Source organism: Rothia endophytica (assembly GCF_928381505.1).
GTDB classification, from domain to species: domain Bacteria; phylum Actinomycetota; class Actinomycetes; order Actinomycetales; family Micrococcaceae; genus Rothia; species Rothia endophytica_A.
The window spans coordinates 1-57,671 of sequence record NZ_CAKMSJ010000002.1 but is presented as its reverse complement, the minus strand read 5'-3'; the positions used below and the strand labels follow the sequence as shown (position 1 = coordinate 57,671).

48 protein-coding genes, 1 tRNA gene and 2 rRNA genes (1 of these 51 running past the window's edge) are annotated in these 57,671 nt (G+C 57.3%); 16 read left to right on the top strand and 35 right to left on the bottom strand.

Annotated features, from left to right (window positions below; all coding sequences use genetic code 11):
* Positions 1 to 2,569, bottom strand: partial view of a pyruvate carboxylase gene (locus L6990_RS02390; RefSeq protein WP_237202481.1) — the 5' portion only. The gene continues 881 nt to the left of window position 1, outside the view; only the first 2,569 of its 3,450 coding nucleotides appear in the window; it begins with the start codon at positions 2,567 to 2,569; its stop codon lies beyond the left edge, outside the window.
* 302 nt (positions 2,570 to 2,871) lie between these two features.
* Here L6990_RS02390 and L6990_RS02385 point away from each other — a divergent pair, with 302 nt between their 5' ends.
* Positions 2,872 to 3,690 carry a ParA family protein gene (locus L6990_RS02385; protein WP_237202480.1) on the top strand — a complete coding sequence of 273 codons (819 nt, stop codon included), beginning with the start codon at positions 2,872 to 2,874 and terminating at the stop codon, positions 3,688 to 3,690.
* A gap of 82 nt (positions 3,691 to 3,772) precedes the next feature.
* On the opposite strand, the gene L6990_RS02380 is transcribed toward L6990_RS02385, so the two are convergent.
* The 5 genes from L6990_RS02380 to L6990_RS02360 form a co-directional block, all read right to left on the bottom strand.
* A complete protein-coding gene (locus L6990_RS02380; protein WP_237202479.1) occupies positions 3,773 to 4,363 on the bottom strand; it encodes a MerR family transcriptional regulator in 591 nt (196 codons plus the stop codon).
* Between the two features lie 248 nt (positions 4,364 to 4,611).
* A complete protein-coding gene (gene ftsR / locus L6990_RS02375; protein WP_237202478.1) occupies positions 4,612 to 5,325 on the bottom strand; it encodes a transcriptional regulator FtsR in 714 nt (237 codons plus the stop codon).
* Positions 5,325 to 5,765, bottom strand: a complete 441-nt coding sequence (locus L6990_RS02370; protein ID WP_237202477.1) for an FHA domain-containing protein — start codon at positions 5,763 to 5,765, stop codon at positions 5,325 to 5,327. Before L6990_RS02370 ends, ftsR begins: the two co-directional genes overlap by 1 nt.
* Before the next feature lie 253 nt (positions 5,766 to 6,018).
* The gene (gcvH, locus tag L6990_RS02365) at positions 6,019 to 6,405 is read right to left on the bottom strand and encodes a glycine cleavage system protein GcvH (RefSeq protein WP_237202476.1); all 387 of its coding nucleotides are present in this window, start codon (positions 6,403 to 6,405) and stop codon (positions 6,019 to 6,021) included.
* A gap of 249 nt (positions 6,406 to 6,654) precedes the next feature.
* Entirely contained in the window at positions 6,655 to 10,137 is a 3,483-nt protein-coding gene (locus tag L6990_RS02360; RefSeq protein ID WP_237202475.1) for a bifunctional proline dehydrogenase/L-glutamate gamma-semialdehyde dehydrogenase, read from the bottom strand.
* 161 nt (positions 10,138 to 10,298) lie between these two features.
* Between L6990_RS02360 and L6990_RS02355 the strand changes: the two genes are divergently transcribed.
* Positions 10,299 to 11,213: a LysR family transcriptional regulator gene (locus tag L6990_RS02355; RefSeq protein WP_237202474.1), complete on the top strand. Its 915-nt coding sequence runs from the start codon at positions 10,299 to 10,301 to the stop codon at positions 11,211 to 11,213.
* Between the two features lie 10 nt (positions 11,214 to 11,223).
* Positions 11,224 to 12,138 (top strand): hypothetical protein, encoded by a 915-nt coding sequence (locus L6990_RS02350; RefSeq protein ID WP_237202473.1) that lies wholly within the window; start codon positions 11,224 to 11,226, stop codon positions 12,136 to 12,138.
* A 309-nt stretch (positions 12,139 to 12,447) separates the two neighbouring features.
* Here L6990_RS02350 and L6990_RS02345 read toward each other — a convergent pair whose 3' ends face one another.
* Together L6990_RS02345 and L6990_RS02340 are read right to left on the bottom strand one after the other, a co-directional pair.
* A complete protein-coding gene (locus L6990_RS02345; protein WP_237202472.1) occupies positions 12,448 to 13,005 on the bottom strand; it encodes a hypothetical protein in 558 nt (185 codons plus the stop codon).
* 329 nt (positions 13,006 to 13,334) lie between these two features.
* The gene (locus L6990_RS02340) at positions 13,335 to 14,057 is read right to left on the bottom strand and encodes a CDP-alcohol phosphatidyltransferase family protein (RefSeq protein ID WP_237202471.1); all 723 of its coding nucleotides are present in this window, start codon (positions 14,055 to 14,057) and stop codon (positions 13,335 to 13,337) included.
* 431 nt (positions 14,058 to 14,488) lie between these two features.
* Between L6990_RS02340 and L6990_RS02335 the strand changes: the two genes are divergently transcribed.
* Positions 14,489 to 14,929, top strand: a complete 441-nt coding sequence (locus L6990_RS02335; protein ID WP_237202470.1) for a hypothetical protein — start codon at positions 14,489 to 14,491, stop codon at positions 14,927 to 14,929.
* Between the two features lie 13 nt (positions 14,930 to 14,942).
* On the opposite strand, the gene L6990_RS02330 is transcribed toward L6990_RS02335, so the two are convergent.
* Complete coding sequence (locus tag L6990_RS02330; protein ID WP_237202748.1) at positions 14,943 to 15,884, bottom strand: sugar-binding transcriptional regulator; 942 nt, start codon at positions 15,882 to 15,884, stop codon at positions 14,943 to 14,945.
* 111 nt (positions 15,885 to 15,995) lie between these two features.
* Here L6990_RS02330 and L6990_RS02325 point away from each other — a divergent pair, with 111 nt between their 5' ends.
* From L6990_RS02325 to glpK, 3 genes are all read left to right on the top strand, one after another.
* Entirely contained in the window at positions 15,996 to 17,738 is a 1,743-nt protein-coding gene (locus L6990_RS02325) for a glycerol-3-phosphate dehydrogenase/oxidase (RefSeq protein ID WP_237202469.1), read from the top strand.
* Between the two features lie 97 nt (positions 17,739 to 17,835).
* Entirely contained in the window at positions 17,836 to 18,645 is an 810-nt protein-coding gene (locus L6990_RS02320) for an MIP/aquaporin family protein (RefSeq protein WP_237202468.1), read from the top strand.
* Positions 18,646 to 18,749: 104 nt separating this feature from the next.
* Positions 18,750 to 20,309, top strand: a complete 1,560-nt coding sequence (gene glpK, locus L6990_RS02315; RefSeq protein ID WP_237202467.1) for a glycerol kinase GlpK — start codon at positions 18,750 to 18,752, stop codon at positions 20,307 to 20,309.
* Positions 20,310 to 20,382: 73 nt separating this feature from the next.
* Here glpK and L6990_RS02310 read toward each other — a convergent pair whose 3' ends face one another.
* Positions 20,383 to 21,585 (bottom strand): class I SAM-dependent methyltransferase, encoded by a 1,203-nt coding sequence (locus L6990_RS02310; protein ID WP_237202466.1) that lies wholly within the window; start codon positions 21,583 to 21,585, stop codon positions 20,383 to 20,385.
* A gap of 13 nt (positions 21,586 to 21,598) precedes the next feature.
* Positions 21,599 to 22,018: an arsenate-mycothiol transferase ArsC gene (locus tag L6990_RS02305; RefSeq protein ID WP_237202465.1), complete on the bottom strand. Its 420-nt coding sequence runs from the start codon at positions 22,016 to 22,018 to the stop codon at positions 21,599 to 21,601.
* A 414-nt stretch (positions 22,019 to 22,432) separates the two neighbouring features.
* On the opposite strand from L6990_RS02305, the gene L6990_RS02300 reads away from it, so the two are divergent.
* Genes L6990_RS02300 through L6990_RS02285 form a run of 4 tightly spaced genes read left to right on the top strand, consistent with a single transcriptional unit; the run spans position 22,433 to position 25,707 of the window.
* Positions 22,433 to 22,963, top strand: coding sequence for a methylated-DNA--[protein]-cysteine S-methyltransferase (locus tag L6990_RS02300; protein ID WP_237202464.1), 531 nt, complete (start codon positions 22,433 to 22,435; stop codon positions 22,961 to 22,963).
* Entirely contained in the window at positions 22,963 to 23,721 is a 759-nt protein-coding gene (locus L6990_RS02295; protein ID WP_237202463.1) for an alpha-ketoglutarate-dependent dioxygenase AlkB family protein, read from the top strand. Before L6990_RS02300 ends, L6990_RS02295 begins: the two co-directional genes overlap by 1 nt.
* 3 nt (positions 23,722 to 23,724) lie before the next feature.
* Entirely contained in the window at positions 23,725 to 24,402 is a 678-nt protein-coding gene (locus L6990_RS02290; RefSeq protein WP_237202462.1) for a DNA-3-methyladenine glycosylase I, read from the top strand.
* A gap of 27 nt (positions 24,403 to 24,429) precedes the next feature.
* Positions 24,430 to 25,707: an Mbeg1-like protein gene (locus tag L6990_RS02285; RefSeq protein ID WP_237202461.1), complete on the top strand. Its 1,278-nt coding sequence runs from the start codon at positions 24,430 to 24,432 to the stop codon at positions 25,705 to 25,707.
* 81 nt (positions 25,708 to 25,788) lie between these two features.
* Here L6990_RS02285 and L6990_RS02280 read toward each other — a convergent pair whose 3' ends face one another.
* From L6990_RS02280 to L6990_RS02270, 3 genes are all read right to left on the bottom strand, one after another.
* Entirely contained in the window at positions 25,789 to 27,078 is a 1,290-nt protein-coding gene (locus tag L6990_RS02280; RefSeq protein WP_237202460.1) for a cytochrome P450, read from the bottom strand.
* 99 nt (positions 27,079 to 27,177) lie between these two features.
* The gene (locus tag L6990_RS02275) at positions 27,178 to 27,819 is read right to left on the bottom strand and encodes a class I SAM-dependent methyltransferase (RefSeq protein WP_237202459.1); all 642 of its coding nucleotides are present in this window, start codon (positions 27,817 to 27,819) and stop codon (positions 27,178 to 27,180) included.
* 170 nt (positions 27,820 to 27,989) lie between these two features.
* A complete protein-coding gene (locus tag L6990_RS02270) occupies positions 27,990 to 29,645 on the bottom strand; it encodes an L-lactate permease (RefSeq protein ID WP_237202458.1) in 1,656 nt (551 codons plus the stop codon).
* Positions 29,646 to 30,159: 514 nt separating this feature from the next.
* Here L6990_RS02270 and L6990_RS02265 point away from each other — a divergent pair.
* Positions 30,160 to 32,652 (top strand): ExeM/NucH family extracellular endonuclease, encoded by a 2,493-nt coding sequence (locus L6990_RS02265; RefSeq protein WP_237202457.1) that lies wholly within the window; start codon positions 30,160 to 30,162, stop codon positions 32,650 to 32,652.
* A gap of 78 nt (positions 32,653 to 32,730) precedes the next feature.
* Here the strand turns inward: L6990_RS02265 and L6990_RS02260 are convergent, their stop codons facing one another.
* From L6990_RS02260 to L6990_RS02210, 11 genes are all read right to left on the bottom strand, one after another.
* Positions 32,731 to 33,195, bottom strand: coding sequence for a hypothetical protein (locus L6990_RS02260; RefSeq protein ID WP_237202456.1), 465 nt, complete (start codon positions 33,193 to 33,195; stop codon positions 32,731 to 32,733).
* 190 nt (positions 33,196 to 33,385) lie between these two features.
* Positions 33,386 to 34,219 carry a glycoside hydrolase family 16 protein gene (locus L6990_RS02255; RefSeq protein ID WP_237202455.1) on the bottom strand — a complete coding sequence of 278 codons (834 nt, stop codon included), beginning with the start codon at positions 34,217 to 34,219 and terminating at the stop codon, positions 33,386 to 33,388.
* 139 nt (positions 34,220 to 34,358) lie between these two features.
* Positions 34,359 to 34,432 (bottom strand) — tRNA-Pro (locus L6990_RS02250).
* Between the two features lie 226 nt (positions 34,433 to 34,658).
* Positions 34,659 to 36,236, bottom strand: coding sequence for a ribosome biogenesis GTPase Der (gene der, locus L6990_RS02245; protein WP_237202454.1), 1,578 nt, complete (start codon positions 36,234 to 36,236; stop codon positions 34,659 to 34,661).
* A 90-nt stretch (positions 36,237 to 36,326) separates the two neighbouring features.
* Entirely contained in the window at positions 36,327 to 36,998 is a 672-nt protein-coding gene (gene cmk, locus L6990_RS02240) for a (d)CMP kinase (protein ID WP_237202453.1), read from the bottom strand.
* A gap of 9 nt (positions 36,999 to 37,007) precedes the next feature.
* On the bottom strand, positions 37,008 to 38,132 hold the full coding sequence (locus L6990_RS02235; RefSeq protein ID WP_237202452.1) for a prephenate dehydrogenase: 1,125 nt from the start codon (positions 38,130 to 38,132) through the stop codon (positions 37,008 to 37,010).
* Positions 38,132 to 39,220 carry a pseudouridine synthase gene (locus L6990_RS02230; RefSeq protein ID WP_237202451.1) on the bottom strand — a complete coding sequence of 363 codons (1,089 nt, stop codon included), beginning with the start codon at positions 39,218 to 39,220 and terminating at the stop codon, positions 38,132 to 38,134. Before L6990_RS02230 ends, L6990_RS02235 begins: the two co-directional genes overlap by 1 nt.
* A gap of 77 nt (positions 39,221 to 39,297) precedes the next feature.
* Complete coding sequence (gene scpB / locus L6990_RS02225) at positions 39,298 to 40,095, bottom strand: SMC-Scp complex subunit ScpB (protein ID WP_237202450.1); 798 nt, start codon at positions 40,093 to 40,095, stop codon at positions 39,298 to 39,300.
* The gene (locus L6990_RS02220; RefSeq protein WP_237202747.1) at positions 40,092 to 40,937 is read right to left on the bottom strand and encodes a segregation and condensation protein A; all 846 of its coding nucleotides are present in this window, start codon (positions 40,935 to 40,937) and stop codon (positions 40,092 to 40,094) included. Before L6990_RS02220 ends, scpB begins: the two co-directional genes overlap by 4 nt.
* Positions 40,938 to 41,137: 200 nt before the next feature.
* Positions 41,138 to 41,998, bottom strand: a complete 861-nt coding sequence (locus L6990_RS02215) for a ParA family protein (protein WP_237202449.1) — start codon at positions 41,996 to 41,998, stop codon at positions 41,138 to 41,140.
* A 230-nt stretch (positions 41,999 to 42,228) separates the two neighbouring features.
* Positions 42,229 to 44,142: a propionyl-CoA synthetase gene (locus L6990_RS02210; RefSeq protein ID WP_237202448.1), complete on the bottom strand. Its 1,914-nt coding sequence runs from the start codon at positions 44,140 to 44,142 to the stop codon at positions 42,229 to 42,231.
* 238 nt (positions 44,143 to 44,380) lie between these two features.
* Between L6990_RS02210 and L6990_RS02205 the strand changes: the two genes are divergently transcribed.
* From L6990_RS02205 to L6990_RS02190, 4 genes are all read left to right on the top strand, one after another.
* Positions 44,381 to 45,058: a GntR family transcriptional regulator gene (locus L6990_RS02205; protein ID WP_237202447.1), complete on the top strand. Its 678-nt coding sequence runs from the start codon at positions 44,381 to 44,383 to the stop codon at positions 45,056 to 45,058.
* A gap of 73 nt (positions 45,059 to 45,131) precedes the next feature.
* Positions 45,132 to 46,652 (top strand): MmgE/PrpD family protein, encoded by a 1,521-nt coding sequence (locus L6990_RS02200; RefSeq protein WP_237202446.1) that lies wholly within the window; start codon positions 45,132 to 45,134, stop codon positions 46,650 to 46,652.
* On the top strand, positions 46,652 to 47,563 hold the full coding sequence (gene prpB, locus L6990_RS02195; protein WP_237202445.1) for a methylisocitrate lyase: 912 nt from the start codon (positions 46,652 to 46,654) through the stop codon (positions 47,561 to 47,563). The genes L6990_RS02200 and prpB overlap by 1 nt, the downstream gene beginning before the upstream one ends.
* 91 nt (positions 47,564 to 47,654) lie before the next feature.
* Positions 47,655 to 48,794, top strand: a complete 1,140-nt coding sequence (locus L6990_RS02190) for a bifunctional 2-methylcitrate synthase/citrate synthase (RefSeq protein WP_237202444.1) — start codon at positions 47,655 to 47,657, stop codon at positions 48,792 to 48,794.
* A 62-nt stretch (positions 48,795 to 48,856) separates the two neighbouring features.
* On the opposite strand, the gene L6990_RS02185 is transcribed toward L6990_RS02190, so the two are convergent.
* The 10 genes from L6990_RS02185 to L6990_RS02140 form a co-directional block, all read right to left on the bottom strand.
* On the bottom strand, positions 48,857 to 49,834 hold the full coding sequence (locus tag L6990_RS02185; protein ID WP_237202443.1) for a site-specific tyrosine recombinase XerD: 978 nt from the start codon (positions 49,832 to 49,834) through the stop codon (positions 48,857 to 48,859).
* Positions 49,834 to 50,571 carry an NUDIX domain-containing protein gene (locus tag L6990_RS02180; RefSeq protein WP_237202442.1) on the bottom strand — a complete coding sequence of 246 codons (738 nt, stop codon included), beginning with the start codon at positions 50,569 to 50,571 and terminating at the stop codon, positions 49,834 to 49,836. Before L6990_RS02180 ends, L6990_RS02185 begins: the two co-directional genes overlap by 1 nt.
* Before the next feature lie 55 nt (positions 50,572 to 50,626).
* Complete coding sequence (gene recN, locus L6990_RS02175; protein ID WP_237202441.1) at positions 50,627 to 52,333, bottom strand: DNA repair protein RecN; 1,707 nt, start codon at positions 52,331 to 52,333, stop codon at positions 50,627 to 50,629.
* Positions 52,330 to 53,328: an NAD kinase gene (locus L6990_RS02170; RefSeq protein ID WP_440480478.1), complete on the bottom strand. Its 999-nt coding sequence runs from the start codon at positions 53,326 to 53,328 to the stop codon at positions 52,330 to 52,332. The genes recN and L6990_RS02170 overlap by 4 nt, the downstream gene beginning before the upstream one ends.
* A gap of 99 nt (positions 53,329 to 53,427) precedes the next feature.
* Positions 53,428 to 54,162, bottom strand: coding sequence for a TlyA family RNA methyltransferase (locus L6990_RS02165; protein ID WP_237202440.1), 735 nt, complete (start codon positions 54,160 to 54,162; stop codon positions 53,428 to 53,430).
* Positions 54,163 to 54,200: 38 nt separating this feature from the next.
* Complete coding sequence (locus tag L6990_RS02160) at positions 54,201 to 54,338, bottom strand: GTPase (RefSeq protein ID WP_237202439.1); 138 nt, start codon at positions 54,336 to 54,338, stop codon at positions 54,201 to 54,203.
* The gene (locus L6990_RS02155; protein ID WP_237202438.1) at positions 54,331 to 55,335 is read right to left on the bottom strand and encodes an HAD-IIA family hydrolase; all 1,005 of its coding nucleotides are present in this window, start codon (positions 55,333 to 55,335) and stop codon (positions 54,331 to 54,333) included. The genes L6990_RS02160 and L6990_RS02155 overlap by 8 nt, the downstream gene beginning before the upstream one ends.
* Positions 55,328 to 57,058, bottom strand: a complete 1,731-nt coding sequence (locus L6990_RS02150; protein ID WP_237202437.1) for a hypothetical protein — start codon at positions 57,056 to 57,058, stop codon at positions 55,328 to 55,330. Before L6990_RS02150 ends, L6990_RS02155 begins: the two co-directional genes overlap by 8 nt.
* 293 nt (positions 57,059 to 57,351) lie before the next feature.
* Positions 57,352 to 57,468 (bottom strand): 5S ribosomal RNA (rrf, locus tag L6990_RS02145).
* A gap of 75 nt (positions 57,469 to 57,543) precedes the next feature.
* Positions 57,544 to 57,671 (bottom strand): 23S ribosomal RNA (locus tag L6990_RS02140); the annotation flags it as partial.

Sequence of the window (57,671 nt, the reverse complement as noted above, 5' to 3'; positions counted from 1 at the left end):
TTGCCTGGGCACGCAGGTTAGAGAGCTGACCACCGGGGATTTCGTGGGTGTAAACACGGCCGGTCGGTGAACTCAGCCCCATCTCGAAAGGCTTGTAGATAGCGCGCAGGGCTTCCCAGTAGGGTTCCAGGGCGCATGCTGCCTCCAGCGAGATACCGGTGTCACGGTCGGTGTACTGAAGTGCACCGACGAGAGCTGAGAAGGAAGGCTGGGAGGTGGTACCAGCCATGGAAGCACTTGCTACGTCCACCACGTCCACACCGGCTTCTACAGCTGCCAGCAAGGTGCCAACCTGACCACCGGCGGTGTCGTGGGTATGCAGGTGAACCGGCAGGTCAAAGCGCTCGCGTAGAGCGCTGACCAGGCGGCGGGCTGCTTCAGGACGCAGAAGGCCGGCCATGTCCTTGATTGCAAGGATGTGGGCACCTGCTTCTACTACCTGGTCAGCTAGGTTCAGGTAGTAGTCCAGGGTGTAGGTCTTTTCATCGGGTGAGAGCATATCGCCGGTGTAGCAGATGGCTACTTCAGCTACTGCGGTGCCGGTGGCGCGCACAGCCTTAATGGCCGGGGTCATCTGTGAGACATCGTTGAGCGAGTCAAAGATACGGAAGATATCGACACCGGTTTCTGCTGCTTCCTTGACGAAAGCATCAGTGACCTCTGTGGGGTACGGGGTGTAGCCCACGGTGTTACGGCCGCGCAGCAGCATCTGGATGGGCAGGTTGGGCATGGCCTCACGCAGGTGGGCCAGGCGTTCCCATGGGTCCTCAGAGAGGAAGCGCAGGGCAACGTCGTAGGTTGCACCGCCCCAGGCCTCAACCGAGAAGAGCTGCGGGATGGTGTGGGCTACCGCGGGTGCCGCTGCCAGCAGGTCGCGGGTACGCACACGGGTTGCCAACAGCGACTGGTGGGCATCACGGAAGGTGGTATCAGTAACCAGCACCTCCTTAGTGTCACGAACAGCCTTGGCAAAGCCTTCGGGGCCGAGTTCAAGGAGCTTCTGACGCCAGCCAGCCGGGGGCTGGTGATTAGAGGCGTCAAAGGGTGAGCGGAAGGGCTCTTCCACCTTATCGCCGGGGAAACGGGGCAGCTTATGGCGAGGGTCAATACCCTCAATGCGCTCACCGTGGGGCTTATTCACCGTGACGTTAGCAAGGTACTGCAAAGCCTTAGTGCCGCGGTCAGCCGAGGGCTTCTTGGTCAGCAGCTCCGGGTGTTCGTCGATGAAGGGGGTTGAGACATCACCGGCGCGGAAGGTGGGGTCCTGCAACACTGCCTGGATGAAGGGAATGTTGGTGGAGATACCGCGAATGCGGAACTCTGCCAGTGCACGGGAGGCTCGCTGGACGGCTGCTTCAAAGGTGCGGCCACGGCAGGTGAGCTTAACCAGCATGGAATCGAAGTGGGGTGAGATTTCTGCGCCGGTGTAGACGGTACCGCCATCCAGACGGATGCCGGAGCCACCTGCTGAGCGGTAGTAGGTCACCTTGCCCACGTCCGGGCGGAAGCCGTTCGCGGGGTCCTCGGTGGTGATACGGGACTGCAGTGCATAGCCGCGTACACGCAGCTCGTCCTGGCGAATGCCCAAATCTTCGAGGCTCTCCCCCGCTGCAATGCGCATCTGTGACTGAACTAGGTCAACGTCGGTGACCTCTTCAGTGACGGTGTGCTCCACCTGGATGCGGGGGTTCATCTCAATAAAGACGTGCTGACCAGCGCGTTCACCGGCGGTGTCAACCAAGAACTCCACGGTGCCAGCGTTGACATAGCCCAGCTCCTTAGCAAATTTTACCGCGTCGCGGAAGAGTGCCTGTCGGATCTCATCGTCCAGGTTAGGCGCAGGTGCAATCTCAACGACCTTCTGGTGGCGGCGCTGCAGGGAGCAGTCACGCTCAAATAGATGGACGATATTGCCCTGGCTATCGGCAAGAATCTGCACCTCGATGTGGCGGGGGCGCAGTACTGCCTGTTCAAGGAAGACGGTGGGGTCACCGAAGGCTGTATCAGCCTCACGCATGGCGGCTTCCATGGAAGCCCGCAAGTCTTCACGCTTTTCTACGCGGCGCATACCGCGGCCACCACCACCGGCGACAGCCTTAACGAAGATGGGAAAACCAATTTCCTCAGCTTCAGCCAACAGTTTTTCAACATCTGCGCTGGGTTCGGTTGACTTCAGGACGGGAATGCCTGCTCGACGAGCAGCCTTCAGCGCCTCAACCTTATTACCGGCAAGTTCCAGCACCTCCGGGGGCGGGCCGATAAAGGTAATGCCGTTAGCGGCAGCCGCACGGGCTAGGTCTGGATTCTCAGAAAGAAAACCGTAGCCGGGGTAGATAGCATCCGCACCGGCATCTTTGGCGACGCGAATGATCTCATCAATATCCAGGTAAGCCCGAACGGGATGCCCTTCTTCACCGATGGGGTAAGCCTCATCTGCCTGCTGGCGGTGAATGGAGTGGCGGTCTTCATAGGGGAAGACACCAACGGTCTTAGCGCCGAGCTCGTACGCCGCGCGGTAAGCGCGGATAGCGATCTCGCCGCGGTTTGCGACCAAAACTTTTGAAAACATATTTTTCCGTTCCGTTCCGTGCCCTGGGGTTATCCAGTGGAACTTTAGCCACGACTCTGTGTGTGAACACCTCAAATATATAGCTCAGAACAAGCTATGCTCGATTTTTGTCTCATTTTTGGTCATGTTGGACGTAACGAAACAGCTTATTGTGAAACTCATAACATGATTGGATATAGAACACAGGTGTGGTCTGACCATTAGCTTTAATCTAGCCCCCAGACAGGTGCCGGTTATTGGGTAGCATAGAGCTGAGATCTATTGACCCTTTGTGAGAGGCAGACACCAATTTGGCAAGCATAGTGAGTATCAGCAGCCTCAAAGGCGGAGTGGGTAAAACATCCGTTACCCTGGGGCTAGCATCTGCCGCTCAGGCTTCTGGCTTAAGAGTGCTGGTGGTTGACCTTGACCCCCACGGCGATGCCTCCACCGGCTTGGGGGTCAGTAGCCAGCAGGGTAGCGACATCGCCTCATTACTCATAGACCCAAGAGAGACCGACCTTGACCATGAGCTGGTAGCCAGCAGCTGGGTTTCGTTAGGTAGCCTGGGCAATGCATCCAGCACCGGTTTGGACGCCGGGGTGTGGGTTGCTCGCGGCTCCGCCCGGTCAACAGCACTAGAGTCACTTGACCCCCAGGTAACGCTCCCCATTCTGAGCAATCTGCTGGTGAGCGTCCGTGATACCTTTGACCTCATTTTGATTGACTGCCCACCCACACTAGGCAGGCTGACCGAAATGGCATGGGCCGCCAGCGACCGAGTCATTTCTGTTGCAGAGCCCTCGCTCTTTTCAGTTGCCGGCTCAGAGCGCACGCTACGAGCCATTGCCAGGTTTGAGGCGCACACTGAATATGCAGTGAAGTCAGCTTCTATCGTGATCAATAAGGTGCGCGACTCAGACCCAGAGCACGACTACCGCACCGAAGAAATGCGCATTCTTTTTGGTGACCTGGTTGCTTCAACCACCCTGCCAGAGGCCCCCATACTCCAAAGAATTCAGGGGTCAGCCTACCCTGTGCATTACTGGCCTGAGGCAGATGCTCAGCCCCTAGCGACTGCTTTCACCGGGCTCCTGCAGGGGCTCTTCCCCGAGCAGATGTTGAGCACGCCAGTGGAGTAAACTGCTTCGTTTCTTTATCAGTTAACGGCCGAGGGCCCCTCTGGTAAGAGGGGCCCTCGACGTTTTTAAACTAAGAAAAGTTCTATGCGCCAGCCTTGCGAGCTCGTCGCGCGGAAAGTTCATCATGGATTTCGATGCTGGCTTCTTCAACGGCAGTGTTTTCACCAGGTAGCTCACTGAGCGATACTTCGAGCTCTCGCCAAACCCTACCAATAGCAATGCCAAAGACGCCCTGACCCGCCTGTACCAGATCGATAACTTCTGAGGCTGAGGTGCACTCATAAACGCTAGCGCCGTCTGACATCAGGGTAATACCAGCAAGATCTTCTACCCCACGAGTACGCAGGTGCTCTACAGAGGTACGAATCTGCTGAAGGGAAACACCGGTGTCTAGTAGGCGCTTAACAATTTTTAGAACCAATACGTCACGGAAAGAATAAAGACGCTGAGAGCCCGAACCCTTAGCCGACCGGACAGTGGGTTCAACCAGCTGGGTGCGTGCCCAGTAATCTAGCTGACGATAGGTGATACCGGCAGCCTTGCAAGCAGTGGGCCCACGGTAGCCAAGATTTTCATCCACCAATGACACGGGGTCATCAAAGAGAACGCCCTGCTGGCCTACGGGGGAAGCACGATGAAGCACTTCATCAAACCCCAGCAACGGTTGATCCATAGAAGAAGGTACGCCTCTTAGCGCGCTATGTTCTACTGTTGGGTCATGATGCTTCACGATAACAGCGATCCCTTCCTCTACAACGATTTGAACTGTACCTATCCTACCCGGCGCTCACCCATTTTCGGGTTTAAAGCGCCCTGGCTCAGCACGGCGTTTTAACGTGGTTCTCGTCATTAAGACAGACCACCATTAAAACTTCCTACCAAGAGCGGCCCCTCAGTGGACTGCCCACAGCGGCATCCGCCCTATTCGTAGGTAGGCATTGACCCAGCAACCAGGCCCATGTGCAGGCGCAGCAAGAGCTGAGCGATATCCCCCGCCAGTTCAGCTGCACGAGCACGAGAGGTCTCGTCCCTGCGCAGGGCAAGCGGCCCTACCGCGGTTTCAACCAGATCAACCTCACGGTCAGCTGCAGCCCTAAAAGCCCGCAGATGGCGAGGGTGCAGACCGTGGGCGGTCAGCTGATTACACACCTTGGTGACCGCCAGATCATATTCATCATAGGCTTCTTTATTCTCTAGAAGCAGACCATATTTGATGAGCTCGCGAAGCAACGGCATGTCGACTTCAGCCTCCTGGCCCAACTCACGCAGGGTAAAAGATCGGGAGGGCGCAGGATCCTCAGCAGTTTGAGTCTCTACAGCTTCAATTTCAGGTTGAGCCACCTGAACCTTGCCAGCGTCCAAATCAGCTAAACGCTCCCTAATCACCTTGAGAGGGAGGTACTGGTCACGCTGCAACTCTAGGACATAGCGCAGGCGCTCAATATCCTGGGCCGAATACTTGCGGTAGCCGGTATTGGTGCGCTGGGGGCTCACCAGCCCCTTGTCCTCCAGGAAACGGATTTTTGAGGCGCTGATCCCTGCAAAGTCTGACTCAAGAGCTGCAAGAACCTGGCCAATCGTCTTATTTTTGACCTGCCCCTCAGCTGGCTCGTTATGAACTGATTCGTCAGTCATTACCGCCCCGTGCCCAGATAGAAAGCAAAGTGGAACTTGCCGATGTGCACCTCGTCGCCGTTCTTAAGGTAAGCCTCATCAACGCGATCACCGTTGACGTAGGTGCCATTCAAGGAGTCAGCATCGGTCAGGATGAAGCTGCCCGCGTTGGGGATGAACAGGGCGTGACGGCGTGAAACCGTTACATCATCAAGGTAGATGTCTGATTCTGGGCTACGACCAGCAATGATGGGCTCTACAGCGCCACTTTCATCTGAATCTGCTGTCAACAAGAAGCGAGCGCCCTTGAACTGGCCATCAATACCGATCAGCACAGCTGAACCGCCAGGAAGAGTAGCAATAACCGACAGCTCTTCGTCAGTGGGGTTGTGAGAGCTGGCAATATCTGAAATTGACAGAGGGATGGTGGTGGTGGCGGGGTGCGCTTCGTGGTGGGACATGCTGGGATCCTTGGTGTAGTAGATCTCTGTTCGGTATGCAAACATACGCGAAGCGAGTGAGTATCAGGGCGACTCAAAGGTCACAAAATGGTAAACAGTGAACCGCTCGTTTAATCTTAGCCAGAACCACTGGTTATTGCCCAATTCACACCGCTTTCTGGGCAGATTTTTCACAAACCGGAACCTAATTGCACCTAGACATGAAAAGAGCCACCGCATTCGGCGGTGGCTCAGGGCTGTAACAACCCTTGCTTTAGGCGATCTCAGTCTCGTAATCAGCTGCTGACATCAGATTCTCGAGGTCAGCTGCATCTGCAGGGCGAACCTCAATGAGCCAGCCAGCGCCGTAAGGGTCTGAGTTCACAGTCTCAGGTGCACCTTCAAGCTCATCGTTAACAGCAACAACTTCACCGTTAATGGGAGCGAACAAGTCAGAGACGCTCTTGGTGGATTCGATCTCACCGAAGGTGGCGTCGGCTTCTAGGGTTTCGCCTACCTCGGGCAGGTCCACATAGACAACGTCACCCAGGGCGTCCTGAGCGTGGTCGGTGACGCCGATACGCACGGTGCCATCAGCGGTGAGTGCACCAACCCACTCGTGTTCTTTGGTGTACTTGAGTTCTGCAGGAATGTTGCTCATCGGAGATTTCCTTATCTGTTGTGAAAGATGCCGATCGAGGTGCGTGAAACTCGAAAGAATGCAGAGCCGCAACGAGGGAGAAGCGGCGTCTTACCTCCCATTGTATGACACAGCCAACAGGCGCAGGTAACGCAGAACACCGTGTTGCCCACCATCCCCCAGAAAAGAAGATAAAGAAGCCCCCCCTTCGTACCCCTGCTTTATGAGCAAGGAGCGAAAGGCGGCAACTACATTTATTCGGTTGGAACCCTAGATGACCTTCCCTGAGAACTTATCCGGGTTACCGAAACGGTGGGCGGTAATAGATACTGCCTGCTCGCGGAGGAAGGGCAGCATCTCGATGCGACCAGCCTCGGTGACGGGCTGGAAGTAGACCGCAATGTCGGGGCGCCCATCCAGTGCCTCGTAGATTGAGGTGGAATCATCACCGATGTACCTGATGCGGGCACCTTCTAGCGCAGTACCCTCAAGCTGCTTAGATGAGGTCTTAGCAATCTTCTGCAGGGATGCGCGGTATTCTGCGTCGCTCTGCTCGATGATGGTGACCCCGGCTGAGGTTACGGCACCGTGCACTGCCACGGGCAGGGCAGCAGCGGTGCTGAACTCAATCTTTGCTCCGGCTGCTACACCTGCCAGCAGCACGCGGATCGCGTGGTCCATGTTGCCGGTGGAGTCCAAGCGCACCTGGACGACGGTGGGCAGGTAGCGCAGGATATTGCGCTCGACACCCAGGTTGCTGGGGTCATGCCCTACACCGAATTCTGTAGCCCAAGCAGCGGCATCCGAGCTGGCTGAGCGGGTGAGGAACACGATGCCGCCATCGTTGGTGGCGGTGGGTTCACGCAAGGCAGCCAGGATTTCGCGCACCTCTGCCTTATCGGGGGCAGTAGTAGCGGTTGAGGGTTCGCTGACCCAGTCGGTCAGTGCCACCAGGTAGTTGGGGCCACCTGCCTTGGTACCTGAGCCCACGGTTGACTTCTTCCAGCCGCCGAAGGGCTGGCGCTGAACAATTGCGCCGGTAATACCGCGGTTGACGTAGGTGTTGCCTGCCTCAACCTTGGAGAGCCAGAGAGCGAGTTCCTTGGAATCAAGTGAGTGCAGGCCGGCGGTCAGACCGTAGTCGGTTGCGTTCTGCAGCTCAATAGCTTCTTCGAGGGTCTTAGCCTTCATGACACCCAGGATGGGGCCGAAGTATTCGGTCAGGTGGTATTCGCTACCGGGCTTCACTCCTGCGCGGACGCCGGGCGACCAGAGTCGGCCAGTTTCATCGAGCTGCTGGGGCTTGATAATCCAGGTTTCGCCTTCACCCAAGGTGGTGAGGCCGCGCTTGAGCTTACCCTCGGGAACCTCAATGACCGGGCCCATTTCTGAGGCGATGTCCTGCGGGTGAGCCACGTGCAGTGACTTCACGGCATCGACTAGCTGGTTGTAAAATCGCTTCGACTCCCCTACGCTACCAACCAGAATCACGGTGGAGGCTGCTGAGCACTTCTGGCCTGCGTGACCGAAAGCGGAGGCAACGACGTCCTTGACCGCCAAATCGAGGTCAGCGTTGGGGGTGACGATGATGGAGTTCTTGCCCGATGTCTCACCGAAAAGCGGTAGGTCCTTGCGCCAGGAACGGAACATCTCGGCGGTCTCGTAACCACCGGTCAGAATCAAACGGTCAACTCGGCGGTCTGCAATCATCTTCGAGCCAGCGTCGCGGTCGGTCACCTTGACCAGACGCAAGACGTCGCGGGGCACGCCGGCTTCCCACAGCACCTCAGCGATGAGGGCGCCGATGCGGGCGGTGTTGGAGGCGGGCTTGAATATGACGCCCGAACCTGCTGCCAGGGATGCGATCACACCACCAACGGGGATAGCTGTGGGGAAGTTCCAGGGCGGAATCACCAGGGTGAGCTTGGCGGGCACGGGGCGCGCGCCGTCCATGTCATCTAGGCGTTCTGCCAGCATGGCGTAGTAGTAAGCAAAGTCAACGGCTTCAGAGACCTCAACATCGCCCTGGTCCAGGGTCTTGCCGGCCTCATGCGCCATGATCTCCATAAAGTCGCCGCGGCGAACTGCCAAACCGACTGCGACCTTGCGTAGAATCGCGGCGCGTTCACTAGCGGGGCGGGCGCCCCACTCGGCGCCGGCTGCCTGGGTATCTGCAACCAGAGCTTCAGCCTGTTCTGCTGAGCCCAGCTCGTTATCAGCTAGGGTATCGATGCCGATGCGGGTGGTCGCTGAGCGTTCCAGAATGGCCCGGCCCCACTCACGGTTAGCGACGAGCGCAGAGTCGGTATCCGGGGTGTTCTCGAAGTCGCCTGCGGGCTTGAAGACGGTGTCTTCGGTTTCGGTCAGGCGATTCTGGATGCGCTGAGGGGGCTGAACCTCATCAGTGACGTCTGCTAGTGACGCCAGGAAGCGCTGCTTCTCACGTTCGAAGAGAGCTGGGGATGAATCCAGGTCGAAGACGGCGCTCATGAAGTTCTCGCTAGATGCGTTCTCTTCGAGGCGGCGCACCAGGTAGGAGATAGCAACGTCGAATTCTTCGGGGCGCACCACGGGGGTGTAGAGCAGCAGGTGACCGACGCGCTGGCGGATGACCTCCGCCTGCTGGGATGCCATACCGATGAGCATTTCGAACTCGACATCGCGGGCTACACCGCGGTCTTCTGCCAGGAGCAGGGCGAAGGCAACATCAAAGAGGTTGTGGCCAGCGACACCCAGGCGGATGTTCTTGGTGTGCTCGGGCTGCAGGGCGTAGTCGAGGATGCGCTTGTAGTTGGTGTCTGATTCCTGCTTGGAGTTGCAGGTGGTCAGGGGCCAGCCGTGGACTGCTGCCTCTACCTTTTCCATGGAGAGGTTGGCGCCTTTAACCAGGCGAACCTTAATGCGGGCGCCGCCGGTGGCTACGCGCTCCGCTGCCCATCCCTGCAGGTGCTGCATGGCAGCCAGGGTATCGGGCAGGTAAGCCTGAAGAACGATACCGGCTTCAAGGTGCTTGAGCTGGGGCTGGTCAAGGATTTGGGTGAAGACAGCGATGGTCATGTCCAGATCCTTGTACTCTTCCATATCCAGGTTGATGAACTTCTTCTGGGGAGAGTTAGCTGCCAGTTCATAAAGCGGGGTCAGGCGTGTGACTGCCTGTTCAACTACCTCATCGAAGGCCCAGTGAGAGTGGGGGCCTGAAACTGAAGAAACCTTGATAGATACGTAGTCAACGTCATCACGGGCCAGTAGGCGCTTTGTTTCGCTCAGGCGGCGTTCTGCTTCGCGGTCACCCAGTACCGCTTCGCCGAGCAGGTTGATGTTGAGCTTGTTGCCGCTGGCGGTGAGGTGCTTGATGGCAGGGCCGAGCTTCTCATCACGGGCATCCACAATCAGGTGACCGACCATCTGGCGCAGCACGGTGCGGGCGATGGGCACGGTAGGCCAGGGGACCTTGCCTGCCAGCTTTCCGCCGATGCCTACTGCTGCCTTCATATAATTGGGCAGGAAGGAGGGGACGATGGGAGCGATGCGTTCTAGGTTCTTACCGGCAACGCTCTGGTCTTCGGGGCGTACAACACCGTCTACGAAGCCTACTGTGAAGTCGAGACCGTTGGGGTCTTTGAGGACGCCAGCCAGTTTCTCTGCGGCGGGGTCTGCAGGAATATTCTGGGCTTCTTTGACCCACTGGGCAACGAGTTCGGTTGCTTGGATGGCTAGTTTCTGGTGGCGTTCATCGGCGAACGGCTGGGCCATGGTAGGACCTCCTCTTGGATGCGCGGTGTGCGCACAACTTGGCACTTGTTACCCATTTCACCATGTTTAGGTCAGTAAAACACTATTAGAAAAAGTGAATCTTCTTGATGTATTTGGTTTAGATTTGCTAAATTGTAATGACACTATAAGGAGGGGTTCCCATGTATGATTTGCGCCGCCTCGCCATGCTGCTTGAAATTCACGAGCGTGGGACACTGGCCGCAGCCGCCAAGGCACTGCACCTCACATCATCAGCAGTCTCGCAGCAGCTCTCCACTCTTGAAAAAGAGGTGGGCGCTCCCCTACTGCGCAAGGTGGGCAGACACGTTGAACTGACCGCTGAGGCCCTGATTCTGGCTGAAAGTACCCGCAATGTGCTCTCGGAATTGGACGCCGCCCGCACTCGCATCTCACTCTTGGAAGGCATCCCCGCCGGCCAGGTACGTCTGGCCATCTTCCAGTCAGCAGCTCAAGCTCTGCTACCCGGAGCGCTGGACTACCTGGCAGAACATGCCCCTCAGGTGGAACTCCACGCAGTGCAGATTAACCCAGAGACCGGCCTCATTCTGACGCGAAGCCGCGAGTTCGACATGGTCATTTCGGAGTCCTACCCCCACCGCTTCATCCCCGAGCATGCCGAGCTGACCTCAGAGCTACTGACCCATGACACTCTTAATCTGGTCGTCGCAGCCAATTCCGATGTACAAGAACTTGGGGAAGCCTCCCACCTGCCCTGGGTATTTGAGGGCGAACACAACACCTCACGAGTGTGGGCTATTGATCGTTGCCGCGCAGCGGGTTTTGAGCCTCAGGTTCGCTACGTCATTGACGATTTGGGCACCCACCTGCAACTGGCCGCGGCGGGGGCTGCCGCCGTCCTGCCGGGCTTTGCCCTTGCGAACCTGGCTCGAAGTGCTGAGGCAAATTCCGTTAAAGTGCTACCCCTGCCCGGGGAACCTAAACGCAAGATTTTTGTAACCGTGCGGTCAGAGAGCGCAGAGCAACCTGCCATCAAAGCAGTGAAAGAAGCCTTAGGGGCGGCAGTCATTAATTCACCTGGGCACACTTGCGAGTAGAGTCAGAGCTATGCTCAGCCTGTTCTCGATTGCAGAGACCCCTCTAGCCCTCGACGTCCCTATGGACCCAGAGGTGTTGGCCCGCGTGTCAGGATTCGACCGAATTGGCGCGTTGCGGCCCTCCCACATTCTTGAAGTTAAGGCTCTAAGTTATCTTGCTGACCAGGAAGATTCAGCCGCAATGGAGAGCTTGGGCGTTGTTTTGCGCGAATCAATTGCTCGGCGGGTGCACCTGTGGCTGGGGCTAGTAGACGTAGCTACCGTGGACCATATCCAAGAGGTGCTGGGTGATGCCTGCCAAGTGGCCGGGCCGGCTAGGCCTGTGCCTGAGAACTGGAAATTACGGCTGCCCGCAGCCAAGAGCGTGGTACCTCTAGCGGTGAGCCCTCAGGCCTTTCTCCATCACTGCTTACAGGAAGGTAGCGGACTACGCGGCTTTGCCCTGCACAATCTGGAGGGAATGGATACCGCCCGGGTGCCCGGACGGGGCATGGAGGTTCTCCGCAAGGGCGGAGTGAAGGTGCGTGAACGCTCTTTGGCCTTTCGACTAGCTCACTCCCCCGTCATGTGGGCCTACATCTTAGTGATGCTGTACTCGGTATGCCGGGCACTACCTGTTGCTTTTATCCCGCATTTTCATGGAAATATTTGGGTGCTGTGGGCTCTGGACGTACTGGGGGCTATTCCCTATACCTGGGGCGTCATCGCTATGTTTACGGCTAAAAAGGCGCTGGTACGCGTCCTTGCCCTAGCCGTTGCACTGATTACCTTTATCGCCCCTTACGTCTACTTCTGGTCTCATGGGCACCACTACCCCTTCCAGGTAAACCTCGTCATTGCTGGGTTTATTGCCAGCGCCGTGGGTTTTGAGGTGGTGCGTTACCTGCGAGAGCGCCGGGTGCGAGCGCGAGTATCCCAAGGATGAATTCAAAGTGCCCGCACCTTGGTTGAAGATGCTGGCATTCGGTCAGACTTTAGATTCTGCGGAAGATCACTTCAGCGCTTAGCGCCTGCGTGTACGATGTGATGCGGTCATCAAGCACTGAGCTTGAGATGACCTGGACGGTGCCAATGGTTGATTTAGCTACACCGCGTATTCCCTGCCATGTGAGCACTGCCGTGATGCTCTGACCGGCGGGGAGTTCTTGAACGAGCTGGAGCGTGCTGACATCCCCCTCAATACCGGCGCTGGCTAGGGCTGCCCCGCGGCCATTAGAGTCTTGACCTGCGCGAGTCAGATGCCGGGCTGGGAAGTATTGGCAGCTGAGAGCATATAAATACCGTGGGAGGTCACCACGCTGGCCCCCGAGGGGCAGGCCGAAATGGAGTTATCAACGCGCTCTGACGGACTAATCATATTGGGTCGGAGCGAACGAATGGTGCCGCGCTCAGTGTCTACGACTGCCACCACGGCGTTCTTAGAGGCAACCCAGACCCGTCCCTGCCAGTCGGGCACCAGGACAACAACCTGGTCCCCCGGAATCTGGGACAGGAAGTCTTTGAGGTCAACTCGCGAATCTACCGACAGGGTACGGCCATCTTCGCTGTGGGCTACGCGCAAAAGGGTGTTGGTGCCGTCGACCAGCACCATACGGTCTTGGGCGTCGAGGTAGGCGTAAACGCCACCGGGCAGGGCACCCTTGGGCAGGTTGAGGTGCGCTAGTTCTTGGCCTGTAGGGCTAATGGTGACGACCTTGGGCACCAGAAACTGCCCCTCAGCTGCGACCTGAGTGCAGAGCACCTGGATGATACCGTCCTGCCCAGCCAGAACGGTAGGGCAAGCACCTCCCATAGGGATTTTAGTGACGTTCCACGGCCCCTTGCCCGGGCCGGGTAGCGGTGTTGCATCCGAAGAATGCGCTTAGCCATGCATGGTGGTGACACCGGGCGACCCAATGTGCGGGTTGACCTCAGCGTTGTACTCAAAATTCCCCAAGAACTATCCCCTTCGATATGGGGCACCAGGCGGTGCCATGCGCCATTATATGTAGTCACTGGGAGGGAGGGGGGCGAGTAAGCGCTGGTGAGAGGCCCCGCTCTTTAGGCGACAATTAGCCTGAGTAGCTTATGGGAAGTCTAGGTCATGATGCCGGTAAGGGCTGGCACTGTTGGGAGCGGGCTCTAGTGCCGGTCAGCCCCTGCGAAGGTTCGCCATGCGCAGGTCACAACGAACCAGCCGCCCGAGACCCAGAAGGCAAGAACTGCCCAAAGGGGGCGATCAGGCACGAGGGCAACTAGGTAGGCGGTAGCGGCGATCCAGACAGTGATAGCTACGATGTTGACCGCCATGAACTTTTTAACCCTGAAGGGGTGGGTGTAGTAGGTAGGAGTCAGAGTCAGTACTGCCAACACCACAATGGTGATGACGTTGAAGAGAGCGCCGGTGCCCATGACATACATGAAGACCGCCACGATGTTCCAGGCGGCAGGGAAACCCACAAAGTAGTAGTCGCTGGATTTCCAGTGTTCATTGGCGTAGCAGAACATTGAGGACACCAGAATCAAAATAACCAGAGCTAGTGCCAGGGGCTTAGCTCCCATGGGCAGTGCCAAGTACATGAAGAGGGCGGGGATGAAGGTCCAGGTGAGGTAGTCGACGGCGATGTCTACGATTCCCCCATCGAACCAGGGCAGCACCTCTTTGACGCAGGCTTTGCGTGCCATAGTGCCGTCCACGGAGTCCACGACCAGGGCGACGCCAAGCCAGAGCCACATGGCGGTGTAGTCACCTTCAATGAGGGCGAGGATTGCCAGGGTTGCCCAAGCAAGGCCTGAGAGGGTGAAGGCATGGACGAACCACGCGGCAGCGCGCTGGGTTGTGGTGAAATGGGGTGCTGTTGGCACGGGGGTCCTTTCGGTTGCTGCCTTGTGAGCTGCACGGGGGCAAGGGGTAGATATCTACTCTAGCCTTTTGCACTGCGACGGTGGCTCATCCCAGCGTTTTGGCGGGTCCGCTCGATTGCAATCGGGGTAGGGTTCCTCACTGGTGCTGGCAATTTGAAGATTGGCTGCCTGCGGTGGGTGGTCTCAACTCTTTAGCCTTTCAGAGGGCTGAAGCTAATTTGCATCACGAGAAAGATTTATTATGGGATTTATTTTGCTGGCAAGCGCATTTGGAGTGCTTGTGGGCCTGATCATCTCGGCGACATTTGGCATCATGTTCCTACTGTCTCTTTCAAAAGATGACAAATGAATTAATCCCCTTATTGGTTCTTTGTTGGCAGGTTTCATCATCGGCCTGGGCATTCTAGGTTTTGGGGCGTACATGCTCAACGATGTCTGGTCTACTTTGGGTAGATAACAAACAGTTCAAAGCAGGTCTGGCACCGATTCAGGAGCGCGAGCGCAAGGCCCGCTCTGCCCTCATTGACCTGGTCAATAAGCACTTCAACGGGCTCAATCTGAGCGACGAGTACCAGGTAGGTTTCGCCACCACCTTTGTGGCTGAGGCAGCCAAGGATGAGAGGCTACGGCAGAGCGCCCATGCTAACACCAAGGTGGACTTCGCCTACTCCAAGAAGGCGCGCATGGGGTTGTCATCGAAGCCGTGGACCTACGAGTCCGAAACCAACGAGCTGGTGGATTATGTGCGCAAGATGCCTGCTGAGAAGTTCATGGAGTTCATGCTGGACATGGGCCTCTACGAGCGGCTGCGCGGCGAAGTTAACACTGAAAATGAGGGGCCGGGCGGCACACCGCACCTAACCGCGCTCTAGCTCTATCCCGGCGTTAGACAAGCAGCTCCGCCAGGCTACTGCCCACTACCAGGTCGGTGATAACACCTGTTTTGAGTGCGCCGCGCAGGGCAGCGGCGCGGTGGACGCCCGCAGCCACGCAGATACGGCGGCCCACCTTCGCCAGCTCGGCTGGCGTCGGCCCGGTCGCTCGCTTATTGATATCAAGGTCAGCCCAGGTGCCATCCTCCCGGATCATCACCGTGCAAATATCGCCAGCAATACCCTCCGCTCGCATGGACGCCAGTTCTGCCCCATCAAAATATCCACCGGCATACACATGGGATGGAATAGAGCCGCCAAATGCACCCACCCCAAAGAGGGCAACGTCCGCAGACCGCTGCACCGCCAGCACACCGCGCACACTGCGCTCTCGCCACATAGCCGCCTTGGTATCAGCGAAATCAAAAAAGGCAGGCACCGGGAAGTGCATCATGCGGGCGTTATAGGCAGAAGCCACCTGGCCCAAAATTGCCCCCGAATACGGGATGCCGGTGTGGTGGGCATTGCCCGCCCCGTTGAGCTGCACCACGGTGACATCGTTCAGCGGTCGTTTGGGCAAAAAGTGTGCCACCTCAGTCACGGTGGAGCCCCAGGCAACGCCCAGTACAGTGCCATGATGCACCAGTGAATCCAAGAGCTTAGCGCCTGCCGCCGCTACACTGCGCATGCGCACCGTCTCACTGGCTCCCGCTGGCACCTGAGCCACGTGAACGCGAACCCGGTACCGGTCTGCCAGCCGGCTCTCTAAAGGCTCCTTGGGTCGTAGCTCCTCATTGAGCCGAATAGTCACTACACCGCTTTCACGCGCATTCTGCAGAAGCCTGGACACAGTAGGCCGGGAAACCCCCAACCTGGCAGAGATCGCCGCCATGGTTAGGTGTTCAACGTAGTAGAGGTGCGCCGCGTCAAACATCAAATTTTTACTTTTTCTCATCACTTTCCCATTCTAAGTGAAATTTTGCTCAAACATTTTGCAGTTTTTTGCACTGGGCAGTTCAAATGGTAACAGACTTCACATCCATCGTATTTTTTCTGGAGAGCCATTATGAGCGCAACATTCACCGCTAAATCCCATCTCACCGCCGCCTCCCGCACCGCCGCCCTTGAGGCCATGACCGACGATGCTGGAGTCGACATTCTCGTCATCGGCGGTGGTGTCACCGGTGCAGGTATTGCTCTGGACGCCGCCACCCGTGGCCTGCGCACCGCTATCGTTGATGCTGGTGACTGGGCTATGGGCACCTCCGCCTGGTCATCCAAACTGGTGCACGGCGGTCTGCGTTACCTCTACAACCTAGATTTCAAGCTCGTTTCTGAGGCGCTTAAAGAACGTGGCCTGCTGCTCGAGCGCACCGCTCCCCACCTCGTCAAGGCGCAGCCCTTCCTCTGGCCCCTCAAGCTACCCCTCATTGAGCGTGCCTACTCAGCAGTAGGCATCGGCATGTACGACACCTTGGCTTTCGTTGGTGCAGGCGGCCGCAAGACCGTGCCCGCCCAGCAGCACTTCACCAAGTCCGGCACCAAAAAGGTCTTCCCCGGCATCAAAGATTCCGCATTCTCTGGCGCCATCCAGTTCTATGATGCCCGCGTGGACGATGCCCGCTTGGTGATTGACCTGGTCCGCACTGCCGCCGGCTACGGTGCACTAGCAGCCACTCGCACCAAGGTCACCGGCGTCGAAAAGGACGCTAGCGGTAGGGTCACCGGCGCCAAAATTCTAGATCTTGAAACCGGCGCCGAAAAGACCGTCAAAGCCAAGCACATCATTAACGCAACCGGCGTATGGACCGAAGAAACCGAAGCTCTAGCCACCCAGGACGCTGGGCTCAAGGTACTTGCCTCCAAGGGCGTGCACATCACCGTGCCCCGCAACCGTATTAAAGCAACCAGCGGAATCTTCACCAAGACCGAAAAGTCCGTTCTCTTCATCATCCCCTGGCAGCGCTACTGGATCATCGGCACCACCGACACCCCCTACACTCAGCAGGATCGCCTCAACCCCGTGGCAACCCGCGAGGACATCGATTACGTGCTCATGCAGGCCAACAAGCTCATTGCCGATGAGCTGACCCACGACGACGTTATCAGCACCTTCGCTGGCCTACGCCCGCTGCTGCAGCCGGTGCTCAAGGACGGTTCAGATAAGTCCTCTACCAAGGTCTCCCGCGAGCATACCGTCACCCAGATCGCCCCGGGCATGAGCGCTATTGCCGGCGGTAAACTCACCACCTACCGCGTCATGGCAGAGGACGCCGTGGACTTCGCCCTCGGTGAGCGCGCTAAGACCCTGCCCTCGGTCACCGAAAACATCAAGCTGGTGGGTGCTGAGGGCTACGAGGTTCTGGCTTCTCGCGCTCACGCCCTGGCCGCTGAAAACGGTTGGGACGCTGCCCGCACCGATCACCTGCTCGAACGCTACGGCGCTGAACTGACCGACATCATCGCTCAGATTGAAGAGGACCCCTCACTGGGTGCTCCCCTGGCCGCCGCCCCCCAGTTCCTGCGCGCCGACGTCCTGCAGGCTGTGCGCGCAGAAGGTGCCCTACACCTGGAAGATGTGCTCATCCGCCGCGTTCGCCTAGACCTTGAAGCTAAGGACCGTGGCCTGGCTGCTGCCGAAGAGATTATCTCAATCATGGCACCAGAACTGGGCTGGGACGAGGCAACTCAGCAGCGCGAGCTAGCCACCTACCGCAAGCGCGTCGAGGCTATTGAGGCAGCTTCAACTGAAACCTCAGATGAGCGGGCAACCGACCATCTGATGAACGTCCCCATTATCGTAGGCTAACCAGCAACGCTGGCGCCTTGAACCCACCAAAAATCCAACCATAATTTGTGGAACGTCCACCGGATGTTTTCTTCACACCGATGTGAAAGAGGTCTCTATGAGCTCACTATTAGCAACTGGCACTGAAGCCAGCGTGCAGGCAAGTGCTCTCGTCAATGCTGACGGCACCGCCACCCTCCTAGGTGCATTTGCATCAGAAACCCTGGGCACATTCATCCTGCTTCTTCTGGGTGCAGGCGTTGTAGCAGCAGTGAGTTTACCCAAGTCTGGTGCTAAGGGCGCTGACTGGATCAACATCGCTTTCGGCTGGGGCTTCGCGGTCTTTGCTGGTGTCTATGTTTCCGGCCCCTCCGGCGCTCACCTTAACCCCGCAGTCACCATCGGCCAGATGGTTGCTGGCAACGATTTTGCCCCCGGCATCGCGCCCGGCTTCACCGCTATGCTGGTCTACTTCGCCGGCCAGTTCCTGGGTGCTTTCTTGGGAGCCTGGGGTGCCTACCTTGCCTTCAAGAAGCACTTCGACATCGTCGAACCCGGCGTCTCCCGCGGCGTCTTCTGCACCGCCCCTGCCATTCGCTCCTACGGTTGGAACGTCGTCACCGAAGCTATCGGCACCTTCGTCCTGATCGGCTTCGTGGTAGCTTCCGGTCAGACTCCTTCAGGTCTTGGACCTCTTGCTGTTGCCCTGATCGTTACCGCTATCGGTCTGTCCCTGGGCACTCCCACCGGCTACGCCATCAACCCTGCACGTGACCTTGGCCCTCGTATCGCTCACGCTCTGATGCCCATCAAAAACAAGTCAGCATCAGACTGGGCCTACTCTTGGGTACCCGTCGCCGGCCCCATCATTGGCGCAACCGCAGCAGCACTCATTGTCCCCGCGGTTCTTGCCATCGCAGGCGCCTAACCTCCTCCATATATAGAGCGGCAGGACGCCGCGGCTCACCCCGCTACCGGTAGCTACCTACCCGGCGTCCTGCCCCACCCACCCATTCACAAGGAAGTGTCACCATGACTAAGACCGAACTGCCCGAGCGTAAGAAGTACATTCTTTCCATCGACCAGGGCACCACCAGCTCACGCGCCATCCTCTTCACCAAGGCGGGCGAAATCAAATCAGTGGGCCAGCTAGAGCACGAACAGATTTTCCCTAAGGCAGGCTGGGTTGAGCATGACCCCCTCGAAATCTGGAAGAACGTGCGCCAGGCTGTTGGTGAGTGCTTGACTAAAGCTGAGGTCAACCACCACGAAATCGCTGCCGTCGGTATCACCAACCAGCGCGAAACCGCCGTGGTCTGGGACAAGACCACCGGTAAACCCATCTACAACGCCATCGTCTGGCAGGACACCCGCACCCAGAAAATCTGTGACGAGCTGGGCGGCGAAGAGGGCGCAGGTAAGTACCACGACATCGTAGGTCTGAACCTCGCCACCTACTTCTCAGGCCCCAAAATCAAGTGGATTCTGGATAACGTGGAGGGCGCCCGCGAAAAGGCAGAAGCCGGCGACCTACTCTTCGGCAACACCGATACTTGGGTGCTCTGGAACATCACCGGCGGCGTAAACGGCGGCGTGCATGTTACCGACGTGACCAACGCCTCCCGTACCCTGCTCATGAATATCAAGACTCTGGAGTGGGACGAGTCCATCGCTGCTGACATGAGCATCCCCATGAGCATGCTGCCCGAGATTAAGTCCTCTTCAGAGGTGTACGGCTACGGCCGCAAGAAGGGCCTACTCAATGGCACGCCCATCGCCGGCATCCTAGGCGACCAGCAGGCAGCGACCTTCGGTCAGGCCTGCTTCGAAAAGGGCATGGCGAAGAACACCTACGGCACCGGTAACTTCATGCTCATGAACACCGGCACCGAACCCGTGATCTCAGAAAACGGTCTGCTCACCACCGTTGCCTACAAGCTGGGCGACGCTGACCCGGTCTACGCCCTCGAAGGTTCAGTTGCAGTCTCCGGCTCCCTGATTCAGTGGCTACGCGATAACCTCCACATGATCGACAACGCTGCAGAGTCAGAAGAACTGGCAACCAGCGTAGAGAACACGGGCGGCGCCTACGTCGTTCCTGCCTTCTCTGGTCTCTTCGCACCCCACTGGCGCTCGGATGCCCGCGGTGTCATCGTTGGCCTCACCCGCTATGTCAACCGGGCCCACATCGTCCGCGCAGCCTTGGAGGCAACTGCCTTCCAGACTCGCGAGGTGCTGGATGCTATGAACGCTGACGCAGAGGCAGCCGGCACCAAGGTTTCCCTCGGAGAAGTGCGCGTGGACGGCGGCATGACCGCCAACGAGTTCCTCATGCAATTCCAGGCAGACCTCCTCGGCGTACCCGTGATCCGCCCCAAGGTCATCGAGACCACCGCTCTCGGTGCAGCCTACGCCGCCGGTATCGCCGTTGGTTTCTGGGACGGCGAGCAGGATGTCATCGACAACTGGGCAGAAGACAAGCGCTGGGAACCTGCAATGGACCAGGACGAAGTCGAACGCCAGTACCGCCTCTGGAAGAAGGCTGTAGCCCGCACCCTCGAATGGGTCGATGAGGACGTTGAGCAGGACTAGTCTCCAGCTGAAATCCCCATAAAAGTACCCGCTGTCTGCACAGACAGCGGGTACTTTTATTCAGGTCGGAAGGCTAAAGGGGGTTGCAGGCGCTCAGCACCGTGAAAGTGCCATTGCGGCCCAGCTGCTCCACCTCCTCAAAACGGTCTTCTAGCTGGGCGCGGTAGCGCAGGTGCGAATTATGCACCAGCAGCAGCTGCCCGTCCAGGGCCAGTAGCCGGGTGGCGGCGTCCAGCAAGGGACGCACCATAGTAGCATCCAATCTGGTGCCCTCGTGGAAGGGCGGGTTGAGCAGCAGCAGATCAAAGCTTCCCGACGCAGAACCAGCGGAAGCATCGTCCCAGGTGACGGTGACTGTCTGCTCCCCTGCTTTGTAGGGAGCCAGGGTCTGGGTAGCCGAACGCACGGCGTCCGCATCCAGATCGGTGGCGGTGAGCACCAAGGGCAGGCTGAGTTCTTGCGCCCGGTGCAGCAGTCGCAGGGATACTGAGCCGTTGCCGCAGCCCAAATCAAGGACGCGCACAGCTTCACCGCCAGCAGACCGCGGTAGCTGAGGGAGCAGGTCGCAGGCAATATCTGCCAGGTAGGCTCCCCCGCGGTCCTCACGGCCACCGGAGAAAACACCACCCAGACCCAGCAGAGTGCCTGCCGCTATCTGGGTCTCTTCGGCGGTATGGGCCAGAACGCTCTGGCGAGGTGCCTTTGCTAGCAGGGCACGAAACTTGCCCTGACCGCGTCCAGCCCAGACCTCACCAAAGCTTTGCTCTAGCACTGTGTTCATGGTGCGGGTCATGTGCTTGGTGTTGCCGCCCAGGCAGAGCGAAAACTCGGTAGTAGCCAGGGCGCTGTGGCGGGCCAGAGCACGGCTCCAGTCATCCAGGGCTGACAAGGTTTTGGGGAGGCGCCCCAGTGCCAGGGTGGGCTTCAGCGAACATTCCGCTAGAGCTGTTTCGAGGTCCAGCGCTTCGGTGTCCAGTCCAGCAACTACTAGTCGAGCTACGGCATCTTGCCCCAGACCTTCCAGCAGCCGGTCAGCCAAGGTGCGCATAGCGCGGGCCTGTTGGTAGGAGCGAGAACGTACCAGCACCCTGCGAGCCGTGTCGGTCTCAGCGAGAACTGTAGCTAGAGCATGCAGAGTCAACGCCCCGCTGCTGTCTTCTAGCACCACGATATCGCCGGCATCCACACCGGTGAGTTGCCGGTCAGCGCCCCTGAGAATCAGGCGGTCCAGAGCTTCAGCGCGTTCATCGGCTGCAACTACAAGGTTCTTCAACATATCGATACCTCGCTTAGCTGCAGCAGGTGCCAAATTCTCCCGCCAGGTCGTTGACGCGCTCACGCAGGTCATCGCGCAGCTTGTCCATGCGGGCATCACCCTTAGCACCAAAGACTGATGGGTCGATGATGTTCCAGCGCACGTATTTGACGCCTTCGAGTTCAGGGGTAACGGCATCCCCCACCGTGACGACCAAGTCAGCTGAGCGCTGCATGTCGTCGGTCAACTGGGTGGGCGTTTTGGAGGCCATATCCGCCCCAATCTTTGCCAGGGAGGCAGCCGCCTGCCCATTGACGGCATCAGCTGGGGTAAGGCCCGCTGAGATAGCGGTAAAGACGTGGGGCACGTCTAGGGCTGCCAGAGCGGCAGCCATCTGGGACTTGCCGCCGTTGGTATTGCAAACAAAAAGTACGGTGGGGTGAGTATGTGCCATAAGGGCTAGTCTACGCGGTTGTGCAGCGGGGCGGGAGCCCACTGAATCGGCTAAGGCTGCCCCGGCTCTCCTTGTCCTTGAACAATATGCTGGCGCAAAAGGCAAGACCGCCCTGGCTCAAACGCTCCAGTGAAGCAGGAACCTCATCGTGGCTGATGATGTTCATCGGAGGGTTCAGATCCCCGGAACTCATCATCTCGTAGAGAGCTTCGAGGTCTTCCTTGGTGCCTGACTTTGAACCCAGTATGTTGAGCTGCTTGATAGTGATGGGCTAGGTATTCAAGTCAGCGTAGTCAACGACGACGTCCAAGCCCATACCCTTGAAGTCGTTGATGTTTTTAGCGGCCCCTACCATCACGTCAACAACGGCTTCGCCGTCACCAGCCCTGCCATGTCACGTGTCACAATAGAGTTATGAGTGAAACTGACCTGCCCCAGCGCATCTACGGTATCTTTGAGTCACCTCTAGGGGGCATGTACCTGGTTGCAGAAAATGAAGCGATCATTGGTGCTTATTTTGAAGGTCAGGCGCACTTTCCCATGGCTCGTGATTTAGGCGAACGCAAAGACCTCACCGACCACCCGGTCTTGGCACAGGCAGCTCGAGAGCTTACAGAATACTTCGATGGCACCCGCACCACCTTTGAGGTCGCTTTGCACCCCGAAGGCACCGACTTTCAGTTAGCGGTTTGGGAGCATCTCAAGGGCATCGCCTACGGTTACACCACCACCTACGGAGCCATTAGCAAGGTGGTGGGCCCGCATGCACCTGCGCAGGCGGTTGGCCAGGCGGTAGGCCGTAATAAGTGCTCTATCTTCATCCCCTGCCATCGCGTCCTATCAGCTGACGGGAAGTTGACCGGTTACGCCGGTGGGCTGGACCGCAAAGAATTTCTGCTGGATTTGGAGTCCCCTTCAGCTGAAGAAAAGGGTCAGCTCTTCTAGTGGTCGACGCCCTCTTTACTGATAGCTTCTTGCCCCGCCAGCCGCAGGAGCTGGCGCCCGGCGTTGTTCACCTGCCCGGCTGGCTCACCGCTGAGCAGCAGGATTTTCTGGTTGCTCAGTTCCACCGCTGGGGTGCTGGCAGCATACCGCCTCACCACCCCGAAATTTACGGTAAGAAAATGTCGGTTAAGCTAACCTCCCTAGGCTGGCACTGGAGCAACTACAGCTACAGCCAGTCAGCACCAGAATTTGGTGGACGCGCGCCATCCCCGGTGCCAGATTGGCTGGTGGGGGTGGGCAGAAAGGCACTTCAGGACGCCTATAGCAGCTCTCACACCAGCTACTGGCCCCAGCTTTCCGAGGCTGAGTTAGCAGCCTGGGCTGAGACCTACAGCCCGGATATGGCACTTATCAATTACTACGCTCCGGGGACGTCCATGGGCATGCACCAGGATAAAGAGGAGCGTTGCAGTGCCCCGGTCGTCTCGCTTTCCATTGGCCAGACGGCGCTGTTCAGAGCGGGCAATACCGAAACAAAAACCAGGCCCTACCAAGACATTCTGCTCGCCTCCGGTGATCTTCTGGTCTTTGGTGGGCCCAGCCGTTTCATGTATCACGGGGTGCCCAAGCTTCTGGAGGGCACTACCCCACCCGGCTGCCTGCTACCGGAGGGGCGCATCAACATCACCCTGCGCGTCACGGGTCTGCACCCACCTGAGAAACAGTCCGAGAGTATTCTCAGGGCAGAAGGAGAATGAGATATGAGCAAACCAGGTGCAGATGGGCTGGTTCGGCCAGACTGGGCTGAAGCCGATGAGCTGATGCGGCTCTACTACGATACCGAGTGGGGTATGCCGGTCACCGATGAACGCGGTGTCTTTGAGAGGCTCTGTTTAGAGGGTTTCCAGGCGGGGCTGTCCTGGCGCACGATTCTTACCAAAAGGGATGCTTTCAGGGAGCTTTTTGCCGGATTTCAGCCCGAGAAGGTAGCAGCTTTCACCGATGAGGACGTAGAACGGTTGGCTGCTGATGCCCGCATTATTCGCCATCGAGGTAAGATCCGGGCAGCCATTTCTAACGCTAGGGCCACGCTCAGATTACGTGAACTAACTTCTCTTCAAAAACCGGATGGCAGCAGTATTCCCTTACAGGACAGGACGCTGGCTAACGGCCAGCAGGTAGAGCCGGGCTTAGCCGCCCTCATTTGGTCTTTTCAGCCCTCAAGTACCTATATGCCCCGCACCATTTCTGACATACCTACACACAGTGATACCTCAGTTCACCTGGCAAAAACCCTCAAAAAGCAGGGGTTTAAATTTATTGGCCCTACTAGCGCTTTTGCCCTCATGGAAGCCATCGGCCTGGTTGATACCCATCTGCTGGCATCCCATCGACGCGGCTCGTCGAGGCTGTGGGAACCGAGCGGGCAAGCGCGTTAGACTGGTGGAAACCCCGAAAGGCTAAGAATGCACCTGCTGCAGTATGCGCAGAAAACCTTCACTATCCCCCTAGACGAGCAGCCCCTGACCGAAGCCGATCTTTGTCTGCTCAACGAGCTAGCCTACCTACCGCTGGACGATATCGCAGAGGATCATCGTGGCTTTGCCCGGGGTATCTCAGCAGCCCAGATTTACCAGGAGTTCGTCACCGACAGCACCCTGCGGACCAACTGGTTTCTTGCCACCAAGCAGCGTCTGCAATTGCTCAAACTGGTAGCCACTTCACCCCGTTTTGCTGCCCTGCGTTTCTTCGATTACAGGGCACATTTAGACGCCACCGAGCAGGTTCAGTTTGCGGCGCTCACCCTGGTGGTTCCTGGGGTCTTCAGGCAAGTCGTGTTTCGAGGAACCGATGACTCTTTGATTGGCTGGAAGGAAGATTTCCACCTGGCAGCGCAGAAGGATATCCCCGCCCAGCTCTTAGCGGTCACTTATCTGGAAGACAACCTCAAGCAGGCTGCCTCCACCCCCATCTATGTGACCGGCCATTCCAAGGGCGGTCACCTTGCTGTATTCGCAACTTCCGCCCAGCCGCAGGAGCTAGAAAGACGGGTGGAAAGCGTCCTAGCCTTCGATGCCCCCGGCTTCACCGAGGCTTTTCTGAAGAACCCGGGGTATCTACGCCTGCTCCCTAAAATTAGGGACTTTATGCCCGAGGACAGCATCGTGGGCCGGCTCATGTTCCGTAAAACCCAGCAAGAGGTAGTAGCAAGCGGCGGTATCGGTCTCATGCAGCATTCAGTCTTTTTCTGGCAGGTCGATGAGACGGGCACCTTCGAACCTAAGGACGCCACTACCAGTGCCAGCGAGCGTGTGGCGAAGGTGACCGGTGAGTGGCTGACCCGCCATGCGCCGGAAGATATCGAAAAGGTGGTGGATGCCTGTTTCGATCTTGCCATGGGTGAGGGCTATGGCAGCCTGCTCGATATTGGGGTCAAGGTGCTCCCCTTTATCCAGCTCATGCGCACCAAGACTGCGGAGCTTGAGCCGGAGACCGCTGAACTGGTGAGCCGGTTAGCGGATGACTATGTGCAGCTGTGGAAGGAACAGAAGAAAGCTGAAAAGCAGCAGGTTAAAGAGAGCCGGGCTGTACCGGCCTGGTTAGCAGCCCCACCTAAGTTCCCTCAAAAAATCCTGGCACAGCAAGCAACGAAAACCGCTGTTCCACTAGGCTTACAGAAACTACTGGAACGAGATGCTGCACCGGCGCCGGCAGAGACAACAGAGAAAAAGCCAGGTGCCTAGCTGGTTGCTAGGCACCTGGCACTTAGTCACGCTCGGCGGTACCGATGCATTCTAGGGTTTACTCCCCGAGGGTTTACTCCCCTAAGCGACGCTGACGCGCACGCCGGTGCTGGGGCGGGTCAGCAGCTGGGTCATGCTGAAGGTGGTGTCATCGGCTTCCTGGGCGATGGTCACATTGTCAGCTGAGAGCGCTGCGATGGTAGAGGACAGAGCCGCCACGCCGATTTTCTCGCCGGGGCAACGGTGCCCGTCCTGCACGCTGCCGCCGCCCTGGGGCAAGAAGCCCTTGACCTGCTCGTAGTCCTCAATATCCAAGAAACGCTGGGGGTTGAACTCGCTGGGGTTCTCCCAGACCTTGGGTGAGGTGTGGGTTCCCAGGATGTCCATGAGGACGCGCTGGCCCTTCTGAACGGGGCAGCCCGAGACCTCGGCGTCCTTAGTGACAAAGCCAGGTAGCATGGGCACGAAGGGGTAGACTCGTCGGGTTTCCTGGGCAAAGGCAGTGGCAATCGGCAGGTTGATGAGGCGGCCGCCGTTTTCTTCAACCTCAGCCTTCACCTTCTGCGCCCACTCTGGGTTCTGTACCAGAGCCACGGCAGCAAAAGCAGCGAAGCGAGAGACAGCCACGGTGGGGCGGGTCAGGTTTTGCAGCTCGATACCGGCTAACTTAGCGGAAACCAGCTCGCCCTTTTCATCGCGCAAATCAGCCATGTGTTGCACAACGGAGTCGGCGTCAACGGTGGTGGCACCTGAGCGCACACCCTCAATGAGCGCTTCAGCCCACTTATCCAGTTTCTTGCGGTCAATCCAGGCCAGAACGTTCTGCTTAACCTCACCGAAAGTATCTAGCAGGTGGCTCATCTGGGTGGCGCGCTTATTCAGTTCTTCATCGGATGCCGGTACGCCGGCCCAGCGGAAGGCTGCACGGCCGTAGGCTACGGCAACATCATCGTAGACGTTCCCTGGCTTAGTCTTCCAGCGCTCGATGACGGCCTTCATTTCTTCTTCTACGTACTCGCGGAAGGCATCTACTCGGGTGTCCTCGTAGGCCATGGCTACCATGGCTGCCTTGCGCACCTTGTGGGCTTCGCCATCGAGGGTGTGCACGGCGCCTTCACCAAAGAGAGGGCCCTGCACTAAGGAGGGCATAGCACCATCGCGTTTGATGATGCTCTCATCATAGAAGAAATCCACGGCGTCCTCACCGCGAATGATGGTTGCCTTGCCGCCCAGGGCATTGATGGTAACCGGGCAGTGCGAATCAGCTGGCAGACCTGCCTTGCTGCGCTGACGGGAAGCAAAGAGATAGCCGTCCTTGAAAAAGGTAAGAAGCTGGTCTTTGAGGGGGTTTTGCTTAATGGTGATGCTCATACAAAAAGTCTACTTTCTTTTGTAGGTTTAGAGCGCACCCTCACCTTCGTGTTACTTGTGAGTAATTTGTCTTTGCCGTTCAATTTAATCTTCAATTTTTTATGAAGTGCGACGAGCAACAATTAAACAGTCATCGATGGTTGCGGGGGTACCATCTGCGCTAAAAATGTCACGGGTGATGAGTTCAGCGCGCACCACCTCCCAGCCCTCAGCATCCAAACCTAGGTTGCGCCGTTCGTCCTCTGGGGTAATAAAGTGACCGGGGATTTCACCTTTGTACCAGCTAGGTGGCGACGCGTGGGAAATAAGCACTAGGTGACCGCCGGGCACTAATTGACCGGCAGCCTTTTTAACAATTTCATCCCGAGCCAAAAAGACCGGGGATTGAAAGAAACTCGCGGTAACCAGATGAAAGGTTTCTGCCTCAGCAGGCTGCCAGTCTTGCGCGTTGTGCGCCCTAAAGTGAGCCCTTTCCACCAGTCCCCTAGCTTGAGCTTCTGCCCGGGCGCGCTCAACCGCTATATTAGAGATTTCAAACCCGGTGGCCTGCCATCCCTGCTCTGCCATCCAGAGCACGTCCCCACCTTCACCACATCCCAGATCAAGAGACCGGCCAGGTGGTAGCTCTGAAACAACAGCAGCCAGCGTCTGATTGACTTTCCCGGACCAGACTTGCTCTTTGGACGAGTACAGCCCGTTCCAAAATTCTAGAGGGTTTTCATGGGGGTCTACATCGAGCACGAGGTTTCCTTTCTGGGGTTTACTATCGGGTTCTAGCTTATCCCGCGCCATCCCCGCTCATCCCACTATTGAGAATAATTCGCAGTAGGCATACAAAAGAGGACGCCAGTCGCCTGCCCCGCCCAAGCGAAGCCGGCACCGGCGTCCTCACATGTTCTTCTTTAGAAGTACTAGGCTGGCATGATCATCGAGAGCACGAAAACCCAGAGGCAGAGAATTACAAGGAGAACTAAGGAGACTTTGATAGCTGCGTTAGTAATCTTTGATTCCTGCCCAGCCATGTTCACTGAAGCGGCCGCAATGGCAATAGACTGCGGCGAAACAATCTTCGCCATCACCCCACCGGCCGTATTAGCAGCCACCAGCAGCGAGGGGCTGGCACCAATCTGGGAGGCAGTGGTCGCCTGAAGACCTGCAAAAAGAGTGTTGTTATTGACCACTGATCCAGTCACAAACACACCAATCCAACCGATGACAGGTGAGAGCAGCGGGAAAACGGAACCAACTGCTGCCAGCGCTAGTGCCAGAGCAGAGGACATGCCACCGAAGTTCATCACATTAGCAACCGCCATCACCAGGCAGATCATGAGAATCGGCTTCCAGAGCTGCTTCCAGGCACCACCGAGTTCTTCGATGGCGGCCTTCCAGCTGATGGTAGAAATCAGAATGGTTATTAGTGCCGCGAAGAGAATAGCTGTACCCGATGCCGCAAAGCTGTTCCAGTTCCAGACAGCCTTCATGGCAGTTTCTTCAGCAACAATAGGGGCGACCTGGGAGATAGCACCGTGCAGGTTGGGCATCTGAACGGGAACGGTTGTCCAGTTCAATAGACCCGCAGCGGTGGTATCGGTGGCGGGGCGCACGAGGGTCTTGATCGTGGGTGTGCTCCACAGCAGAATCATGGCAGAAAGAATAATGAATGGGCTCCAGGCCTTGAAGATTCCAGTGAAGCTAAACCCGGAAGGGTTACTCCCCAGCTCTTCGAGACTGGGGGCGCCGGGCTCACGGTAAATGTAGGCAGGCTGCCACTTCATCATGATGAGAGCGAGAAGGACCAAGCCTAAAAGGTAAGGAATAATATCAGCCAGCTCAGGCCCCAGAGCTACCAGGACGCCAGACTGAACCGCCGAAATAACCACGCCCAGCCCCAGAGCAAGAAGACCGGTCTGCTTCAGGCCACGTAAACCGTCCAGCATCATGACCAGAAGGACGGGGATAAAGGCAGAAATAATCTGCAGAACCCACACCATCATGCCGTTAAGGTCGGCCTGGGGCACTCCAGAAACGGTTGAGCCCGTCAGCACAGGGATACCGATAGCACCATAGGCGCCGGAAGCTACGTTAGAGACCAGAGCGACCAGGCAAGCCTTGACTGGCTCAAAGCCTAGAGTTACCAGCAGGGCGGCGCAAATCGCGATGGGGATACCAAAGCCAGCCGCCCCTTCGAGAAAACCGCCGAAGCAGAAGGCAATAAGGAGCACCTGAATACGCTGATCAGCTGAAATCGCTGAGACCGAGCTACGGATAACCTCAAAGTTACCGGCTCGTACGGTGATGCGGTAGAGCCAAACAGCCATGAGTACGATCCATCCAATGGGCCACATACCCGAGAGGAATCCGTAACCGATAGCAGAAAGGGAAGACGCCGCGGGCATGCCAAAAACAAAAATGGCTAGAAGCACCGCTGATGCTAGCGACACTAAGGCTGCGTGGAGGCCTTTCATTTTGAGCACGGTAAGACCGAGCAAGAAAATAAGGATGGGAATGGAGGCTACGAGAGCTGAGAGAGCCTGATTATTCAGTGGGTCATAGACCTGCTGCCACATGTGGGTAGGTTTCCTTTTCTAGGAGCAACGTGTCGTTCTTGGGTAATAGTGTGTGTGCCTGGGGCACCTTCATCTCCTAAATTACCACTTATTCCAACATAAAATACGGATAAAACAACACAGACAGCCCTGCGATAACTGCTTTAAATTATGAAGATTCGGCACCTCCTCCACCCCCATTGAACTGACACTTCAACGATTGTTCATTAACACAAGTCAAAGCCATATTTTAGGGATAGCGCTCACCAATATGACCACCTTTTGGAGCTCCTGCACCCTAAGTCAATGTTCTTCGTCTCATTTCCAGGAGCAGATTCAGGTAGTCGGTAATGGAGACCAAAAGCCACATAAAACCATATTTGCGCTATTCTTTTCTGCCCTAATGTTCATTTATGCTTCAGTTACACACCCGTGTCTTGACTAGCCAAAGCAGTAAACTGAGTTTTATCCCCTTCCGTTTACTGGAGCCTACCTCCTCACGGGCTCACCTCACTCACATATCAAGGAAACCCTGATGACCTCTACCTCTAAGAAACACCTTTGGAAGGCACCAGCGCTGGCCGCATCTGCCTCCCTTATCATCAGCCCAATGATGGCTATACCCGCTTTCGCTGCGGAGACCACCAGTATCGCTGCCATCCAGGGTACCGAGGTTGCCAGCCCATTGGTCAACCAAACTGTCACCACCCGCGGTGTAGTAACTGCTGTCTACAACCAGGGTGACCTGAGAGGCTACTTTATTCAGACGCAGGGCACCGGAGCGGCAGGCACCACGGAAGGTGCTTCAGATGCGATTTTCATCTACTCACCCAACACCGTAGCTCAGGTCAGCCACGGCCAGTTCGTGGAGGTCACCGGCACCGTCTCAGAGTATTTTGGTCAAACTCAAATTACTGTAAACAGCCCAGCTCAGTTGCTCGTTCTAGCAGAACCTTTCTCACCGGTTACTCCGCTGGCTATCCCGCTGCCTGAGGACGAAACACAGCGTGAAGCACTTGAAGGTATGCTCTTGCAGCCCAACGGACCCATTACTGTCACCGATAACTACAACACCAACCGCTACGGTGAAATTGGCTTGGTCAACGGCACCCAGCCCCTGCGTACCGCTACCGATGTTGTAGCCCCGGGCGAAGCTGCTCTGGCCTATGAAGCCGAGAATGCTACTAAGGCATTCGTTTTAGATGACGGAGCCACCACAGACTACACACGCAGTAATAAGGACACCCCCCTGCCCTACCTCAGCACCAGTGACCCTTTGCGAGTCGGTGCGCAGGTGACCTTCAATAACCCTGTTGTGCTCTCCTACTCACACCAGATGTGGCGCCTTCAGCCCACCAGCCGCGTTACCGGTGATACTGACCCGGCAGCGCTACCAGCCTCCTGGTCCAATACCCGATACGAGGCACCGATCCTGGGGAGCCGTCAAACAGCATCCAGCTTCAACGTGTTGAACTACTTCACCACCGTGGGTGACACTGTAGCTGGTTGCAAGTTCTTTACCGACCGAGAGAATAACCCCATCACGGTGAGCGGCAGCTGTGCAGTGCGCGGCGCTGCCACTCTTGCCAGCTTTGAGCGGCAGGAATCCAAGATCGTTAAGGCAATCAACAAGATCAACACCTCGGTGCTCTCCCTGGAAGAGATTGAGAATAGCCTAGCCACCGGCGGCACTGACAGAGACGCTGCGCTAAAGACTCTCGTCTCTGCCCTCAACGAAGATGCTGGCTACGAAAAATGGGCCGCAGTTCCCTCACCCTCGCAACTTCCAGCTTCAGAAGATGTCATCCGCACCGCCTTCATCTACCAACCGGCGCAGGTGAGGACTGTAGGCGAATCAGTGATTTATGATGATCCCGCATTTAGCAACGCCCGTCAGCCGCTGGCTCAGGCCTTTGCTCCTGCAGATTCAACAGAAGACCACGGCCCCGAGGTCTTCGTAGCGATCGTCAACCACTTCAAATCAAAAGGCTCAGGTAGCGGTGAGAACGCTGATCAGAATGACGGCCAAGGCGCCTCCAACGCTTCACGTATGGCTCAGGCTGCTGCGCTGGTTGACTTCGCTCACGGCCAGCGTGAAACCGTAGCTACCGACAACGTAATGCTTATGGGAGACTTCAACTCCTATACCGAGGAAGATCCTATGCAGGTTCTTTACGAGGCGGGTTACACCAACCTGGGTAAGAAGTTTAATGCTGGTAACACTTACCTATTCGACGGCAGAGTAGGCTCCATAGACCATATCCTGGCTTCACCAGAGCTCACCGAGAAGGTTGAATCAGCACAGGTGTGGAACATCAACTCGGTGGAGCCAATCGCCCACGAATACAGCCGCTACAACTACAACATCACCAATCTCTATGAAGAGAACGAGTTCCGCTCCTCAGACCATGACCCCCTCCTCGTAGAGATGAACATTTATCCGCATGATGCCATTATGTTCACCGACGTGTCAGAGGGCGATCCTTTCCACAAAGAAATTGAGTGGATGGCTCAACACGGGATTACTAAAGGTTGGATTGAGGCTGACGGTACACGTACCTTCCGACCCAAGGAAGGCATACAGCGTGATGCTATGGCGGCTTTCTTCTATCGTCTAGCCGGCTCACCCGACGTCCAGTTGCCGGCGCAGCCTTCATTCTCTGATGTTCCCACGACCCACCCCTTCTATAAGGAAATCGAGTGGATGAAGGCAGAAGGTCTCACTAATGGTTGGCCTGATGGCACTTTCCGTCCGCATTCAGAGATTACCCGTGAAGCAACCGCAGCTTTCTTCTACCGCTACGCAGGTAGCCCTGAATACCAGGTACCAGCTCAATCAGGGTTCTCCGATATCAGCCCCTCGCACTATTTCTACAAAGAAATTACCTGGCTTCGCTCAACAGGTATCACCAACGGATGGGCTGAAGCTGACGGCTCTTGGACCTACCGGCCTTATACATCAGTTACCCGTGAAGCAACCGCGGCTTTCATTTACCGCTATGCGCATGAGGTAGAAAAGAAAGACTAGTGTAAATTAACCTAGTGCTAAGGGGGCAGACCTATTGGGGTCTGCCCCCTTAGTTGTGCCTGGTCCACCACATCAAGGTCAGAGTTTGACCCAGATGCCGGGCTTTTTATCGTGGGCCAAAGCCAAATCTTCAAGTGTGCGCTCTAGGCTAGTGACTCTAATGCCGGGCAAAAATACAGTGGTTTCGGTAGGCATATGAAGCCTCCCGTGATGGATTTTTAGCCCCTGGGACCGCACTCTGTGTGGGACATAAAGGTGCACATACTCAGGGACGCCGCTCGTGGGCAAACCGTGAATAAGAGCAGCTGTTTGGTGAGAAAAAATTGCTCCCGGAAGTGTGTCAGCTAGCCCGATGATACGCGCCAGATATTGCTCTTCTTCGGTGAGTTGAGCCCAATAACGGGTGCGCATGTATTTGCCCCGCGTCAAGCGTTGATAAACGCCCCGCCCCAATCTAGATTCAAAGGGATACCTGCCGCCCAGTTCCTCAAGAAGGTCTGTGTAATCAAGAACGTTGTCTGAAATATCTTTGAACTTAGTCATGACAGCAGGTTAGCCATGGCCCATGTAGACAGGGGCAGTATCGCCCCTCTGTGGATGAAGCGACACTACCCCTGCCGGTTGGTTTACTGGTGGCCGCAGATCAACGGTGAAAAGAAGACAGGTTGATGACTAGTCTTACCTAGTTATCAACAGTTCTTCTTCACCGTGTGATCCGGCCACAGTAGATCGGCTAGCCGCGGTAGGCAACTCCTGCCAGCGGAGTGGTTTCAAAGTTCCACATGGTCACCTTTCGTACCCTTAATTCGCTACGTTGTGCTGTGCGAGACGTAGGATAGCCTCCCCAGTTTCCACCTGCCTGCAGGCAGATTCGTAGATCAAAGGGGGTACGAGCCGGGTAAGCAGCTCCCCACGCTTTGGGCCTATCAGCACGAGTGATGCGATGAATTTCTTTGCGATCCAGATAAATGATGATTTCCTGGTCGCTCTTGAACATGCCGTAGGTGTGGAAGTGGGTGCTCAGAGGTGTATCAGTTTTAGGGCTGTGCTTACCGGAGTGTTTGTACTGAAGGTTAGACTTTGCTAGAGCGCGGTTTTGCGTGAAGTGAATACTTGATGTGAACCCTTCAGCACGAGATTCGCGGGCCTGGTCGCCAATATGTCCAAAGGCTTCAGCGGGATCAATCTCACCGCCTGAAGCACCAGAAAAAGGGCGTGACCAAATACCGCTCCATACACCGCCACTGATGTTAGCCGCTGCAGGAAGGATTGCCTCCACCTCATAGGCGCCGTAGGTGAAACCGTAGGCTGGCTTAGTAGAAATCCAGCCAGTATCCCACCAGCGCTGCGTTGTATCCCCACTAAAGGTACGAGGGCTAGAGCGCTTACTCATGGCCACCACCAGCTCGTTATTGCGAACGGAAACCTGCTTTCCGCGGATTACACCACGGTCATATTTAACGTAATCATCGTGTTGAGCTCCCCACACATTCCATACTTTAGTGTTTATACCGTTACGGAAGGTATCAACATAAACGGGCTTCAGCGCGAGTACTGAAGATTTCATTGGAGTCCCCCTGAAAAAGACTAGGTATCGGCATATGTAGCCAACCTAGCCCTGTAATTGTAGCTAAACCGTTTGTTTACAAATGGGGTGCAAAAAAGCCCCTCTCACTAGTTTATCCTAGCGAGAGGGGCTTTGTCTGTCGGGTTGACAGGATTTGAACCTGCGACCCCTTGACCCCCAGTCAAGTGCGCTACCAAGCTGCGCCACAACCCGATTGTCTCTGTTAAGCCTTGCGGCTTCCCTGAGCACTCGTATTACTATACACAGTTTTTTCTGACTGTGCCAAATTCTGCGAGGCCCTTTTTAGGAGTTTTACGACGCGTTCTCCATCACACCTAAACCTGCCTAAGCAGTGAATTATTCTCCAAGAAAGAAAGCCGGGGTAGAGCTCATAAAGAGCCCCACCCCGGCACATTAATAAAGGTTCCTGTCTTCAGCCCTAGCGGCGTCCACCCTTAGAACCCTTGCCAGCCTGACGCTCACCGAGAGTGCGGCGCTCGCGCACTCGCATGGTGATTTCAATGGGAGTGCCGGTGAAGTCGAAGGTTTCACGCAGGCGGCGCTGGATGAAGCGGCGGTAGCCGGGATCCAGGAAGCCGGTGGTGAAGAGAACGAACTTGGGCGGGCGGGATGAAACCTGGGTGCCAAAGAGGATGCGGGGCTGCTTACCGCCACGCAGGGGGTGCGGGTGGGCAGCCACGATCTCACCCAGGAAGGCATTGAGGCGACCGGTGGGGATGCGGGAGTCCCAGCTGTCCAGAGAGTGTTCCAGCGCGGGAACCAGCTTGTCCTTGTGCCAGCCGGTTTTTGCCGAGATGTTGACGCGGGGTGCCCACTTGATATGGGCCAGATCGCGGTCAATTTCGCGCTCTAGCAGTTCACGGCGGTCTTCATCGAGGGTGTCCCACTTATTGAAGGCCAGAACCATAGCACGGCCTGAATCGATACCCATCTGGATGATGCGAACGTCCTGCTCAGAAATCGGCTCTGAAACATCCAGCAGTACCACGGCTACCTCAGCGCGCTCGATGGCGGTCTGGGTGCGCAGCGAGGCGTAGAAGTCTGCGCCCTTGGCCATGTGGACGCGGCGGCGGATACCGGCGGTGTCCACGAAACGCCAGGGGCGTCCGCCCAGCTCCACGATTTCATCCACGGGGTCACGGGTGGTGCCCGCAAGTTCGTTGACCACGGCACGCTCTTCGCCGGCCAGCTTGTTCAGCAGCGAGGACTTACCAACGTTGGGTCGACCGATCAGGGCGACGCGGCGGGGGCCGCCGAGAGCTTCGGGCTCAGCGTACTGGGAGTGCTCGGGCATAACCTCTAGCACAGCGTCGAGCAGGTCGGCCAGACCGCGGCCGTGCAGGCCGGAGACCGGGTAGGGTTGGCCCATGCCCAGCGACCAGAGAGCGTGTGCGTCGGGCTCCTGGTGGGTGTCATCAATCTTGTTGGCAATCAGCAAGATGGGCTTGTCCACGCGGCGCAGCATGCGCACAATGGCCTCATCGGTTGCCGAAATGCCGACCAGGGCGTCAACCACCAGCAGTACAACATCGGCGTGAGCCACAGCGATTTCTGCCTGTGCAGCAACCTGAGCGTCAATGCCCTTAGCGTCGGCTTCCCAACCACCGGTATCAACAAGGGTGAAATCCTTGCCAGACCATTCGGCTTTGTAAGAAACGCGGTCACGGGTGACACCGGGCTTATCTTCAACCACTGCTTCGCGGCGGCCCAGAATACGGTTGATGATGGTGGATTTACCGACGTTGGGGCGACCGACAATCGCAACCACAGGGTCAGCTTCCTGGTCATCGTCCTCATCCATGTTGAAGCCCCAGGTGCCCAGCATGGCGCGGTCTTCTTCGTTGAGGTCGTAGTCCTGCAGGCCTGCTAGCAGGGCTTCAGCGCGCTGGTCAGCAGTTTCATCATCAATCTCAGCTAGGCGTTCTGAGACATCATCTTCACCGCCGCCCAGAAATTTTACTTCGTAGTCATCATGGGGTGCTTGTTCTTCTGCCATGTGCCTCTCCTTCTATCCCCGCTGCGGCACGTGCCGCAGCAGCTTCTTCGTTCTTGTGTAGTCTAATCGATGGGGCGAACGGGCTCGCCGTTAGCGGCCCAAAGCAGTATTAACTGCCGCAATCACTGCATCGATGGTTTCTTCAAAGTTCAGGTCGCTGGAATCCACCAGGGTGACACCGGGCGCTGCTTCGGTGAAGCTAGTGGTCTTAGAATCCTTCTTGTCACGCTCTGAAACCTGGTTAGCCAGCTGATCCTTGTTCTGGGTACCACCCAGCTGAAGGCCGCGGCGAGCCAGACGCACCTCTTCACTTGCGGTGAGCAGCACACGGGCGTCCGCATCGGGGGCTACCACGGTGGTGATATCGCGCCCTTCAGCTACCATGCCGTTCTTTGCCTCGGCGATAAAGCGACGCTGCAGGTCAATCAGAATCTGGCGTACTTCTAGGTTGGAAGCAACCGATGAAACAGCTTCAGAGATACGAGGCTCGCGGATCGATTCTCGTACATCCACTCCCCCCACCTCAATGATCTCTTCATCGGGGCTGGTGCCCTGCACGTAAGGGAAGGTGCGAGCGGCAGCAACTAGCGCTGCGGCGTCCTCTAGGTCCACCTTGTCTTCCAGGCAGTACCAGGTCAGGGCACGGTACATAGCACCGGTGTCCAGGTATTCCAGATTGAAGTGGCGGGCAACTGCCTTAGATACCGAGCTTTTGCCCGAGCCCGAGGGGCCATCGATTGCAATAACAAGTGTGTCAGTCATAGTTTCACCTTACGTGACAACCTTCCAGCCGCGGCCGGTGAGGTCATCAATTAGTTTTTCGTGTTCACTGGGGTTAACAGATATTTCTGCCATGCCCACGGGGGCACCGGGCGAGTGTTCCAGTCGTAAATCCTCGAGGTTGACGCCAAGCTCACCGATCTCGTGCAGTAGGCGAGATAGCGTGCCGGGGGTGTCATCCACCAGCACGGTCAGCTGGGCAAAGGCACGCGGTGCCCCGCCGTGCTTACCCGGAATGCGGGCTACACCGTGGTTGCCTTCGCTCATCAGCTGGGCAATATCAAGTCTGGACCCAGACTCTGTGGGAGCCTCAAGTGTTGAGATCAGACGCTCTAGGTCTTCCCGCACTCCGTAGAGAGTTTCGACCACAGGCTGCGCGTTGGCCGCCAAAATCTGCACCCAGAGGTTGGGGTCGGACGCCGCGATGCGGGTGGTATCGCGTAGCCCCTGCCCTGCCAGTCCGAGGGCATAGAGCGGGGTATCCTGCAGGCGGGAAGCCAGCAGGGAGGACATCACCTGGGGCACGTGAGAAATCAGTGCCACGGTGCGGTCGTGCTCACTGGCATCCAAGAAAGTTACGGTTGAGCCCAGCTCAACGGCTACCTGCTGGGCTAGTTTGACCAGTTCCCGCCGCACCAGTGGGTGCTCGCAGAGAACCCAGGGGCGGGCTGCGAAGAGTTCGCCGCGGGCCGCGACCGGCCCAGATTTCTCGCGGCCGGCCATGGGGTGAGTGCCCAGGTAACGGGTAGCGTCAGCACCAGAAGCCAGCACATCAGCTAAGATTCCAGACTTTACCGACGCCAGATCAATGACAAAGGCATGCGGGTAATCCTCCAGAGCCTTAATCACCAGTTCAGCGGTGACATCCGGAGGGGCTGCCACCACCACAAGCTGCGGTTCTAGAACGAAGCCGGCTTCAGCGTCCCACTCTTCTGCAACAGCTCGCAGGGACGTACCGGCCCCGATATCTTCAGCGACTGCCTCAACCGTCGGCGAGATATCACTGATATAGACCGTGTAGCCCAGATTACGCAACCCCAACCCGGCAGATGCTCCCAAGAGCCCCGCGCCAATCACCAGCACGGGGCCGGTCAGTGTAGCCGAGAAAGCCTTCATTACATATCCACCGATGCCAGCAGCTTGCCGATTTCTACCTTGGAGAGATTACGCACGGTGCCCTGCTTCTGTGAGCCGATGTGTAGCGGGCCCATCTCTACACGGACCAGCTTCTCGACGGGGTAGCCCACCTGCTCAAACATACGGCGGATGATGCGGTTCTTGCCGGAGTGAATGGTGACCTCAACCAGTACGTGGCCGGGGGTGGAGTCAACCAGCTTGAACTCGTCCACGCGGGTCACGCCGTCTTCAAGGCGCAGCCCCTTCTTCATGGCAGCGCCGATACCGGGTTCCATGGGGCCGGGTACCTGCACCAGGTAGGTCTTGGGCACCTCGTAGGAGGGGTGGGTCAGGCGGTTAGCCAGCTCGCCGTCGTTGGTTAGCAGGAGCAGGCCCTCAGTTTCAACGTCAAGGCGGCCCACGTGGAAGACGCGCTCGGTCATGGATGAGCGCAGGAAGTTGCTGATGCAGGGGCGGCCATCCGGGTCTTCCATGGATGATACAACACCCTTGGGCTTGTTGAAGACCATGTAGACCAGCTTGTCGTTGGTCTGGATGGTCATGCCGTCCACCTGGATGCTGACCTTGTTGGGGTCAACGCGCACGCCCAGTTCGGTGACGAGCTGGTCGTTGACGGTCACGCGGCCTTCTTCAATCATTTCTTCACAGACGCGGCGGGAAGCCACGCCGGCTGATGCCATGAGCTTCTGAAGACGCACGCCCTCGTGGTCATAGAACTCGTAGTGGTCTACCGGTGCGTTCTTGGGACGGCGCGGGCGGTGGGGCCCGAAGTTTTTGGTAGCGCGGTTATTGGGGCGGAATTCGCCCATCTCACCGGCGAAGGGCTGCCCTGAACGGAACTTGGGGCCCTTACCGGTACCGGCCTTGCGGGGGCCGCCGGGAGTGCCGGGCTTGGCGCCACGGTTGCTCTTGAAACCGCCACCGGATGAACCGCCGCGTGAGGAACCTCCGCGGCCGGAACCGCTAGGGCGCCCACCGCCGCGGTATTCGTTGCTCTTGCCGTAGCCGCGCCCTGCGCCACCACGGCCTGTGTTACCGCTTCGTCCTGAATTATTTCCATATGCCATTGTGATGACCTCTTTCTTTCATGGGTGGGCGCTTTCTGCGCCCGTTTCGTGTTCTAACCGGGCTGGCCGGTAAATCTTTAGGTGTTGGTGAGTTCTGGGTCGCTTGCTACCTGGTCCACATCGGGCAGGTAGGGAGCGAGCGCCGGTAACTGGTCGAGGGTTTCTAGCCCGAGCTTCTCCAGCAGGGTGTCAGTGGTGATGTACTGGGTGACGCCCTTTTCATCAGGCACTGTCTCGGTAATCAGCCCGCGGGTTTTGAGGTTGCGAATTGCCGCATCCACATTCACTCCGCGCACTTGCGCCACGTAGCTGCGAGTGGCAGGTTGCTGGTAGGCAAGCACGGCAAGGGTCTCCAGCGCTGCCCTGCTGAGCTTAGAGCTCTGGGCGCCCACCACGAACCGTCCCACCCAGGGCGAGAAGTCCTGCCGCGCGTAGAGCCGCCACCCTCCGGCGATACGGCGCAGTTCAAACCCTCGAGGTTCGTGCACGGTCTCACCGTCGTCATAGCCGTTGTATTCGCGGTAGAGCTGATCTAGGGCTGCCTCAACAGCACGTTCGGAGACAATCAAGGCTGCCGCAAATTCCCGTGCTGAAACGGGGACGTCTGCCACGGCTAGAATCGCTTCAATGGCGGCCTTGATCCCGCCGGGTTGAAGTTCTACCCGGGATAGCTGGTTCTCTGCTTGAACCTCTTGTTCTGCCGTAAGTTCTGAGGCTTCTTTATCCCAGGGGTTGTGTTCCCTTACCGAGGCTGGTGAAGCTTCACTAGCAGAGTCTGAGCTCTCATCCTCACTGTCAAAGCCCCACGATCCACTGTTGAGAATATCGAGGTCATTGTCAGTGTAGTCGGGGTTCTGCGCCTTATTCTCGTTCATGCGCCCTCCCTTTCCTCGTGTTCAGCAGTGGGCGGCGCGCTGACGGTGATTGGACCCAGTGTCTGCGGTTGGTCCACGAGCAGCGCTCCCTCCTTGAAGAGTTCAAGCACCGCTAAAAATCGCACGATCGCCACCTCTAGCGCAGAAGCATCGGTGATGATCTCGGTAAAGGTCACTTTGCCCCGCTCTTCTAGTTGCGCCATGATATGAGCTTCTTCGGCTGCGATAGTCGTTAGGGGTATATGTAGGTGGTCGGTCTCAACTTCGGAGCTTGGCCTCGAGGAGCCTTCTTTATCGCGTGCAGGGTTAAGCGCTGCAGCCGCAATACGTGCAAACTCTTCTGGGCTTAGGTCAAAGACAAGCTCCGGCAGCACCTTACTAAAGCGGGGGTCCAGGGCAACGGTACGGGGGAACCGGTGGGCTTCGGCAACGTACCGTTCTTCTAGAACAGCGGTCACTTCGCGGTAGGCACGGTACTGCAAGAGCCGAGCAAAGAGCAGGTCGCGTGCCTCAAGCAGGTCGGTATTAGCTGTGATGTGTGCGGCACCCGGGGGTAAAAGGCGGGCGGCCTTGAGATCCAGCAGGGTGGCTGCAGTGACCAGAAATTCGCTGGCGGTGTTAAGACCTCGGTCGGTGTCTGCATCAAAGACACCGCTGATGTAGCTGAGAAATCCATCGGTTACCTCAGCAAGTGCGATATCGGTGATATCCAGTTTCTTGCGGGTAATGAGGTGGAGCAACAGGTCAAAGGGCCCTTCAAAGTTGCTCAGGTGAAGGGCAAAGGGGGCGGACGCCGGTGTCTGCAGGGGTGCGTTGAGCTCTTGTACTGGTGTCGGTACCATCACGGCAGCGAATCTTTCTGTGTCAGTCGGCTCAGGGTGAGACCGGTTGAAACGTATCTTTCTCTATTGTGCCAACTGGCCCAGTGGCTTTCAAGGCTTAGTGAGCGATAGCTCGCCCACAGCAACCCCCTAAAGATACACCAGGACGCCCGCTGAGGCGTCCTGGTCTTGAAAGCAAGTGGTGGTAGGTTGCCCTGATGTTAGGGCGCTCCGCCCCGTGAAATGAGTTCGCGGGCCAGCTGGCGGTAGGCATCCGCGCCGGGGTGATTCGATGCGTAAGAGAGGATGGGCTCTGCGGAAACCGAGGCGTCGGGGAATTTGACGGTTCGTTTGATGACCGTGTCAAAGACCTTGTCTCCGAAGGCATCAACAATGCGGGCTAGCACCTCTTTGGAGTGCAGGGTGCGGGAATCAAACATGGTGGCCAGCACGCCGTCAATTTCCAGCTTGGGGTTGAGGCGGTCCTGCACCTTTTCGATGGAGTCCACCAGCAGGGCAACGGCACGCAAGGCAAAGAATTCGCAGATGAGCGGGATGATAACGCCGTGGCTGGCGGTCAGTGCGTTGACGGTCAGTAGCCCCAGTGAGGGCTGGCAGTCGATCAAAATGACGTCGTAGTCGTTTTCAACGGCGCGCAGGGCAGAAGCAAGAACCTGCTCACGGGCGACCTCGTTGACCAGCTGCACTTCTGCTGCCGAAAGGTCAATGTTGGCGGGCAACAGGTCGACGTTGGGCACGCCCGTTTCTAGAATGACGTCACGCACATTGACCTTGCGGTCCATCATGACGTTGTAGACAGTCAGCTCAAGTTCGTGGGGGTTGGCTCCGAAACCTGCCGAGAGCGCACCCTGGGGGTCAAAGTCCACCAGGAGAACGCGACGTCCGACTTCAGCCAGTGCAGCGCCCAGGTTGATGGTCGAGGTTGTTTTGCCGACGCCACCCTTTTGGTTCACCATCGAAATGATGCGGGCCGGGCCGTGGGTGTCAAGCGGTGCGGGGTCGGGGTAGACGCGCAGGGGGCGGCCGGTGGGGCCGAGCTGCTCTGCTCCGGTTTCAGTCACTGGTACTCACCTTTAGTTTTATTTAAACACTTTTACCCATCAGTCTACTGGGTGCGGCAAACCGAGGGTATTTATCAGAGCCTCGGCGGTTTTCGAGGACCAACGTTGCGCTCTCTGCCCGCGCCCCTTCAGCACATACAATGACCGTGCTTGCTACGGTCGAGTGTGAAGCTGAAGGCTAGACACTCGACCGTAGCAAGCACGGTCATCTCTTCGCTGATGTGCTGGGCTTACTGGGACTTAAGTACCTTGGCAATATCGTCTAGCACCGCCATATCCTCGATGGTTGAAGGGACCTTGTAGTCCTCTCCATCAGCAATCTGCCGCATGGTTTTGCGCAGAATCTTGCCTGATCGGGTTTTGGGTAGACCTTCCACGATTTTGACGTCCTTGAAGTCAGCAACCGCACCAATATCGTTGCGGACGCTGGCAATGAGCTCGCTGGCCAACTGCTCTTCACTGATGTCAGCCCCTGCCTTGAGCACCACGTAACCAGCGGGACGTTGGCCCTTGAGCTGGTCTGCAAGACCGATCACCGCACATTCCGCAACTGCCGGGTGCCCTGCCAGTACCTGTTCCATGGCACCGGTTGAAAGGCGGTGGCCCGAAACGTTGATGACGTCGTCCGTGCGTCCCATCACGAAGACGTAGCCGTCCTCGTCAATGTAGCCGCTGTCGCCGGTAGCGTAGTAGCCTTCAAAAGCTTCGAGGTAGGAGGAGATAAAGCGTTCATCGTTACCCCAGAGCGTGGGCAGGTTACCCGGAGGCATGGGGAGCTTAATGGCAAGGTTGCCTTCCTCCCCCGGGCCAACCGGCTCACCGAAGGGGTCTAGTACCTGCAGGTTATAGCCCGGGCTGGGCACTGAGGGTGAGCCAGGCTTGAGGGGTAGAGCTTCAAGCCCGCGGGGGTTAGCTGCGATAGCCCACCCGGTTTCGGTCTGCCACCAGTTATCGATTACGGGTACGCCCAGCTTCTCGGTGGCCCAGTGGTAGGTCTCGGGGTCCAGGCGTTCCCCGGCAACAAAGAGCAGTTTCAGTGAAGATGTGTCATACTCTGCCAGCAGTGAAGCCTCAGGGTCAGCTTTACGGATAGCGCGCAGGGCGGTGGGGGCGGTAAAGAGAGACTTTGCGTTCGAATCTTGAATAACGCGCCAGAAGGCGCCGGCATCGGGGGTGCCTACCGGCTTGCCTTCATAGAGCACGCTGGTGGCGCCCGCGATGAGGGGGCCGTAGACGATGTAAGAGTGCCCAACCACCCATCCGACGTCCGAGGCACACCAGAGCACCTCACCGGGGCCAACATCGTAGATGTTCTTCATGGTCCAGGCGAGGGCGACTGCATGGCCGCCGTTATCTCGCACGACGCCCTTTGGTGCGCCGGTGGTACCCGAGGTATAGAGGATGTAGAGAGGGTCGGTTGCCTTGACGGTCACCGGCTCATGGGGCTGGGCTGCTGCCATGGCATCACCTGCAGACTGCCAGGTCACCGCACCGCCGGCGTCTTTAGCCTTCTGCTCAGCTTCTTCTACCGTATGCTCGAAGCCTTCACGCTCAAAGACCAGCACTGCGCTAGGTTTGCTAGCCGATAAATCCATCGCCTTTTCTACCGCGGGGATGTACTCAATGCGACGGCGGGGTTCAACACCGCCTGAAGCGGTTACAATCACGGTGGGCGAGCAGTCATTGATGCGGGACGCCAGTTCAGCAGGTGCAAAGCCACCAAAAACCACCGAGTGGACGGCGCCCAGGCGGGCTGTTGCCAGCATGGCGACGTGAGCCTGGGGAATCATGGGCATATAAATCAGCACACGATCGCCCTTGCCTACACCGGCGTTGGCGAGCGCTCCGGCGAAAAGCTCAACATCTTTCTTGAGTTCGGCGTAGCTGATTTCTTGGCGAGTGCCCAGCATGGCTGAATCGTAGATAATTGCGGTCTGCTCGCCGCGCCCAGCGTCAACGTGCCTGTCTACTGCGTTGTAGCAGGTGTTGAGTTCACCGTCTGGGAACCAGCGGTAAATGGGTGCAGCGCTATCGTCGATGATGGTTTGAGGTTTGGTGACCCAGGTGATGTTCTCGGCTTGCTCAAGCCAGAATTTCTCTGGGTTTTCAATGCTTGCCCGGTAGGTTTCTTGGTAGGTGGTCATCGGATTACTCCTGAGGGGCGTTGGGTGGTGTGTGGCGGGAGGGTTTGAGATAAATTTAGTGCCACCCATCACAATAAGCAAGAATTTGTATACAAAATTTCAGAGTGTCTCATGTTTCCCGTAAAGATTTGCTATTCAGAAGAAATATTGGCGCTCGATGTATACAAAAGAGGTGTTTGCGTTCTATGGTGGTGTCAGCACAACACCATGTGCCGTATCACACCGAGAGGATGAGCTGATGAGAGCTAGCGATTTTGCCTACCAGAGCCTGCGCAGCGACATCATGGAGGGAATGCTCTCCCCCGGTTCTGTGATTGCAGAAGTGGAGCAGTCTGAACGGCTGGGAGTTTCACGTACACCTGTCCGTGAAGCAATCTCGCGGTTGCTTTCGGACGGCCTTGCAGAGCCAGCACCGGGGCGCGGCGTCATCGTTGCCCCTATTTCTCTTGACAATGTTTACTCGCTCTTTGAGTTGAGGGTTTCATTAGATTGCACTGCCGCTGCCCTAGCTTCCCGCCGTGGGGACCCCACCCGCTTTATGCATCTTGCTGAGCGGTTTGAACAGGCGGGTGCAGCTCTGGCTGCGAGCCAAGGGAATATTGCTGAGTACTATGCTCTGGTCGATGAGTTAGATACTGCCATTGATGCGGCGGCGGCTAACCGCTATCTCTACCAGGCTCAGTCAAGCTTACGCACTCAGCTAACCCGCATCAGGAAGCTGTCAAAGACGAACCCCGTCAGGCTGGCTCACGCCGCTGATGAACATGCCCAGATAGCCCGTTGCATTGCCTCGCAGGACGCGCAGCTGGCTGAAGCAGCCACACGTCTGCACCTGGCCAACGCACTTTTCGCTATCGAAGAGGCAGCCGCTTCCCAAGAGCAACACGGTCTCTTTGAAGTAGCTGCCCAACCCTAAATTTACCGCTGGCAGCGGAGTTGCTACCGGCGTCCACCTCTACAGAACGACATGATGAAAGAGAGATAACCCCATGACCGTCAATCACAAGGTTCGTGTTTACCGCTCAGAAGAAAACCTCCCCCGCAAAGAGCAGCTTGCCTACAAAATGGCTCAGGTTGCTACCGATCCGGTAGAGGTGCTCCCCGAGGTTGAAGAGATGGTGATTAACCGTGTCATCGACAACGCTTCGGTTGCTATCGCTTCCCTTAACCGCGGTCCTATCATTTCTGCTCGTGACCAGGCACTGACCCACGCGGCTGGCCCCGGTGGCAGCGGCGCAGGAATTTTCGGTGTGGACGCTGCCAGCAAGAAGGTCTCCCCCGAATGGGCCGCCTGGGCCAACGGCGTTGCGGTCCGCGAACTGGACTACCACGACACCTTCCTGGCAGCTGAGTACTCTCACCCCGGCGATAACATTCCCCCGATTCTGGCAGTTGCCCAGCACGTGGGTAGCAACGGTCGCGACCTCATCCGCGGTATCGCTACCGGTTACGAGATTCAGGTAGACCTGGTGAAGGCGATCTGCCTGCACAAGCACAAGATTGACCACGTGGCCCACATTGGCCCCTCAGCGTCAGCCGGTATCGGCACTCTGCTGGGTCTGGACACCGAGACCATCTTCCAGGCCATCGGCCAGGGTCTGCACACCACCACCGCTACCCGCCAGTCCCGCAAGGGCGAAATCTCAACGTGGAAGGCACATGCCCCCGCCTTCGCCGGAAAGATGGCTGTTGAGGCCGTTGACCGTGCTATGCGTGGTCAGACTTCCCCTGTTCCCATCTACGAAGGCGAAGACGGCGTCATCGCTTGGATGCTTGATGGCCCCGATGCCCGCTACGAAGTGCCCCTGCCCGAGGCAGGCGAAGCCAAGCGAGCAATCCTGGATACCTACACCAAGGAACACTCAGCGGAGTACCAGGCACAGGCATGGATCGACCTGGCACGTAAGCTCAACCGCGAACACCCCGAGTTCGCTAACCCCGAGAACATCGAATCTATCGTGCTGCACACCAGCCACCACACCCACTACGTCATTGGCTCGGGCGCTAATGACCCCCAGAAGTACGATCCCACCGCTACCCGCGAGACCCTGGATCATTCCATCCCCTACATCTTCACCGTCATGCTGCAGGACGGCGAGTGGGACCACGTTGGCTCCTACGCTCCCGAGCGTGCCCAGCGGGCGGACACCGTAGCTCTCTGGCACAAGGTCACCACCGCTGAGGACGCCGAGTGGACCCGCCGCTACCACTCCAACGACGTTGCAGAAAAGGCATTCGGCGGCCGCGTAGAAATCAAGCTCACCAACGGCGAGACCTTCAGCGAGGAAATCGCTGTTGCTGACGCACATCCCCTGGGTGCCCACCCCTTCGCTCGCAAGGACTACATCGGTAAGTTCCGCAAGCTGGCTGAGGGTAAGGTTTCTGAGGCTGAGCAGGATCGCTTCCTGGAAGCAGCAGAGAACCTGGCTAATCTCAAGGACGGCGAGCTGGACGCTCTAAACATCACCGCTAGCATCGAGCTGGAAACCGGTAAGGGAGGTATCTTCTAATGCTGTACGCCCAGAAAACCCCTGCTCAAAAGCGCGTAGATCTCCGCACAATGCTGGCAACTGGTGATATCAAGCAGTTCCCGGGTGCTTACACCCCCATCTCTGCTCGCCTGATTGAAGAGAAGAACTTTGACGGTGTCTATATCTCGGGTGCTGTACTTGCCAACGAGCTGGGTTTCCCCGACGTCGGGCTAACTACCCTCTCTGAGGTTGCCCAGCGCGCCGGGCAGATTGCCCGCGTGACCAACCTACCCGCCATCGTGGACGCTGACACCGGCTTCGGTGAGCCCATGAACGTTGCCCGCACCATTCAAGAATTTGAAGAGTATGGGCTGGCTGGTTGCCACATTGAGGACCAGTTCAACCCCAAGCGCTGCGGCCACCTGGATAACAAGAACATGGTTGATCTTGAAACCGCTACGAAGCGTATTAGAGCAGCGGCCGAAGCCCGCAGGGATCCCAACTTCCTCATTATGGCCCGCACCGACCTACGCGGTACGTCCTCACTTGAAGAGACCATCGACCGTATCAAGGCTCTGGTGGACGCCGGCGCCGATGCAATCTTCCCAGAAGCCATGAAGGATCTCAGCGAGTTTGAGGCTGTGTGCAAAGCGGTTGATGTGCCGGTTCTAGCCAACATGACGGAGTTTGGTAAGAGCGAGCTCTTCACCAAGGAGCAGCTAGCCGCCGTAGGTATCAACATGATCATCTACCCCGTCACCCTGCTGCGCTCCTCACTGGGAGCAATGGAAGGCGTCCTGGACACCATCGCCTCAACGGGCACCCAGGAGGGTTACGTCGATAAGATGCTGACCCGCGCCCGCCTCTACGACCTCGTTGATTACGAGGCCTACAACCAGTTCGATACAGGTATCTTCAACTTTGAGGTCCCCGACCTGTTCAAATCCTAGCGGTTCCTCGCCCCAGCGTCCGCCCGGTATCAACGCTCGGCCGGGCGGACGCCTCCACTTTCGAGCACTGACAGATTCAAAGGAGAAACCCATGTCAGAACAGTTGGACGTCAAGCGCGGACTAGCCGGCGTCGTTGCCGACTACACCGCTGTTTCCAAGGTCAACGCTGAGACCAATTCCCTGCTCTACCGCGGTTACCCGGTGCAGCAGCTCGCTGAGGTCCCTTTTGAAAAGGTAGCCCTCCTCCTCTGGAACGGTGAGCTTCCCACCGCTGAACAGCTAGAAGAATTTACCGCTTTCGAGCGCAGCCACCGTGCGCTCTCCCACGGTCTCAAAGCTGTCATCGATGCTTTGCCCATCGACTGCCACCCCATGGATGTCTGCCGTACCGCAACATCCTTCCTGGGTGCTACCGATCCGCAGAGCGAAGACCTTTCCCCCGAAAATGAGCTGCGCAAGGCGTGGGAACTCTTTGCCGCCATGCCGGCTGTAGTCTGCTACGACCAGCGCCGCCGCCGGGGCCAGGATGTTATCGAGCCTCGCGAGGACCTGGACTACTGTGACAACTTCCTCTACATGGCCTTCGGTGAGGTACCCGTAGCCGAGGTCAAGACCGCTTTCAACGTTTCCATGGTCATGTACGCTGAGCACTCCTTCAACGCCTCGACCTTTACTGCCCGCGTCATCACCTCTTCGCTGTCTGACCTCCACTCCGCAGTCACCGGTGCCATCGGCGCTCTCAAGGGCCCTCTGCACGGCGGTGCGAATGAAGCAGTCCAGCACACCTTTGATGAAATCGGTGTGATTGACGGTGAGAGCGAAGCTGACGCCAAGACACGCGCAAAGGCCTGGATGGACGCCGCACTGGCCGAAAAGAAGAAGGTCATGGGCTTTGGGCACCGCGTCTATAAGAACGGTGACTCCCGTGTGCCCACCATGCAAAAGTCCTTCTTTGACATGGTCGAATACTACGGCCGCCAGGACATCATTGGCCTCTACCAGGGTCTTGCTGAAGCCATGGACGAGGCCAAGGGAATAAAGCCCAACCTGGACTACCCCGCTGGCCCCACCTACCATCTGATGGGCTTCGATACCCCCACGTTCACTCCCATCTTCGTCTGCTCCCGCATCACCGGCTGGACGGCGCATGTGCTGGAACAGCGCGCTAACAACTCGCTGATTCGCCCGCTCTCTGCCTACAACGGTGTTGAAGAGCGACAGCTACCCTAGCGTGATGTTCTAGTCTCAAACCGCGGTGCCCCATGACGTGAAAGTTCATGGGCTCCGCGGTTTTATTGTGCCCGGGGGTGGCTAGCAGCAAAGACTTCGCGCAGAGTATCAGCGGTGACCTTGGTGTAAACCTGGGTGGTGGTGACCGAGGCATGCCCCAAAAGTTCCTGGACCACACGAATATCAGCGCCGCCTTCAAGCAGGTGGGTGGCGAAGGAATGACGCAGGGTGTGGGGCGAAATCTCACCCGGTAGCTTGGCACGTTCAGCGTGTTTTTTGAGAATGAGATACGCTCCCTGACGCGTCAGCCTGCCCCCCCGAGCATTCAGGAAGAGAGCCGGGGTGCCCTTACCTTTGGAAGCTAGTGAGGGCCGCGAGCGCACTCGATAGTCCTCAATCGCTCTGGCTGCGTAGGATCCAACGGGGACTACCCGCTCTTTGTTCCCTTTGCCAAAAATGCGGGCAACAGCGGGAACACTGGCAGTGCTCTCTGTACCATCGTTCTCGGTCTCCCTGTCAAAGACCACGTCATCTAAGTCAACATTGATGACTTCAGAAATACGTGCGCCGGTGGAATAGAGAAACTCTAGAATAGCTCGGTCCCTCAGCCCAACCTCAGTGGTGATATCAGGAGCTTCGAGCAGGCGAGTCACCTGCTCTACGGGGATTGCCTTGGGCAGGCGCGCCCCCGGCGTCGGCGGCTGGACACCCGCCGCAGGGTCAAACGCTGTAACGTTCTCTCGCAACCAGAATTTATGGGCGCCTCTCACCCCCACGATGATACGGGCGATAGAGCGCTGGCTCAGCGGTTTACCTGATGCTGAGGGGGCCTCAGCACAAGCTACGGCAAAGTCCCGCACGTGTTTTTTGGTGATGGACCGCGGGGCAATAACCCCCACACTTGCCAGGTAATCCCGGTAACGGTGTAAATCCCGCCCGTAGGCGGCAAGGGTGTTCTCAGCCAGGCCACGTTCTAGCCCAAGGTACTGAAGGTAGCTTTCGATGGAGCGTTCAAGCTCCGTGGGTTGGGCTTGAGCCACTAGCGCAGGTTCCCCAACGAACCGCGGGTATCGGGGTCTCGCAGGTAGGGGTGAGCAGGCCAGGGTGCATCCGCCGGGGTCAGGGTTTCAAAGTTGCTCAGGGACGCAGCATGAGCAGCCAGGACACCCATGATCGTGCTGGGTGAGTGCAGTCTTGCCGCCAAGATTGCGGGTACGACCTCGTCCATGTCAAACCAGCGGGCCACAATTTCAGCTTCCTCACCCTCGCGCTCCTGCTTCTCTTCATGGGGAATTTCGCTAATGCCTCGGGCCAGGAAAACCCTGTTAGCTTCAGTAGAGCAACCCGGCGAGTTATGGTACTCCATGAGAGTATCCCAGCGCTCGGCTTGCAAGAAGGTTTCCTCGGCTAGCTCACGCCGAGCTGCGGTCAGTGGCTCCTCACCGGCGATATCGAGCATGCCTGCAGGGATTTCCCATAAGTTCATACCCACTGGCTGGCGGTACTGGTTAATTAAAAGCACCTGGTTCTTCTCATTGAGCACCACGGTAGCCACCGCGCCGGGGTGGGTAATGTAGTCACGCCCCATCGATTCCCCGTCCTCGGTGAGGGAGAAGTCATCGCGCACCACGTCCCAAATGAAGCCCTCGAACTTGGTCTCGGACTTCTGAACGAAACGTGGGTTCACCACATCGGCTACCGTCTTCTGGTCGACTGCCTCCTGACGGGCGTCAATACGCGGCGCTGTGCCGTCCTTACGGGTTACCTTCTGCTTCATAGCTTCTCCTTATCAAACGTCTGCTGGCCTGATGGGCAATCTCTAGCCCATGACCTTAGAGCTGCCCGGCTGCTTCCAGTAGCTCGCGGGCGTGCTCTTGAGCAGATGCTGACTGATCGTGCCCCGAGAGCATGCGGGCCAGCTCAACCACGCGTTCTTCGGTGGAGAGCACATTCACCTTGGACAGTGAAGCATCATCATTTTTAAGCACCAGGATGTGCTGGTCAGCGAAAGCTGCAACCTGCGGCAAATGGGTCACCACCAGCACCTGAACGTTCTTGGCTAGCATAGCCAGGCGTCGGCCAATCTCGATAGCAGCCTTACCGCCTACACCAGAGTCAACCTCATCGAAAATAAAGGTGGGTACCGGGTCCACCTCCGAGAGTACTACCTCAAGCGCAAGCATGACGCGGGACAGTTCACCGCCTGATGCACCCTTGCCCAGGGGCCGTGGAACAGCCTGGCGGTGGGGCGCCAGCATAAAGGTCACAGTATCTTTACCGAAGCGGTTGAACTTCTCGGTTTCTTCGACCTCTACCACCAACGAAGCGTTGGGCATAGCAAGGGCAGTTAGCTCCTCGCTAACGGCAGCAGCTAGCTTTGAGGCAGCTTTACGGCGTAGACCCATCAGTACCTGTGCCTGCTCCCCCAGGGTTTCACGCAGGTCACGCAATTCAGCTTCCAGGGTTTCCTGGCGTGCCGGATCATCGCTGAGAGTATCAAGACGGGCACGTGATTCTTCAGCCCAGGCCAGTACCTCTGCGATGTCTGCCCCGTACTTGCGGGTGAGACCTTTGAGCTGGGCACGTCGGTGCTCTACTTCTGCCAGGCGTTCAGGGCCCTCAGAATCGAGACCGGAGGTGTAGGCTGAGACCTCTTCGGCAATGTCGGTGATGTGAATCAACGCTTCATTGAGACGATCAGAAAGAGTTTTGAGATCCTCGTCAGCATCCGATTCAGACGCCAGCGCGGTGCGGGCTGAGTCCAGCAGTCCCAGTACGTTAGGGGCATCCGCGTCCCCGTATTCGGTACCGGTCAGAGCAGTCGAAGCCGTGGTGGCTGCCAGACGTAGGGACTCAACGTTGGTGAGCTTCTGACTTTCAGCGTGTAGAGCCTCATCCTCGCCTTCAAGGGGGTTAACGCTGTCAATTTCAGCAAGAGCACCCTGTAAAGTCTGTGCTTCTAAAGCGCGGGCGCGAGTATTTTCTCGCACGTCTCGCAGCTCACCGGCAGCCTGCTTGAAACGTTCGTAGTTCTTTTCGTATTTTGCGAGCACACTTTCAAGTTTTTTACCGGCATAAGAATCTAGGGCATGGCGCTGCTCGGCTGAAGATTTGAGGCGTAACTGGTCTGACTGACCGTGCACTGCCACCAGAGTATGCCCGATATCAGCTAGGGTTCCAATAGGGGCTGAAACGCCGCCTACATGGGCACGAGAGCGCCCCGAAGCGTTAACGGTTCTCGCTAAGAGCAGTTCGTGAGATCCGTCTTCCAATTCCTCAGTTGATCCCCCAGCGTCATCGGCTAGGCCAATGGCTCTGTGCCCCGCTGGCAGTTTGATGACGGCTTCTGCCAAAGCACTAGAGGCCCCATTACGCACGCTGGAAGCATCAGAACGTGCCCCCAGTAGCATCCCCAGCGCGGTAACTACCATGGTCTTACCAGCGCCAGTCTCACCGGTCAGCACTGAGAAGCCTGGTTCTAGGGGAAGGCGGGCATCGGTGATGACACCTAAATCTCGCAGATGAATTTCTTCAATCAAGGGCTAAACTCCTGGGTTAGGCGGCTAATGGGCAGGGCCGAGGTGGCAGGGCTAGCGGTGTTGGGGCCACGCCAGCCGGTAGTAGGTAGCTCGAACTTTCGAACCAGGCGCTCTGAGAAGGGAGCCGGGTGCATGCGGGCAAGACGCACCGGTTTGGACGACCGTGTCACCTCGATACGTGCCCCGGGCGGTAGATCACGGGTCCGGCGTCCGTCGCACCAGAGCACACCTTCAGCACCGTTGGTGGGCAAGAGTTCAACCGCCATCATAGAGGTCGGGGCAGTCACCAGTGGCCGCGCAAAGAGCGCATGGGCAGATAAGGGAACCATGAGCATGGCTTCAACACTGGGCCAGATAATAGGCCCTCCCCCAGAGAAGGCATAGGCAGTTGAGCCTGTGGGCGTTGCCAGCACCACTCCGTCACATCCAAAGCTTGAGAGCGGGCGGCGATCCACCTCGATGACCACTTCAATCATTTTCTGGCGGTTCCCTTTTTCAACGCTGGCCTCGTTCAGTGCCCAGGTGTCGAGGATTTTTTCCCCGCCCTTCCAGACCTTAACGTCGATGGCCATGCGCTCTTCAACGGTATAGTTGCCAGAGACAATGCGGTCTACTGTCTCAGCGAGGTCAAATTCTTCCGCTTCAGCGAGGAAGCCAACATGCCCCAGGTTGACGCCCACCAGGGGAATTTGGGTGTGACGAATCATCTCAGCTGCGCGCAGGATAGAACCATCTCCACCCAGCACCACGCCCAGTTCAATCTCGTTCAGAGCAACACTTTCGTGTGCCACGGCGACGGGCACAGGGTTCTGCCATCTCTGGGTAAGAGCTTCAAGGTCTGCCCGGTTCATCACCGGCACCAAACCCGCCGCATGCAGCTGGGCACAGGCAGCACGAGCAGCGTCGCGGGCTTCACTTCGCCCGGTATGGGCAAAAACTAAAATTTTGCGGGTATCGCTACCGTCTATGAGCGCGGGGGCAATCGTTTCATTCACAGTTTTAGGCTAGCTGAAAGTAGTTCTTTTTTCCTCACTAGAAACACAAAAACACCGAAATTTTCGAACACTTATTCGAAACTTCGGTGTTTTGGTGTGTTACTCAGGTTTGTGGCACCAGAGGAAAAACTCGACATTACCGTCTTGGCCGGGCAGCGAGCTCTCTTCTTGCCCCTTGATCACCAGTCCGTATTCTTCGGCACAGGCCCGCACCGAGTCAACAGCGTCCTGGCGTGCTTGCGGGTCTGTGACCACGCCGCCCTTTCCCACACGGGCGCTCCCGACCTCGAACTGTGGCTTTACCATCAGCACAAGATCTCCGCCTGCACGGGTCACAGCTGATAGAGGTTCAATCACCTTGGTGAGAGAGATGAAAGATAGGTCGGTGACCGTCAGGTCCACCTGACCACCGATATCTTCTGAGTCCATATGGCGCACGTTCATACCCTCATACACATCAACTTTGGGGTGTTCCCGTAGCTCAGGTACAAGCTGACTATGCCCGACGTCCACCGCGGCTACAATGGCAGCTCCCCTCCGCAGTAGCACGTCAGTGAAACCGCCGGTTGATGCACCGGCGTCCAAACAGCGCTTGCCCTCCACGGTTATTCCCGTAAAGGTATCGAGAGCACCGGCCAGTTTATGCCCGGCACGGCTGACATACTCGGTCAGCTCACTGCGGGTGATGCTGACAGTATCGCCCTCCCGCACTTTTTGGCCTGCCTTGCTGGCAGGGTGACCGTTGACGTTCACCAGATGAGCGTCAATCATCTTGATTGCCAGGGTGCGAGAACGGGCAATACCCGCCTGCACCATGTAGTGGTCAAGTCTCATATTGCCCGTTTCCTTATGTGGTGTATTAGCTTCAGCGGCTAGTTGAGGCTTTCCTGCAGCTCTTCCGCTAACCTGGCGTAACGGTCGATTCGTTCGCTGGGGTCTAGTGCCAGGGCTGCTTCTAAAGCGGCTTCAAATTCAGGGTCTAGCTCTACGCTAGTCTCTTCCTTAGCCACGGTTGAATACCTCGGGAGCTTTGGGAGCGTCATGTACGTCCGGGTGGGCTGCCCACCAGGCTGCACAGGCAACTCGCCAGCTGTCGACTTCCGTACCGGCTCCACTAAGAGTCAGGTCGTTCCCCTTCACCTCAGCAACAAAGCCAGCGGCTTCTGCTCTTGCTCCAGTAGGCGTAATCTCCACACCTATCTGCGGATAGGGCTCAAAAAAGGCGTCCAGGGTTTCAATAATGTAAGTCGGACGCTCGATCGTGATTGCCGCCAGCACCGATTGGTAGGTATCGACACCGGTCATCACCATAGCGGTTGCTATTTGTGCCCTATTACCACCTTGAATATCGGTATCCAACCGGTCGCCAACAACCACCGGACTGGTTGAGCCCAGCTTTTGCGCAGCAGTAGTAGTAAAAATCGGTGACTCGGGCTTACCTGCCACCTGGGGCTTACGCCCGGTGGCTGTGGCAACTGCGCCGACGAGTGTGCCATTTCCCGGAGCGATACCGCGCTCCTTGGGGATAGTGAAATCCGTATTGGAGGCAACCCAGAGCACAGATTCATCGGCCAGGGTGTAAGCCGCCTCAGCGAGATCTTCCCAGACCATCTTGGGGTTAAAGCCCTGGGCTACGGCGACCGGCTCATCCTGCTGCGATCGAACCGGGGTAAGACCGGCAGCTTGAACGCAGTCCGCCAACGCCTGGGCACCGGTGATCAGCACCTTAGCGTTAGCGGGCAGTTGCGCAGCCAAGAGCTCAGCCGCCGCCTGAGCAGAGCTGATGACGTGTTCAGCGTCAGTCTTGACGCCCAGCTCCACCAGGTGCTCAGCAACAGCATCAACGCTGCGTGAAGCATTATTAGTCACAAAAGCAACCTGAACCCCGGCGTCCTGAGCACGGTTGAGCGCCTCAGGTGCCCCTTCGATAGCGAAAGGGCCAGCGTAAACTACGCCATCAAGGTCAGAAAGAATCGCATCGTGGGCTTCGATCAGGCTCTTAGTCACGGCTATCGTCCGCTTCAACAGCAAAAAGGGAATCTTCAGCTGCCTGCTCTTCGGTTACGGTCTGCTCCACAGCGGACTGTGCAAGTGCGGCATCTAGTTGCTCTTCGTCATCTTCAACGCCATCAACGGGTTCAGTTTCTTCCCCCAACAGTTCGGCTACTTCGTCTTCGACGCTGGGCTCTTCAGCAACCTCGTGCTCAGCGCCCTCAGCCTGGTCTTCATCTTCCAGGTCAATAGCTACCTCTTCGGGCTCGAACAGGTCGTCCTCAGTAAAGATATCGAAGATTTCAGGTTCAGCGAATTCTCCCTGGCCCAAAGCTGCTTCAGTGACCACGGCTAAACGAGCCCAACGGCGTGCTTCAGCAACCCGGCCGTCCTCTTCCAGAAGATCGGCATAGGCCTCAAACAGACGGGGTGAGTATTCAAAGCCGCGCTTAGAATCCAGTTCGGGGATTTCTAGAGCGCTAATTGCTTTTTTGAGTTCGCCGGCGTCATGGTGAATACCGGAAACCACGATAGCAACCTCTGCGCGTACAGCAGCTGGTACTTCTTCGTCCTTAGCTTCTTCAGCTAGGGTAAGTGCTTTCTCCATACGGCCCAGGGCGCGCTCACAGTCCACCATGAGTGCCAGGTGATCATTGGAGCCGGAGATTCGACGGTGAGTGCGCAATTCACGGAGGCACAGCTCGTAGTCGTCAGCAGCGTAAGCAGCAACGCCCACTACTTCACGCACCAGTCCGATGCGGCCAGCTCGCTTCGAAGCTGCAACAGCGTGCTTTAGAGCGAACTCAGGGTCAATATCAATGTAGCGCCCTACCATCACCAGGTGCTTGGCTACGCCTTCAGCGTTTTGAGCTTCGAGCTGGCGCAGTGCACGCAGGGTCCAGTTTTCAAGTTCCTGGCCCGTTACATCGGTGTCAATTTCAGGTGAGCTACGGTGGAAACCTGTGGCAGGTGCCTGAGCAGCGTCATCACGCTTAAATTCCTTGCGAGGGCCCTTATCGAAGCTGCGGTCATCACGACGGTTTGAATCTCGGCCACCGCGGTCGTCAAAACGCTTGGGCCCGCGCTCATTACGGTTGTTGTTGTAGGAGCGGTTGCCGCCGCGGTTATTGCGGCTGCCGTAGGAACGCTCACCGTCATTGCGGTCTCCCCGATCGTCAAAACGCTTAGGACCGCGGTCATCACGGAAGTTACGCTCACCGTCAGAACGGCGGTTACCAAAACCACCGCGATCGTCACGACGATCAGAACGATCATTACGACGATCACCAAAGCCACCACGGTTGCCGTAGGAGCGCTCACCATCGTTGCGGCGTCCACCGACACCACCACGGTTATCACGGTCATTGCGCTGGGTTCCGTCGTTTGAACTACGGCGTCTACCGAAGCCGCCTTGGAAGTCTCTATCGTCTACGCGATCCTCACGGCGCTGACCATAACCGCCACGATCATTACGATCATAGTTGCGACCGCCACGGTCACCACGGAAGTTACGCTCACCATCGGAACGACGGTTACCAAAACCTCCACGGTCATCACGACCCCCGTAGTTGCGCTCACCATCGTTGCGGCGCCCTCCGAAACCACGGTCATCACGACGATCCGAACGATCATTACGGCCATTACCGTAGGAACGGTTCCGACCTGATGAGTGGCGATCGCTGCTCTTCTTGTATCCATCGCGCTTGTTATCTGAGTGGTTACGTGAGTAGTCAGCCAAGTATGCTCCTCTAAAATTCTTATGTTAAGGCTCTTTTCTAAGAGCCTGTTATTGTGCACTAATTCCAAGTGTATCGGGCGCCTGTGCCCATGCGTAGGTGGGGTCCCCTGGTTTTGATGCGTTTTCAGGCACATGGTTATTACTTGCACCTTTAAACGAAAATGGCTCATCCCCTATCGAGGAAGAGCCAGCCTAAATATCCCAATTAGAAAGAGGTAGCATATCTCATTATCTACCCCTTTAAGTAAAATAGCTCCCGCCCTCAGGGGGCAGGAGCTACTTATCTAAAATAATTGCGGCGGTGACCTACTCTCCCACACCGTCACCAGTGCAGTACCATCAGCGCAAAGAGCCTTAACTTCCGGGTTCGGAATGGAACCGGGTGTTTCCCTCTTGCTATAACCACCGCAAACCTGCGAGATTGTTACCTCAAAACCATACAGTGGACGCAAACACCAACAAACAATCAGCCAACACCAAGAAAAAAATGTAAGCCTTCGGACTATTAGTACCAGTCAACTCCACAGGAATTCCCCGCGTCCATACCTGGCCTATCAACCCCATCATCTATAGGGATCCTCACACACCCAAATGGTGCTAGGAAATCTCATCT

Bases quoted from the DNA above. Each gene is read 5' to 3' on its own strand.
- L6990_RS02380 (WP_237202479.1), bottom strand. From the start codon at position 4,363: ATGGATCAACCGTTGCTGGGGTTTGATGAAGTGCTTCATCGTGCTTCC.
- ftsR (WP_237202478.1), bottom strand. From the start codon at position 5,325: ATGACTGACGAATCAGTTCATAACGAGCCAGCTGAGGGGCAGGTCAAA.
- L6990_RS02370 (WP_237202477.1), bottom strand. From the start codon at position 5,765: ATGTCCCACCACGAAGCGCACCCCGCCACCACCACCATCCCTCTGTCA.
- gcvH (WP_237202476.1), bottom strand. From the start codon at position 6,405: ATGAGCAACATTCCTGCAGAACTCAAGTACACCAAAGAACACGAGTGG.
- L6990_RS02360 (WP_237202475.1), bottom strand. From the start codon at position 10,137: ATGGCCCAGCCGTTCGCCGATGAACGCCACCAGAAACTAGCCATCCAA.
- L6990_RS02355 (WP_237202474.1), top strand. From the start codon at position 10,299: ATGTATGATTTGCGCCGCCTCGCCATGCTGCTTGAAATTCACGAGCGT.
- L6990_RS02350 (WP_237202473.1), top strand. From the start codon at position 11,224: ATGCTCAGCCTGTTCTCGATTGCAGAGACCCCTCTAGCCCTCGACGTC.
- L6990_RS02345 (WP_237202472.1), bottom strand. From the start codon at position 13,005: ATGGGAGGTGCTTGCCCTACCGTTCTGGCTGGGCAGGACGGTATCATC.
- L6990_RS02335 (WP_237202470.1), top strand. From the start codon at position 14,489: ATGTCTGGTCTACTTTGGGTAGATAACAAACAGTTCAAAGCAGGTCTG.
- L6990_RS02330 (WP_237202748.1), bottom strand. From the start codon at position 15,884: ATGAGAAAAAGTAAAAATTTGATGTTTGACGCGGCGCACCTCTACTAC.
- L6990_RS02325 (WP_237202469.1), top strand. From the start codon at position 15,996: ATGAGCGCAACATTCACCGCTAAATCCCATCTCACCGCCGCCTCCCGC.
- L6990_RS02320 (WP_237202468.1), top strand. From the start codon at position 17,836: ATGAGCTCACTATTAGCAACTGGCACTGAAGCCAGCGTGCAGGCAAGT.
- glpK (WP_237202467.1), top strand. From the start codon at position 18,750: ATGACTAAGACCGAACTGCCCGAGCGTAAGAAGTACATTCTTTCCATC.
- L6990_RS02310 (WP_237202466.1), bottom strand. From the start codon at position 21,585: ATGTTGAAGAACCTTGTAGTTGCAGCCGATGAACGCGCTGAAGCTCTG.
- L6990_RS02305 (WP_237202465.1), bottom strand. From the start codon at position 22,018: ATGGCACATACTCACCCCACCGTACTTTTTGTTTGCAATACCAACGGC.
- L6990_RS02300 (WP_237202464.1), top strand. From the start codon at position 22,433: ATGAGTGAAACTGACCTGCCCCAGCGCATCTACGGTATCTTTGAGTCA.
- L6990_RS02290 (WP_237202462.1), top strand. From the start codon at position 23,725: ATGAGCAAACCAGGTGCAGATGGGCTGGTTCGGCCAGACTGGGCTGAA.
- L6990_RS02285 (WP_237202461.1), top strand. From the start codon at position 24,430: ATGCACCTGCTGCAGTATGCGCAGAAAACCTTCACTATCCCCCTAGAC.
- L6990_RS02280 (WP_237202460.1), bottom strand. From the start codon at position 27,078: ATGAGCATCACCATTAAGCAAAACCCCCTCAAAGACCAGCTTCTTACC.
- L6990_RS02270 (WP_237202458.1), bottom strand. From the start codon at position 29,645: ATGTGGCAGCAGGTCTATGACCCACTGAATAATCAGGCTCTCTCAGCT.
- L6990_RS02265 (WP_237202457.1), top strand. From the start codon at position 30,160: ATGACCTCTACCTCTAAGAAACACCTTTGGAAGGCACCAGCGCTGGCC.
- L6990_RS02260 (WP_237202456.1), bottom strand. From the start codon at position 33,195: ATGACTAAGTTCAAAGATATTTCAGACAACGTTCTTGATTACACAGAC.
- L6990_RS02255 (WP_237202455.1), bottom strand. From the start codon at position 34,219: ATGAAATCTTCAGTACTCGCGCTGAAGCCCGTTTATGTTGATACCTTC.
- der (WP_237202454.1), bottom strand. From the start codon at position 36,236: ATGGCAGAAGAACAAGCACCCCATGATGACTACGAAGTAAAATTTCTG.
- cmk (WP_237202453.1), bottom strand. From the start codon at position 36,998: ATGACTGACACACTTGTTATTGCAATCGATGGCCCCTCGGGCTCGGGC.
- L6990_RS02235 (WP_237202452.1), bottom strand. From the start codon at position 38,132: ATGAAGGCTTTCTCGGCTACACTGACCGGCCCCGTGCTGGTGATTGGC.
- L6990_RS02230 (WP_237202451.1), bottom strand. From the start codon at position 39,220: ATGGCATATGGAAATAATTCAGGACGAAGCGGTAACACAGGCCGTGGT.
- scpB (WP_237202450.1), bottom strand. From the start codon at position 40,095: ATGAACGAGAATAAGGCGCAGAACCCCGACTACACTGACAATGACCTC.
- L6990_RS02220 (WP_237202747.1), bottom strand. From the start codon at position 40,937: ATGGTACCGACACCAGTACAAGAGCTCAACGCACCCCTGCAGACACCG.
- L6990_RS02210 (WP_237202448.1), bottom strand. From the start codon at position 44,142: ATGACCACCTACCAAGAAACCTACCGGGCAAGCATTGAAAACCCAGAG.
- L6990_RS02205 (WP_237202447.1), top strand. From the start codon at position 44,381: ATGAGAGCTAGCGATTTTGCCTACCAGAGCCTGCGCAGCGACATCATG.
- L6990_RS02200 (WP_237202446.1), top strand. From the start codon at position 45,132: ATGACCGTCAATCACAAGGTTCGTGTTTACCGCTCAGAAGAAAACCTC.
- prpB (WP_237202445.1), top strand. From the start codon at position 46,652: ATGCTGTACGCCCAGAAAACCCCTGCTCAAAAGCGCGTAGATCTCCGC.
- L6990_RS02190 (WP_237202444.1), top strand. From the start codon at position 47,655: ATGTCAGAACAGTTGGACGTCAAGCGCGGACTAGCCGGCGTCGTTGCC.
- L6990_RS02180 (WP_237202442.1), bottom strand. From the start codon at position 50,571: ATGAAGCAGAAGGTAACCCGTAAGGACGGCACAGCGCCGCGTATTGAC.
- L6990_RS02165 (WP_237202440.1), bottom strand. From the start codon at position 54,162: ATGAGACTTGACCACTACATGGTGCAGGCGGGTATTGCCCGTTCTCGC.